Annotated in this window: 47 protein-coding genes (2 of these 47 cut by a window edge); 27 read left to right on the top strand and 20 right to left on the bottom strand. The window is 48.6% G+C overall.

Going from position 1 to position 57,671, the window contains the following annotated elements; translation table 11 throughout:
- Positions 1–809, top strand: the 3' portion of a protein-coding gene (locus tag IM638_06325; protein MCA6362635.1) for an EamA family transporter. It extends 67 nt beyond the left edge of the window; the window shows 809 of its 876 coding nt (coding positions 68–876); its start codon lies beyond the left edge, outside the window; its stop codon occupies positions 807–809.
- A 10-nt stretch (positions 810–819) separates the two neighbouring features.
- Here IM638_06325 and IM638_06320 read toward each other — a convergent pair whose 3' ends face one another.
- Together IM638_06320 and IM638_06315 are read right to left on the bottom strand one after the other, a co-directional pair.
- Complete coding sequence (locus IM638_06320; GenBank protein MCA6362634.1) at positions 820–1,908, bottom strand: hypothetical protein; 1,089 nt, start codon at positions 1,906–1,908, stop codon at positions 820–822.
- Positions 1,909–2,146: 238 nt separating this feature from the next.
- The gene (locus IM638_06315) at positions 2,147–3,142 is read right to left on the bottom strand and encodes a nitronate monooxygenase (GenBank protein ID MCA6362633.1); all 996 of its coding nucleotides are present in this window, start codon (positions 3,140–3,142) and stop codon (positions 2,147–2,149) included.
- Between the two features lie 73 nt (positions 3,143–3,215).
- Between IM638_06315 and IM638_06310 the strand changes: the two genes are divergently transcribed.
- The 8 genes from IM638_06310 to IM638_06275 all read left to right on the top strand — a co-directional run bounded on the left by IM638_06310 (position 3,216) and on the right by IM638_06275 (position 12,725).
- Positions 3,216–3,695, top strand: a complete 480-nt coding sequence (locus IM638_06310; GenBank protein ID MCA6362632.1) for a MarR family transcriptional regulator — start codon at positions 3,216–3,218, stop codon at positions 3,693–3,695.
- The gene (locus tag IM638_06305; protein MCA6362631.1) at positions 3,676–6,078 is read left to right on the top strand and encodes a 3-hydroxyacyl-CoA dehydrogenase/enoyl-CoA hydratase family protein; all 2,403 of its coding nucleotides are present in this window, start codon (positions 3,676–3,678) and stop codon (positions 6,076–6,078) included. The genes IM638_06310 and IM638_06305 overlap by 20 nt, the downstream gene beginning before the upstream one ends.
- A gap of 20 nt (positions 6,079–6,098) precedes the next feature.
- Positions 6,099–7,274: an acetyl-CoA C-acyltransferase gene (locus IM638_06300; GenBank protein ID MCA6362630.1), complete on the top strand. Its 1,176-nt coding sequence runs from the start codon at positions 6,099–6,101 to the stop codon at positions 7,272–7,274.
- Positions 7,275–7,309: 35 nt separating this feature from the next.
- A complete protein-coding gene (locus IM638_06295; protein ID MCA6362629.1) occupies positions 7,310–9,091 on the top strand; it encodes an acyl-CoA dehydrogenase family protein in 1,782 nt (593 codons plus the stop codon).
- Between the two features lie 2 nt (positions 9,092–9,093).
- On the top strand, positions 9,094–9,537 hold the full coding sequence (locus IM638_06290; protein ID MCA6362628.1) for a thioesterase family protein: 444 nt from the start codon (positions 9,094–9,096) through the stop codon (positions 9,535–9,537).
- Between the two features lie 2 nt (positions 9,538–9,539).
- Positions 9,540–10,046, top strand: a complete 507-nt coding sequence (locus IM638_06285; protein ID MCA6362627.1) for a DUF4442 domain-containing protein — start codon at positions 9,540–9,542, stop codon at positions 10,044–10,046.
- A gap of 88 nt (positions 10,047–10,134) precedes the next feature.
- A complete protein-coding gene (locus tag IM638_06280) occupies positions 10,135–11,361 on the top strand; it encodes an outer membrane protein transport protein (GenBank protein MCA6362626.1) in 1,227 nt (408 codons plus the stop codon).
- Positions 11,362–11,372: 11 nt separating this feature from the next.
- A complete protein-coding gene (locus IM638_06275; GenBank protein ID MCA6362625.1) occupies positions 11,373–12,725 on the top strand; it encodes a hypothetical protein in 1,353 nt (450 codons plus the stop codon).
- Positions 12,726–12,792: 67 nt separating this feature from the next.
- Here the strand turns inward: IM638_06275 and IM638_06270 are convergent, their stop codons facing one another.
- Positions 12,793–16,818, bottom strand: a complete 4,026-nt coding sequence (locus IM638_06270; protein MCA6362624.1) for a S8 family serine peptidase — start codon at positions 16,816–16,818, stop codon at positions 12,793–12,795.
- 242 nt (positions 16,819–17,060) lie between these two features.
- On the opposite strand from IM638_06270, the gene IM638_06265 reads away from it, so the two are divergent.
- The 3 genes from IM638_06265 to der all read left to right on the top strand — a co-directional run bounded on the left by IM638_06265 (position 17,061) and on the right by der (position 21,378).
- Positions 17,061–18,299 carry a hypothetical protein gene (locus IM638_06265; protein ID MCA6362623.1) on the top strand — a complete coding sequence of 413 codons (1,239 nt, stop codon included), beginning with the start codon at positions 17,061–17,063 and terminating at the stop codon, positions 18,297–18,299.
- An 861-nt stretch (positions 18,300–19,160) separates the two neighbouring features.
- The gene (gene era, locus IM638_06260; GenBank protein MCA6362622.1) at positions 19,161–20,042 is read left to right on the top strand and encodes a GTPase Era; all 882 of its coding nucleotides are present in this window, start codon (positions 19,161–19,163) and stop codon (positions 20,040–20,042) included.
- A gap of 31 nt (positions 20,043–20,073) precedes the next feature.
- Positions 20,074–21,378, top strand: coding sequence for a ribosome biogenesis GTPase Der (gene der, locus IM638_06255; protein ID MCA6362621.1), 1,305 nt, complete (start codon positions 20,074–20,076; stop codon positions 21,376–21,378).
- Positions 21,379–21,384: 6 nt separating this feature from the next.
- Here the strand turns inward: der and IM638_06250 are convergent, their stop codons facing one another.
- The 7 genes from IM638_06250 to IM638_06220 form a co-directional block, all read right to left on the bottom strand.
- Complete coding sequence (locus IM638_06250) at positions 21,385–22,098, bottom strand: pseudouridine synthase (GenBank protein ID MCA6362620.1); 714 nt, start codon at positions 22,096–22,098, stop codon at positions 21,385–21,387.
- A gap of 29 nt (positions 22,099–22,127) precedes the next feature.
- Positions 22,128–23,369, bottom strand: a complete 1,242-nt coding sequence (locus tag IM638_06245; protein MCA6362619.1) for a class I SAM-dependent methyltransferase — start codon at positions 23,367–23,369, stop codon at positions 22,128–22,130.
- 56 nt (positions 23,370–23,425) lie between these two features.
- Positions 23,426–24,760, bottom strand: coding sequence for a hypothetical protein (locus IM638_06240; GenBank protein ID MCA6362618.1), 1,335 nt, complete (start codon positions 24,758–24,760; stop codon positions 23,426–23,428).
- 59 nt (positions 24,761–24,819) lie between these two features.
- Entirely contained in the window at positions 24,820–25,611 is a 792-nt protein-coding gene (locus IM638_06235) for a DUF1365 domain-containing protein (GenBank protein MCA6362617.1), read from the bottom strand.
- 269 nt (positions 25,612–25,880) lie between these two features.
- Positions 25,881–28,112, bottom strand: coding sequence for a T9SS type A sorting domain-containing protein (locus tag IM638_06230; GenBank protein MCA6362616.1), 2,232 nt, complete (start codon positions 28,110–28,112; stop codon positions 25,881–25,883).
- Positions 28,113–28,369: 257 nt separating this feature from the next.
- A complete protein-coding gene (locus IM638_06225; protein MCA6362615.1) occupies positions 28,370–29,638 on the bottom strand; it encodes an FAD-dependent oxidoreductase in 1,269 nt (422 codons plus the stop codon).
- 2 nt (positions 29,639–29,640) lie between these two features.
- Complete coding sequence (locus IM638_06220; GenBank protein MCA6362614.1) at positions 29,641–30,093, bottom strand: D-tyrosyl-tRNA(Tyr) deacylase; 453 nt, start codon at positions 30,091–30,093, stop codon at positions 29,641–29,643.
- Positions 30,094–30,484: 391 nt separating this feature from the next.
- On the opposite strand from IM638_06220, the gene IM638_06215 reads away from it, so the two are divergent.
- A complete protein-coding gene (locus IM638_06215; protein ID MCA6362613.1) occupies positions 30,485–31,237 on the top strand; it encodes a response regulator transcription factor in 753 nt (250 codons plus the stop codon).
- 60 nt (positions 31,238–31,297) lie between these two features.
- On the opposite strand, the gene IM638_06210 is transcribed toward IM638_06215, so the two are convergent.
- Both IM638_06210 and IM638_06205 read right to left on the bottom strand, forming a co-directional pair.
- Complete coding sequence (locus IM638_06210) at positions 31,298–33,328, bottom strand: T9SS type A sorting domain-containing protein (GenBank protein ID MCA6362612.1); 2,031 nt, start codon at positions 33,326–33,328, stop codon at positions 31,298–31,300.
- 200 nt (positions 33,329–33,528) lie between these two features.
- Entirely contained in the window at positions 33,529–35,052 is a 1,524-nt protein-coding gene (locus IM638_06205) for a hypothetical protein (protein MCA6362611.1), read from the bottom strand.
- 157 nt (positions 35,053–35,209) lie between these two features.
- On the opposite strand from IM638_06205, the gene IM638_06200 reads away from it, so the two are divergent.
- The gene (locus IM638_06200; GenBank protein MCA6362610.1) at positions 35,210–35,359 is read left to right on the top strand and encodes a hypothetical protein; all 150 of its coding nucleotides are present in this window, start codon (positions 35,210–35,212) and stop codon (positions 35,357–35,359) included.
- 72 nt (positions 35,360–35,431) lie between these two features.
- Positions 35,432–35,791, top strand: a complete 360-nt coding sequence (locus IM638_06195) for a hypothetical protein (GenBank protein MCA6362609.1) — start codon at positions 35,432–35,434, stop codon at positions 35,789–35,791.
- A gap of 63 nt (positions 35,792–35,854) precedes the next feature.
- Here IM638_06195 and rsgA read toward each other — a convergent pair whose 3' ends face one another.
- The gene (gene rsgA / locus IM638_06190) at positions 35,855–36,793 is read right to left on the bottom strand and encodes a ribosome small subunit-dependent GTPase A (GenBank protein MCA6362608.1); all 939 of its coding nucleotides are present in this window, start codon (positions 36,791–36,793) and stop codon (positions 35,855–35,857) included.
- Positions 36,794–36,854: 61 nt separating this feature from the next.
- Here rsgA and IM638_06185 point away from each other — a divergent pair, with 61 nt between their 5' ends.
- Entirely contained in the window at positions 36,855–37,328 is a 474-nt protein-coding gene (locus IM638_06185) for a hypothetical protein (GenBank protein MCA6362607.1), read from the top strand.
- A 139-nt stretch (positions 37,329–37,467) separates the two neighbouring features.
- Positions 37,468–38,382 (top strand): gliding motility-associated ABC transporter ATP-binding subunit GldA, encoded by a 915-nt coding sequence (gene gldA, locus IM638_06180; protein MCA6362606.1) that lies wholly within the window; start codon positions 37,468–37,470, stop codon positions 38,380–38,382.
- 5 nt (positions 38,383–38,387) lie between these two features.
- Here the strand turns inward: gldA and IM638_06175 are convergent, their stop codons facing one another.
- On the bottom strand, positions 38,388–39,185 hold the full coding sequence (locus tag IM638_06175; protein MCA6362605.1) for a hypothetical protein: 798 nt from the start codon (positions 39,183–39,185) through the stop codon (positions 38,388–38,390).
- 124 nt (positions 39,186–39,309) lie between these two features.
- On the opposite strand from IM638_06175, the gene IM638_06170 reads away from it, so the two are divergent.
- The 4 genes from IM638_06170 (at position 39,310) to IM638_06155 (ending at position 42,563) form a co-directional block, all read left to right on the top strand.
- Entirely contained in the window at positions 39,310–39,750 is a 441-nt protein-coding gene (locus IM638_06170) for a hypothetical protein (GenBank protein ID MCA6362604.1), read from the top strand.
- Positions 39,751–39,828: 78 nt separating this feature from the next.
- A complete protein-coding gene (locus tag IM638_06165; GenBank protein ID MCA6362603.1) occupies positions 39,829–41,070 on the top strand; it encodes a methionine adenosyltransferase in 1,242 nt (413 codons plus the stop codon).
- Between the two features lie 169 nt (positions 41,071–41,239).
- Positions 41,240–42,199, top strand: coding sequence for a hypothetical protein (locus tag IM638_06160; protein MCA6362602.1), 960 nt, complete (start codon positions 41,240–41,242; stop codon positions 42,197–42,199).
- A 34-nt stretch (positions 42,200–42,233) separates the two neighbouring features.
- Positions 42,234–42,563: a tRNA-binding protein gene (locus IM638_06155; GenBank protein MCA6362601.1), complete on the top strand. Its 330-nt coding sequence runs from the start codon at positions 42,234–42,236 to the stop codon at positions 42,561–42,563.
- Here IM638_06155 and IM638_06150 read toward each other — a convergent pair whose 3' ends face one another.
- The 5 genes from IM638_06150 to IM638_06130 form a co-directional block, all read right to left on the bottom strand.
- A complete protein-coding gene (locus IM638_06150; GenBank protein ID MCA6362600.1) occupies positions 42,564–43,427 on the bottom strand; it encodes an NAD(P)-dependent oxidoreductase in 864 nt (287 codons plus the stop codon).
- Positions 43,424–45,034 (bottom strand): GMC family oxidoreductase, encoded by a 1,611-nt coding sequence (locus tag IM638_06145; GenBank protein MCA6362599.1) that lies wholly within the window; start codon positions 45,032–45,034, stop codon positions 43,424–43,426. The genes IM638_06150 and IM638_06145 overlap by 4 nt, the downstream gene beginning before the upstream one ends.
- 176 nt (positions 45,035–45,210) lie before the next feature.
- Entirely contained in the window at positions 45,211–45,495 is a 285-nt protein-coding gene (locus tag IM638_06140; protein MCA6362598.1) for a 2TM domain-containing protein, read from the bottom strand.
- A 4-nt stretch (positions 45,496–45,499) separates the two neighbouring features.
- Positions 45,500–45,793 carry a transcriptional regulator gene (locus IM638_06135; GenBank protein ID MCA6362597.1) on the bottom strand — a complete coding sequence of 98 codons (294 nt, stop codon included), beginning with the start codon at positions 45,791–45,793 and terminating at the stop codon, positions 45,500–45,502.
- Positions 45,780–46,385 carry a hypothetical protein gene (locus tag IM638_06130; protein ID MCA6362596.1) on the bottom strand — a complete coding sequence of 202 codons (606 nt, stop codon included), beginning with the start codon at positions 46,383–46,385 and terminating at the stop codon, positions 45,780–45,782. The genes IM638_06135 and IM638_06130 overlap by 14 nt, the downstream gene beginning before the upstream one ends.
- A gap of 202 nt (positions 46,386–46,587) precedes the next feature.
- Here IM638_06130 and IM638_06125 point away from each other — a divergent pair, with 202 nt between their 5' ends.
- From IM638_06125 to IM638_06105, 5 genes are all read left to right on the top strand, one after another.
- On the top strand, positions 46,588–47,874 hold the full coding sequence (locus IM638_06125) for a T9SS type A sorting domain-containing protein (protein MCA6362595.1): 1,287 nt from the start codon (positions 46,588–46,590) through the stop codon (positions 47,872–47,874).
- 152 nt (positions 47,875–48,026) lie between these two features.
- The gene (locus IM638_06120; protein ID MCA6362594.1) at positions 48,027–49,751 is read left to right on the top strand and encodes a hypothetical protein; all 1,725 of its coding nucleotides are present in this window, start codon (positions 48,027–48,029) and stop codon (positions 49,749–49,751) included.
- A 112-nt stretch (positions 49,752–49,863) separates the two neighbouring features.
- Complete coding sequence (locus IM638_06115; protein ID MCA6362593.1) at positions 49,864–51,318, top strand: hypothetical protein; 1,455 nt, start codon at positions 49,864–49,866, stop codon at positions 51,316–51,318.
- A 119-nt stretch (positions 51,319–51,437) separates the two neighbouring features.
- Positions 51,438–52,820 carry a hypothetical protein gene (locus IM638_06110; protein ID MCA6362592.1) on the top strand — a complete coding sequence of 461 codons (1,383 nt, stop codon included), beginning with the start codon at positions 51,438–51,440 and terminating at the stop codon, positions 52,818–52,820.
- Positions 52,821–52,894: 74 nt separating this feature from the next.
- On the top strand, positions 52,895–53,332 hold the full coding sequence (locus tag IM638_06105; GenBank protein MCA6362591.1) for a hotdog fold thioesterase: 438 nt from the start codon (positions 52,895–52,897) through the stop codon (positions 53,330–53,332).
- A gap of 72 nt (positions 53,333–53,404) precedes the next feature.
- On the opposite strand, the gene IM638_06100 is transcribed toward IM638_06105, so the two are convergent.
- A complete protein-coding gene (locus IM638_06100; GenBank protein ID MCA6362590.1) occupies positions 53,405–56,773 on the bottom strand; it encodes a T9SS type A sorting domain-containing protein in 3,369 nt (1,122 codons plus the stop codon).
- 275 nt (positions 56,774–57,048) lie between these two features.
- Between IM638_06100 and pcaF the strand changes: the two genes are divergently transcribed.
- A protein-coding gene (pcaF, locus tag IM638_06095) for a 3-oxoadipyl-CoA thiolase (protein ID MCA6362589.1) crosses the window boundary here: on the top strand, positions 57,049–57,671 show its 5' portion. 583 nt of this gene lie beyond the right edge of the window; the window shows 623 of its 1,206 coding nt (coding positions 1–623); the start codon lies at positions 57,049–57,051; the stop codon falls past the right edge of the window.

Below are 57,671 nucleotides of genomic sequence, written 5' to 3'. Positions count from 1 at the left end.
TCATCCTCATGAAACGCGGGCTCGATGTGTATTCGCCCGATCAGGTGGCGGCGCTGCGTATCGGTATTGCATTTTTGTTTCTGCTGCCGCTGGCTTACCGTTATTTCCGCAGCATTAATCCGAAGCCGTGGGCGGGTCTCATCGGCATGGGGGTTACCGGCAATCTCATTCCGGCTTTCCTGTTTACCAAGGCCGAAACCATGATAAGCAGTTCGCTCACCGGCATGCTCAATTCGCTTACGCCGCTGTTTACGCTGCTGGTGGGGTTGAGTATGTTTAAGCGTAAAACCAATGCGTGGCAGGTAGCCGGTACGTTTATTGGTTTGGCCGGTGCGCTTACATTAATTGCTACAGGTAAACAGGACGAGCATCCGGGCAATGTATGGCTGGGCAGTGTGCTGGTAATTATTGCCACGTTTTTCTATGGTGTAAGCGTAAACATAATCAAGGCAAAGCTCGACGGGGTGAATGCCGTGGGCGCAACCGTGCTGGCTATGTGCATCATCGGGCCGGTGGCACTCGGCTATTTGTTTACTACCGATTTTATTCACCGCCTCACCACACATCCGCAGGCAATTAATTCGCTGCTGTTTGTGTGCATACTTGCCGTGTTTGGCACCGCGCTCAGCGTTATTGTGTATAACATGCTCATACGCGATGCAGGGCCGCTGTTTGCCGCTTCGGTGGCTTACCTCATTCCGGCTGTGGCCATAGCGTGGGGCATGACAGACGGCGAGGCGTTTGGTTTGCTTCCGCTCCTGTGCATCGGCGTAATTCTCACCGGGGTGTGGATGGTGAACCGGAAGTAAACGCAATTTTTCAAACCAGCTTAGGCAGCTTCAATGCGTTTCCGTCTTCCTCTTTGCGGATACCCACCAGCATTATCGCTGCAATAAAACATAGCGCCGGAAACAGCATTGCACGCGGCGGCGCCACATCCGAAAGCAGCCAGCAGGTAATAAACAAGTGCAAAAAGCCCATTGCCGTAGCCACCAGCGACCAGGGCAAATAAGCTTTCCATACATGAAACGGTGCCACATCGCGCACAGCCAGATTCAGTACAAAACGCATCAGTATTATCATTCCCACTATTCCCGAATCATCCGCAATCAGCCAGAACGCGTGCAGCGTATTTTTTACAGCCTGCCAGAACCTGAAATCAGGCAGCTGTGCCAGCCGCACCTCCACACCCGGCGAAAGCATGTTTACCAGCAACGCAGCCACTAATCCCAGAAACACCACCAGCAAGCGCAAACGCAGCGTTGTGTCTTTTTTGAAATACACAATCAGAAAAATAAAAACAGTAACCAACGCAGTAAGTAAGGTGGCTTCTGAAAATCCGCCCGCCACAAAAAATAAAATGAACATCGCCACATTGGCTGCAACTACCTTTTTATGGTTGCGTTTCAGTACAAAACCAATTCCTGCAAGCATCAGTAATATTGGCACAGTGTGCACCATGCTTCCCGCAATCCAGAATATGGCTTCGCCGGTTATTGTTTTAAAAGAAAAAGTGATCAGTGTAAAACACAGAAGTGCGGTAATCCATAAATCGCTTCGTGAATAGGAAATACCGGTAATTGCCACAGAAATATGCTTTACTGCATTCCTCAGCATCACAATTAATCCTCCGGTAATCACAGCTGTCCACACATAAAAAATCCCGCTCCATTTCAGGCCAAGTGCATAAACCCAGCAGCAAAGTATATGCGCGGCAAGGCGGCCGTTTTGTTCGGCGTAAAAGAAACTTACCGCATTGTAAATGCCCTTTTCCTTTACTTGTGCAGTAAAGAACAGATCATCTTCCGAAAAACGGTAATGGCACAGCTTCTCGTAAAGCCTGTAGCCCAGAAATACCAGGCAAACAGCAAATATCAGATACTGCCACAAGTTTTTGTTCCGCTTCATCAGAAGCGGCTAATGTAGTTATTCTGAAAATAAATGGAGGAGGAGCGGACCGTATGGTGCAGCTAAAAATTGCTTGGCTCGGGCTTTTCGTTCCAATTAACTAAAACAAAAAATAGAATTCCGGCCTTCACCCCTACGAGGTCTTTAAGACCTCGTAGGGGTACTACCCGTTTTTTTGTTTTAGTTAATTTCCACTCCAATCCCGGCTAGATATTCAAACCGTCCGTAGCAGTAAAAATCAGTTCCCCCCGCACAGCGCCTTGCGCGCCTCGGCATACTCACGCATCATCCGCTCCACAATTTCTTCGCAGGGAATTATTTCACCAATAAGTTCAGCCGATTTACCTGCACACCACAAACGCTTATAGTTATTAGGCAGCACCGATTGTTCGAGGCGTTTCATGCCGCGCACGTGTACAATTGTTTTAAACCATTTTTTTGTGCGCGGGTTGTTGCTCATAAAACGCTCAAACCAGTTTTGCTCGTAGCCCATGCGTTTGGCCTCGGGCGTATCAATAATGGTGCAGGGTGTGCCCGAGAGTTTGGTGGTCATTACAATATCATCCATGCCGGCATTCACCACAGCCTGTTTGTACGCATCATTTACGCCTGCTTCGGTGCTGGCAATAAAACGTGTGCCTACCGAAACAGCATCGGCCCCAAGCACTTCCACCGAAAGCATGCCGCGCCCGTCGGCTATGCCGCCGGCTGCTATTACCAGCTTGTCCGGAAATTCTTTCTTCAGCGCCGGCACAAGTATTTGCAGCGGATGCGGCCCGGCATGTCCGCCCGCGCCCTGTCCCACGGCAATAAACCCGTGGCAGCCCAGTGCAGCAGCTTTTCGCGCATGCGTCAGGTTGGTTACATCACAAAGCACCAGAGCGCCGTAGCTGTTTGCCGTTTCAATCACTTCCTTCGGGCTGCCCAGCGACGTAATATATACCGGCACTTTAGCCGCTGCGCAAATGGCCAGGTGCTTTTTATATAACGGATTGGATTGCTGCGTAATCAGATTCACCGCATAGCTTCCGCCCGCGTGGGCTGCCTTAAATGCATTCAGCCGCTGCAACACGGCTTCCAGCTCGCCCTCGTTCCGGTAATTGAGCGTGGGAAAGGCCGCCAGCACACCGGCCTTCATTCCGGCTTCCAGCATGGCGGCATTGGTCACCAAAAACATCGGAGCCATAATAAGCGGATGCGTAATGCCCGCCATTTCAGTAAAACTGCGCTTCATGAGATAAAACTACAAAAATTTAATAGAATTTTATGCGTGCATAATAAAATTTTTCCTAACATTGTTTTAAGCTATGTCAAAGAAACATACAGAAACGGTCGATTCGAAGCTTAAAACAGCCTGGCAGGTTGTGAGCAGGATGTACAATGCCGAAGCGGCTTTGCGCGATGCAACCATTGCCATGGCGCACTTCCTGCTTAATGTGGACAGTACCGAGGGTTCGTACGCTTCAGATATTGCCCCGCAGCTGGGCATGGAGCAAACCTCGCTTACCCGCCTTATCAATTCGCTCGAAGAAAAGGAACTTATTATTCGTGAGGCTGATAAGGACGACCGCCGCAAAACACTTATCCGCCTTACCGAAAAAGGTATTCAGCAAAAGAATGAAGCCAAGCAGGTAGTGCGTGAGTTTAACCGCGAACTTGAAAAGCGCATCGGCGCAGCCAAAATCGCGGCCTTCTTCAAAACCATTGATCAGATCACAGAATTTGCCGAAGAACGTTACCGGCTAAACATACAAACCGAACGAAGCAATGAAGCGCAATATTCATAAAATAGCCGTGCTCGGCTCCGGGGTTATGGGATCCCGCATTGCCTGTCACTTTGCCAATATCGGCTGCGAAGTGCTGCTGCTTGATATTGTACCTAAAGAGCCAAACGATGCCGAAAAAGCCAAAGGACTCACGCTCGAAAGCAAAGCCGTGCGCAACCGTATTGTAAACGACGCACTGCAGTTTGCCCTCAAGTCAAACCCTTCGCCCATTTATCACAAGTCGTTTGCCGCACGCATCACTACAGGCAATTTCGACGATGATATGCCGAAAATTGCAGCCTGCGACTGGGTGATTGAAGTGGTGGTTGAAAATCTCGCCATCAAAAAAACGGTGTTCGAAAAAGTAGAGCAGTTCCGCAAGCCCGGCACACTCATTACGTCAAACACCTCGGGCATTCCCATTCACCTCATGACCGAGGGTCGCAGCGACGATTTTAAAGCGCATTTCTGCGGTACTCACTTCTTCAACCCGCCGCGCTACCTGCGTCTGCTCGAAATTATTCCCACCCCGCACACCAGTGCCGATGTGGTTTCCTTCCTGATGAATTACGGCGAGCAATTCCTCGGCAAAACCACCGTGCTCTGTAAAGACACGCCGGCCTTTATCGCCAACCGCGTAGGCGTATTCGGTATGATGGCCACGCTGCACATTGCGCAGCAAATGAAACTCACAGTTGAGGAAATTGATAAACTCACCGGCCCTGTGCTGGGCCGCCCCAAGTCGGCCACTTTCCGCACGGCCGATGTGGTGGGGCTTGATACGCTGGTCATGGTGGCCAACGGCCTTACGCAGAATTGCCCAAACGACGAAGCAAAAGACCTTTTTGTGCTGCCTGCATTTTTGCAGAAAATGATTGAGCAGAAATGGCTGGGCGATAAAACCGGCCAAGGCTTTTACAAAAAAGTAAAAGGCGCAGGCAAATCAGAAATTCATGCGCTCGACCTCGAAACGCTCGAGTACAAGCCTTCGCAAAAAGTAAAGTTTGCTACATTAGAACAAACCAAACCCATTGAAAACCTCCGCGACAGAATCAAAATACTGGTAAGCGGAAAAGACAAAGCCGGCGATTTTTACCGTGCCACCTTTGCCGGGTTGTTCCAATACGTATCAAACCGCATTCCCGAAATTTCCGACGAACTTTACAAAATTGATGATGCGCTGAAAGCCGGATTTGCCTGGGAACTCGGCCCGTTTGAATATTGGGATGCCATTGGCGTAAAACAGGCTGCCGAACTTATGACGCAGTCCGGAAAAGCACCGGCGGCATGGGTTACTGAAATGCTTGCTGCCGGTTGTGATACGTTTTATAAGGTAGAAGACGGGGCGAAAAAGTATTACGACATTCCGTCTAAATCATATAAAACAATTCCGGGCACCGAAAATTTCATTTCACTCGAAAATATCCGCAGCACACGCACGGTATGGAAAAATGCGGGTGTAACCCTTACCGATCTCGGCGATGGTATTCTGAATTGTGAATTCCATACAAAAATGAATACCATTGGCGGCGAAGTGCTTTCGGGCATTAACAAGGCCATTGATATTGCCGAGAAAGACTATCGCGGACTTGTAATCAGCAACGAAGGGGCAAACTTCTCGGCAGGCGCAAACGTGGGCATGATCTTTATGCTGGCGGTAGAGCAGGAGTGGGACGAACTGAACATGGCTGTGCGCATGTTTCAGAACACCACTATGCGTATCCGCTATTCATCCATACCGGTAGTGGTGGCGCCGCACAACCTTACGCTGGGCGGCGGCTGCGAAATTTGTTTGCATGCCGATGCGGTGGTGGCTCACGCCGAAACATATATTGGTCTGGTTGAATTTGGTGTAGGTGTAATTCCCGGCGGCGGCGGTACCAAAGAGTTTGCCGTGCGTCTGAGCGATGCCCTGCGCGAAGGTGATGTGGAACTGAATACCTTCCGCGAAAAATTCCTCACCATTGGCCAGGCCAAAGTAGCCACCTCTGCACACGAAGCATTCGACCTCGGTATTTTCCGCAAAGGAATTGACCGTGTGGTGGTATCGCGCAGCAGGCAGCTGGCCGAAGCCAAAGCCGAGTGCCTGCGCCTTGCTGATGAAGGCTACACCATGCCTGCCCGGCGCAAAGATATACGCGTGCTCGGACAGCAGGCACTTGGTCTGGTGTATGTGGGCGCAAACACCATGCGCAGCGGCAACTACATCAGCGAGCATGATCAGAAAATTTCCGAAAAGCTTGGCTACGTACTTGCAGGCGGAAATCTTTCACAGCCCACGCTTGTATCTGAGCAATACCTGCTCGATCTGGAGCGCGAAACATTCTTGCAGCTCTGTACTGAACGCAAAACACTCGAACGCCTGCAAAGCATTGTAAGCGGCGGCAAAGTACTTCGCAATTAACGCATTAAAACAGTATTCCGATGAATGCATATATCGTAGCCGGTTTCCGCACAGCCGTGGGCAAAGCACCACGTGGCATGTTTCGTTTCTACCGGCCTGATGATCTTGCCGCCGTGGTAATCCGCCATCTGGTGAATTCTATTCCCGGCTTCGACAACAACCTCATTGAAGATGTAATTGTGGGCAATGCCATGCCCGAAGCCGAACACGGCCTCAACGTGGGCAGGCTCATTTCGCTGCTTGCGCTGGATACCGACAAGGTGCCCGGCCAGACCGTAAACCGCTACTGCGCATCGGGGCTGGAAACCATTGCCATTGCAAGCGCAAAAATTCACGCCGGTATGGCCGACTGTATTGTGGCCGGCGGCGTGGAAAGCATGAGCCTGATCCCGATGGGTGGCTGGCGCGTAATTCCAAATCCGCAGATAGCCAAAGCGCATGCCGACTGGTATTGGGGCATGGGTCTCACTGCCGAAGCGGTGGCCAAAGAATACAATGTATCGCGCGAGGATCAGGATGCGTTTGGATTTAATTCGCACCAGAAAGCAATTGCTGCAATCAGCTCGGGTAAATTCAAAGATGAGATTGTACCGGTAACAATTACCGAAACCTATCTCGATGCGAATGAAAAGCGCAAAACCCGCGAATACATTGCCGATACCGACGAAGGCCCGCGTGCCGATACATCTATCGAAGCATTGGCCAAACTCAAACCGGTATTCGCAGCTGATGGTTCGGTAACCGCCGGCAATTCCTCGCAAACCAGCGACGGTGCTGCGTTTGTAATGGTGGTAAGCGAGCGTTTCCTCAAGCAGCACAATCTTAAACCCATTGCCCGCCTCGTATCGCATGCGCTGGCCGGGGTGCCTCCGCGCATCATGGGTATCGGGCCGCTGTATGCCATCCCGAAAGCACTTGAAAAGGCCGGACTCAAAGCCTCCGACATTGATCTGTTTGAGCTTAATGAAGCTTTCGCTTCACAGTCGCTGGCTGTTATCCGCGGCCTCGAACTTGATCCGTCAAAGATCAATGTAAACGGCGGTGCTATTTCGCTTGGCCACCCGCTCGGCTGCAGCGGCGCCAAACTTTCGGTGCAGCTTTTCAACGAGCTGCGCCGCCAGAATAAAAAATACGGAGTTGTTACTATGTGCGTAGGCACCGGTCAGGGTGCGGCAGGTGTATTCGAACTCCTTTAATCATAATCACATTTATAACTGTAATTACTTTTATTATGGCAACCAATTCAACCAAAGGCGGCGAGTTTCTGATTAAAGAAACACCGGCACAGGATATTTTCATTCCCGAGCAGTGGAACGAGGAGCAACTGATGATGAAAAAGACCTGTGAAGATTTCATCGCGCAGGAAGTATATCCTTTTTTAGACCGCATCGACAATCAGGAAGAAGGGCTGGTGCCTTCAATTCTTGATAAAGCGGGCGAACTGGGTATTCTTGGTATTTCGGTACCCGAAGAATACGGCGGAATGGGTGCCGATTTTGTGACTTCAATGCTCACAACAGAAGTTATTGGTACAGGGCATTCAATAGCTGTTTCAATTGCTGCGCATACAGGTATCGGTATTCTTCCGGTATTGTATTATGGCAATGAGGAGCAGAAGAAAAAGTATGTTCCGAAAATGGCTTCGGGCGAATGGAAGGCCTGCTACTGCTTAACTGAGCCTGGAAGCGGTTCGGATGCCAACAGCGGAAAAACTTCGGCAAAACTTTCGGCCGACGGGAAGCATTATATACTGAACGGTCAGAAGATGTGGATCACCAACGGTGGTTTTGCAGAAATTTTTACTGTATTCGCAAAGATTGATGATGATGAAAATCTTTCTGCATTCATCGTGGAAAAATCTTTTGGCGGTATTACATTGAATCCCGAAGAACACAAGATGGGCATCAAGGGAAGTTCTACCCGTCAGGTGTTTTTCAACGATTGTATGGTGCCGGTTGAAAATCTGCTTTCAGAGCGCGGTAATGGTTTTAAGATTGCTGTAAATATCCTGAACATTGGTCGTATTAAGCTTGCCGGTGCATCGCTTGGTGGTTGCAAAGCAGTTGTTACACATGGTGTGCAATATGCAAACGAACGTCAGCAGTTTGGCCGTCCGATTTCAAAATATGGTGCAATACGGTTCAAACTAGCCGAGCAGGCTATCCGCACATTTGCGTCTGAAAGTGCAACGTATCGTGCTTCGCAAAATATGGAAGATGCAATTGCAGCACTCAAGGCTTCGGGCATGGATGATGCAAAAGCAAAGCTGAAAGGCATTGAGCAGTTTGCTGTGGAAGCGGCGCTGCTGAAAGTACACGCTTCGGAAGTACTCGACTATGTGGTGGATGAAGGTGTGCAGATTTACGGCGGTATGGGCTACAGTGCCGAAGCGCCTATGGATCGTGCGTATCGTGATGCCCGTATCAATCGGATTTTTGAAGGCACAAATGAAATCAACCGCCTGCTTATTGTGGATATGCTGCTCAAGCGCGCCATGAAAGGCGAGCTTGATCTGATGGGCCCGGCACAGGCTGTGGCTGCCGAACTGATGAGCATTCCCGATTTCAGCGAGCCTGATGAAACTTTGTTTGCTGCTGAGAAAGTAATGGTGGCCAATTTCAAAAAGGCAGTGCTTATGGTAGCCGGTTCGGCCGTGCAGAAGCTGATGATGTCGCTCAGCAAAGAGCAGGAAATACTTATGAATATTGCCGACATGGGTATTGAAACCTATGTGGCCGAATCAGTATTGCTGCGCACGGAGAAACTGGTGAGCATGCGTGGTGCTGATGCCTGCAAGGAGCAGATAGCCATGATGCGTGTGTACATCAGCCGTGCGGCTGATATTATTTCGCTTTCGGGCCGTGATGCGCTTAACAGCTTTGCCGAAGGCGATGAACTGCGTATGATGCTTATGGGCTTGCGCCGTTTCACTAAGCAGCAGCCGTTTAATGTGAAGGAAGCACGGCAGCTTGTGGCACAGAAACTCATTGCCGAAAACCGTTATTGCTTTTAAGTATGAACGGTAAACGTGTTTTCTTCCAGAGCCAGGTGCTATGGTCGCAGGTTGATTCCAACCGGCATCTCCGCCATTCGGCTTACGCCGATTTTGGGGCGCAGGCACGTATTGAGGCACTGAAAAGTATTGGTATTACTGAAGAAACATTTCGTGAGCATCATATCGGACCGATTCTTTTTCGTGAGGAACTGATTTACCTGCGCGAAGTGCATCCGGGCGATACGCTTTCGGTAACCTGCGAAATACGCAGCATGCGCAGCGACGGTTCACGCTGGTCGTTTATACAGGAAATTTACCGCAACGATGGTGTAAAAGCTGCGCAGATAAATACCGACGGAGCGTGGCTGGATACGCGTCACCGCAAGCTCACCGCCATTCCCGAACAGCTTCGCTCGCAGTTTCACACCCTGCCACGCAGCGAAGCATACACTGAAACTGAATAACAATGGATACGGCACAACTCATTCGCAAAGCAAAAACATCGGCCTTTTACAGGAAGCTGCTCAATTTTGCCTTATGGCGGGTTGTGCCGTTCAACAAAACGCATCGTCCTCAGATAACAGCACTAACCGATGATGAAGTGCTTATGATGATGCCGTTTATCCGCGCCAACAAAAATCACGTAGGCGGCATTCACGCCTGTGCGCTGGCCACACTCTGCGAGTATGTTTGCGGACTTTGCCTGCTAATGAATCTCAATCCGAAAGAATACCGCATTGTGATGAAAAGTCTGCAAATGACTTATCACTATCAGGCAAAAACAGCTGTGAAAGCCAGATTCCGGCTTTCGCACGAATGGATTGAAAAGGAAATTCTGAACCCGCTTCAGCAGGCCGAAAGTGTGTTCAATGAGTTTGTGGTGGATGTGTATGATGAAAACGAAGTACACATTTGTACCGGAACCATCAACTGGCAAATAAAATCGTGGGTCAAAGTGCGCACTGCAAAATAATTCATAAATAAACCTTAGTACTGTGTGAAATGTATTGATTGTATTCAATATATTGCACATTAACCACCAATACCAAAACTACACACAAATGAAAAAACAACTCCTTACAACAGCATTATGGCTGGGGGCAGGTTTAGCGGGCTGTGTTTCGGCACAGGGCTTTCAGGTAAACCTGCAGGGACAAAAGCAACAGGCTATGGGTAGCGCCGGAACTGCGCTGCCGATGGACGGGGCTGCTGTTTTCTTTAACCCGGGCAGTATTTCTTTTCTCGAAAAAAATCACATCACTGCCGGTGCCAGCGCCACTATCGGGAATACTGCTTTTCAGGATGCCAACACAAATGCAGTTTACCGTACCAATTCGCCCGTAGGCACGCCGTTTGCCGCTTATGCCGTTTACGGTATGCCCGAAAGCAAACTCAAATTCGGTCTTGGTGCCTATACGCCTTTCGGAAGCACAGTTAGCTGGGAAGATGGCTGGACAGGCCGTTTCATTCTTACACAACTTCAGCTTCAAACTATTTTTATTCAGCCTACAGTAAGCTACAAAATCACCGATAAAATTGGTTTCGGTGCCGGTTTTGTAATTGCTCCGGGTAAAGTAAATCTGCAGCGCGATATACCTGTGTTCAATGGTACAGACTATTCACATGCCGAACTCGACGGAAGTGCACTTGGCTATGGATTCAATGCAGGTCTTTATTTTCAGGCCACTGAAAAACTTTCGCTTGGTCTTACCTATCGTTCGGCTGTGAAAATGAAAGTAACTGATGGTACGGCTACATTTACCGTACCGCCGTCGCTTGATGCAAATTTCCCCGACGGTACTTTCTCTGCCACACTGCCGCTTCCGCAAATTATTTCGCTGGGTGTAGGTTATAAGGCTTCCGACAAACTCAAACTGGCGTTTGATTTTAATTTCGGCGACTGGAGTGCATACGATACACTTGCTTTCGATTATGCCACCAACACCTCATCGCTCGAAGACACCAAATCGGCACGTATGTATGAAAGTTCGTTTGCATTTCGCCTCGGTGCGCAGTATGCGCTTACACAATCGTTCATGCTTCGCGCGGGTGCGGGTTATGCCATTTCTCCGATTCAGGATGGCTACGTTACACCCGAAAGTACAGATGCAAACCGTCTGAACCTTACCGCTGGTTTGGGTTATAACATTGGTGAGCACCTGAGTGTGGATGCTTCATTCACATTCACCCAGCTCAGCCGAAAAGACAAAAACCTGGAAAGTAACCTCGACGGAACGTTTAAAACGTATGCAAACATTCCCGGTCTTTCCGTATCGTATCACTTTTAATGCCTGCCCAGATGAAACAGTTGAAAACATTTTCGCTTGTGCTGTTGAGCAGCGCAGTACTCGTGCAATCATGCAAACCCGAGTTTGACGAAATAACGCCCGACAAAGGCAACCTGAATGCTGCAAAATATGTGGCCATCGGAAACTCAATTACTGCCGGTTATGCCGATAATGGTCTTTACTACAAAGGCCAGCAGGTATCATATGCCAACCTGCTTGCAGAGCAACTTAAGCTGGTGGGCGGCGGCGAATTTAAAATGCCGTATGTCCCCGAAACATCGGTAGGTGTGGGCGGATCGCTGAATGCGCCGCTTAAATTGGGTTATGCAACCGACTGCCGCGGCATTACCGGTCTTGCTCCGGTACCCGTTGCTGCCAGTGGCGATGTCAATATTTTCCTCAACAGCATTGCTGCAAACGGCCCGTACAACTGTGTAGGTGTGCCCGGTGCGCGTGCAATTGAGGTAGTATATCCCGGCTTTGGTAATCCGGCTAATGGTCCCGGATTGTTCAACCCGTTCTTCACCCGTTTTACAGACGATCCGGCGAATTCATCAATGATGTCGTATGCCGCCGCGCAGAATCCTACTTTCTTCTCGCTGTTTATCGGTAACAACGATGTGCTTGGTTATGCGCTTTCGGGCGGAACTACAGGTGCGGTAACGCCTTCGGCTGGTCCGGCAGGTGTGGGTTTTGATGCGTCTATTGACCTTACTGTAAATACAATGACCGCCAATGGTGCGCAGGGTGTAATTGGTAATGTGCCCGACATTACTTCAATTCCTTATTTTACTACAGTGCCGTGGAATGGGTTAACCCTTGATGCGACTTCGGCCGCTCAGCTTTCTGCGGCCTATGCTGCGCTGGGCATTACGTTTACAGCCGGTGCCAATGGATTTATCATTGAAGACGCTGCTGCACCTGCGGGTTTCCGCCAGATTCAGCAGGGCGAACTTGTACTGCTTTCTGTACCGCAGGATTCGCTCAAGTGCGCCGGCTGGGGTTCTACACGCCCCATTCCCGACCGCTATGTACTTGATGCCGGTGAAATTGCGCCCATCAATGCAGCAGTGGCCGCATACAATGTAAAACTTCGCAACGTGGCCGATGCAAAAGGTCTTGCCTTTGTGGATGTAAACGCATTCCTTGGTGCAGCCCGCACAAGTATTGTATATAACGGCGTTGAAGTAACAACCACATTTGTTTCGGGCGGCGGCTTCTCGCTCGATGGTGTACATCTTACTCCGCGCGGAAATGCGTTGCTTTGCAATGAATTTATCAAAGCAATCAATCTCAAATACAATTCAACCATTCCGCAGGTTGATGCTACAAAATACACGGGTGTTGTTTTCCCGGCTAACTAATTAATAAGTACACTTACAAAAGAGTGGCGGATTCATTTTTGAATCCGCCACTCTTTTGTGCTTTCAATTATACAGCCACTACCGAGATAAGATCTTTACGTACAAAACGAGTGAAATTGTCGGGTGTGGTACCGCTGATGTTGATCACAGCATTGTATGTACCGGTGTTGCGTAAGGTAAAAGAGGTGTTAAACACAGGGCCGTTGACCAGTTTAGGTAATTTCTGGCCTGATGCTTTGAGCAACTCGGGCAGGGTTGTGTTGTTTACTTTTTCTTTTAGCGATGAATAGGTAATGGTAGGAATTGTTTCGGAGCCGGCACTGAAAATGCCCGGTTTCCCTGCTTTAATATACTCGGCATTGAGAAGTTGAAGTTTGCGGAAATCGGCATTGGCATCTTTGTCGATTTTGCCCGGATCAATTTTTTTGAGTTCGGCTGCATATTTCTGAAGCAATGCCTTTACGTTGCCTGCCGGTATATTCAGGTTTACTTTGAAGTTGCCGGCAGAAAAGGCGGTGTCTCCGTAAAGCAATTGTGATACAAGATTGAAGCTGGTTCCGGCTTTCATGAGCTGCACACTATTGGGTATGTAGAGCTTGATTGGTGATTTAACAAATCCGCCTACGGTAAAGCGGGTGTGCGTTTTAAGTGTGGTTTCCACTTCAATGGTCCAGTTGCCGGCGGCCGGTTCTTCGATGCGGAGCACTACATAACTTTTACCCACTGTGCGTGCAACGAGTGTAGATTGCGGGTGTACCTTGCGACCTTTCGGATCGATAAGCCGCACCGAAATCTGACTTGTGCTTTTAGGCGCGTGTGGTGTAAACTTCAGTGCCTCGGTAAACCAGTTTACGGAGAACGTTACACATTTAGCTCCTTTTTCTACAAATGATTTTACTGTGGCGTAAGATGCAAACGCCGATGTGTTTGTGATGATGCTTTCGTCGGTATCGGCAACCTGACCGCGAATGTAGTTGTAAATTTCGCCAAGGTCTTCAATCTCAGGCATCATGTAATAGCGGCCGTTTGTACGTGTGGCAATTTCCTGCAGGCTCACTGCATCGGCAGCGGCCCCCATTGCACAGGTGTAAACCGGCATGTTTGCAGGCCAGCCCGCACTTACAATACTCAGTGCGGTTGGATTGGCCGAATTGCAGCCGCCATTGTCATATCCGTCGCTAAGCAGCACAATGGCTTTTTCCTGATCGGCCGGACCTGTATTCAGCAACGCACGCCCGTTTTGCAGACCTTGTCCCATGTAGGTGCAACCACCAAAGGCAATCGCATCAACAGCATTCTTTGCATTGTCTTTTTCGGTGTTGCTTACAATCTGTACAATATTGCCGGCATTGTGATACTCGTTTACTGCCGTGCTGCCAAAGCTCACCACAGCGGTTGAATCATTTACCGACATGAGGTCGATAAAGTTTTTGGTGGTAACGCGTGTGGTATCTACATAACCATACGAAATCATACTTCCTGAGCGGTCGAGCACAGGCACCACACACACCGGGTTTTCAACCGTACGTATGGCATTGTCAATTACATATGCAAAATCCTGCCACGGCGTTGCATTGGTAAACGGAGGCTGTGCATTGAATGTAACGCTCGTGGCTACAATCCGCATGCGGTAGCGGCTTATCGGGTTTTGAATATACACGCATTCCAGGTTGTTGCGCGCATCGGCTGCACCGCCGGTTACAGAAAATCCGGCGGCATTAAACGTATTACCCAGATAAAGCAGGCCGGTTGTGCCGTCGGGTAAAATTTCCTCAACTTCGAGATTCAGGTTGTTTACCAGTGCCGGATTTGCATTGGCTGCACCGGGACAATCGGAGTAGGCCATAGTAATGCGCAATGGTTTATTGTGGTCAACCACTACAATTTCGCGCACATACGATTGGCCGTTTGCGGTAAACACCACATCGGCAGTATTGCGGTCGAAGAAAATTTTTGGCCCCCGGTCGGTCGTTTGGATCAGCATGTTTTCAAGGCTCACACGGCCCCAGCCCTGATCGTTGTTGGGAATGGCGGCAACAGCAACCGGATGAAGTGCATTTACCGAGCCTACGACTGACGAACCACTTCCGGGGTTTGCATTTCCACTCAGCCATACATATAAAATTTGTGCTGCATTATCATAAAACCACTGGCCTGCTCCTGTTACGTTAATTAAACTGGCTTGCTGAGTCATGGCAGTATTCCCGAAAAGTAATTGAGCTGGGGCGTAGGGCAGGGGCCTGCGGTAAATGCTGCCCGAGTGATTTACCCAGCTGGCTGTATCGTTAGGGCTGGAAGAATTGTTAAGTCGCTTCCAGTTTTGTCCGCCCGATACATCAATTGCTGCATTTACAATTGCCGCTTTCGCCAGAGCCGGAGAAGGATTTACACCTCCGGTTCTGTTTCTCCACCATTCGGTAAAAAGAGCTGCAAGACCCGAAACAACTGGTGCAGCCATTGATGTACCTGTTTTTGATGTGTGTTGTGCATGTGCCGTGCCACCTGTGTCGGAATATTGACTGTTGGTGCTTGCCGATGAACGGGTTGACACAATATCAGTTCCGGGTGCAATTACAGTAGGGAAAATCCTTCCGTCGGCCGAAGGCCCGCGACCGGATGACGGATTGATGCCGCGTATATCATCAGACGGGAAGCCTTCACCGGCTCTGCTGTTTAACGAATTTCCAACCACAATACTGTTTTTGGCAGCATCGGGCGAAAGCAGTGTACTGTTTGCACTATCACCTGCATTGCCTGATGCAAACACTATACAAAGAGGTTGGTTTCCAGCGGTATTCGAGTTGCCGTCGCGTGTGCCTGAATCCACCTCGCGGCATCGGCTGTCGTAGTTGTTGTTAATACTTGTACTTCCCCAGCTGTTATTCATTATTACCGCACCATTGTTGCCTGATGCCTGAATGCGTTGGGTAACAGTTGTGCTTGCACCCGTGTCGATGGCATTTACACTTCCGAGTTGTGCTTCGGGTGCAATTCCCTGTCCGAGAATAAAGCCTTGAGGGTCGGTATCGCCTGTTGCACCGTTACCAGCAATGATGCCGGCTACATGCGTGCCATGTCCATTCGTATCTGTGGTTACATTTCCAGCAGTTACATCATTAAAAAATACAAAACGGCCACGTATATCGGCATGTATTGTAGGATTTCCCGGGTTCAGATCGTGCGTATCAATACCACTGTCGCAAACAGAAATGATTACGCCGGTTCCGCCGGTTAGTCCGAATTCATTGAGTTTATTGTTGAATCCGGTAACCGGTGCCGTATTCGGAGCCGCTACGTTGTTCAGCGCCTCGGCAGTAATTGAAGCAGTGCGTTCATCGGTTCCTACCGGGTCATCATCATATTCAATCCATCTTACATCAGGATTTAATGCAAGAGTTTGCACAAGCAGGGCATCGCCCAAAACACGAAATACATGATAGTGATTGCCCTGTACTGTGTTGGGTAGTGTTTCAAGAACAATTTTGGCTTTTTTGTCTGTAATTATTTTCCGTACTTCAGTTATTGCAGTGCTGCCCATTACTGCAATGCCGAGATACTTTATTTTACCCTTCATTTTCAGCAATTCCGGCTGCACACGGTAAGCGGGTTCAAACGGTCCCCACCACGCAATGGTGTCAAGTTCTTTCAGGCGTGCAATGGTAGCGGCATTAGCAGTGACAAACAAACCGCACTCGCCCATTTTCTCAATTACATTAATGCCCAGTGCTTCCACTCCTTTGATCCAGGTTTGTACTGGCGGCGCCACAAATTGCACGAGGTAGTGTGTCCAGTTCTGGAGCGCCGTTTTAGTAAGTGCAAGTTCCTTTGGCAGTGCCGTACTTTTCTTTGTATCGGCAGTATTAATGGTGTAATTGCCAATGCGCATCAGGTGCACATCGGGCAGGAGTTGTACGCGGTAGCCCAGTTTTTCAATGGTGCTCACCTGTTGTGTATCCAGTTCGGTAAGAAAGCCTTGCGGCATTTCGCGCAATACCGGCAAAGCCAGTTTACTCAGTTTGGTTTTGCTGAATACCGGCCCTGTTATTTTTTCATTCTGGCCGCTTCGTTGTGAAATGATTGCTTTTGTTTTCATTGCAGAGGTTTTTTGCAATAATAAAAAGACCGTATATGCGTTACCGGAAAATGCAGGGCATACTTTTTAACCGAAATACTTTACCAGCCTGCAGATTCATCAGATGGCCTTTGTTTACTGGCAGTGTAAAGTAGTTCTGTTGATTTTTTTCCGGTATAGTCAATCCGGCATTCAATCCCGGGCAGCCTCACACCAGCAATAAACTTCGTTGTATCTTTACATAAGGCAACACATTTTGAGACATGAAACTTTACCGGTATTTTATTTTATTCCTGCTCCCGGCATTTTATTTCACCAATGTATTTGCGCAAACGCGCGAACATTATATTACCGGTGGAGCCAACGTGGGAATTTTTGGCTGGGCACCCTCGCCAATGACAAAAATCAGCGGCAACCGGCATTACAGCCGCACACTCAACCCGGTAGTGGGTTCTGTGATTGATAACAACGGCAGGGCGCATTTTTCACTGCTTACCAATTCAACCGCCGGGCTTACGGGAGGTTACATCAGGCGTAACGGAATAAGCAAAAGCTACACCGGTTTTTTTGCCGAAGTACAGGCCAACCGCATTTGTTATTCGTTTGATCCGCCCTTTACATTTTCTGTGCAGGGCGATACATTTGGCGGCTGGCTGCAAACCGACCGGTACCTGAAATATGGCGTGGGTGTTGAGTTTTCGTGGTATCGTGGAAATACGAGTACAGGCGATGGGGAACAGTTCCTCTACAGCCGGCTCGGTTTCAGTCAAACCAATTTCCACCGTAATTTCGATCGTAAAATTGAACTCGGATACGTGGAAGATTGGCGCGAAAACGGCCGCGGCATGGTATCGCGCATTATTGCCTATAATCCGCAAAGTTTTATGATCAGTGCCGAATTCGGTATGCGCAATTTTGCCTTCGACCGCAGCCGGATGCTCGATTTTGGCGTGGCGGTACATGTGCCGTTTAAACATACATACACCGAGGAATATGAGTTTTATGAAGGCAATGTATCGGTAGGGAAAGGTCAGTTGAAGTATCTCGGCGGTTCGCTCAACTTCAGTATTCGCTATTCATTTAATTATGAGCTGCCCGAACCCAAACCCCGGCCCGAGAAAACAGAAAAGCCGGATACCACCTTCCTTGCCACCGTAGATACTACAGGTATGAACCTCGACGTGCAGGGACAAATGACCAGCGGCGAACAGGAAATTGAAATTGCAGTGTGGGATAAAAACGAAATAGACGGCGACCGAATAACGCTTATCGTGAATGGCGAAGTGGTACTTTCTGACTATACACTCAAACGCCGTAAAAAAGTAGTGAAAGTTAAGCTCAAGCCCGGACAGAATTATGTGGTAATGCGTGCCGAAAATCTTGGTACACGTCCGCCCAATACCGCAGCAGTGGAGGTGCGCACCAAAGACAAGCGGCGAAATGTAACGCTGGTATCCACCAAAGAAAAGAGTGGTGCGCTGGAAATTACGTACAATCCCTGAACAGGTTCAATACTTACTGTCGGGATTCTTCATTCATGAAGCGGGTTTGTGGCAGGTTATGCGCATTCACTTGCTTTCGTTTGTAATGATATGCAGAGGTGCATTCTTCTCTATCTGTGCAATTGGTTTAACTCAATCCCTTTTTACAATATTACAGACAGCCCGCTTGAGGGTTGGGGTTGATTGTTAAATCCGGCATAAATAAGTAATGAGGGGAAGACATTTGCCTGAGACGAACCGGATATAAAAAATGAAACAGCGCGTCTAACCCCTTAAACGCGCTGTTCCGAGAAGATGGTTGATGCACCTAACCCCTTAAATGCATCAAACCTTTTTCGATTACCGGGCGGTAATCACTACAAAAATAATCATAAAACAATAGTAATACTATCTAATCGTTGTTTTTTCTATTAAATAAGGGTTTACCAGTAATCGCATTCACAGAAAATTGATGCATTGTGAACCTTCGTTTACTGGGGAAATTGCTGTAAATAGAGGGTTTTCATTACAGTGAATGTGTTGAGTGTCGTTTTGTGTGCTAAGCTTGATCTGTTGAAAACTTATGCTTTTTTTCTAAGCTAAAAAACGTGGTATTTGTCACAAAGGATTCCAAAAAAGTAAAATATCTATGAAAAAGCACCATTTTTGGGCCCCATTCGGGCTTTGTTTGATCGGAGCGGGGGTGAGTATGGCTATTGATGCCGGTTTTGTCAGATCGGGCGGAGGCAGCTGGTTTTGGTACGGAACGCTTGCGCTTGTTGTGCTGAACAGCGGGATTTGTGTTTTTGGTAAAGCGGTGGTAGAACAGCTTCGTGCCGAACGCAGGAATTGATTTGCAGCAGGGTTTCTTACCTTTGCGGCATGCATAAAGCCGGATTTGTAAATATTGTAGGCAACCCCAATGCCGGGAAGAGCACGCTGATGAATGTGCTGGTGGGTGAACGTCTTTCTATTATTACCCCCAAAGCACAAACAACCCGCCACCGTATTCTGGGTATTGTTAACGCCGATGATTACCAGATTGTGTATTCCGATACGCCCGGCATGCTTCGTCCGCGCTACAAAATGCACGAAGGCATGATGCAGTTTGTGGGTACGGCTATTTCCGACGCCGATGTGCTGCTGTTTATGGTAGATCTTACCGATGATGAACCTTTTCCGGAAGAATATTATAAACGTATAGTAAACGGTAAGGCACCCTTGCTTTTGCTGCTCAATAAAATTGATGCGGTTAGCGACGAACAGGTGAATGCCGCAATTGCCCACTGGAAAACTGAATTGCCACGGGCGGAAATATTTACACTTTCGGCACTTAAAGGTATTCATGTGGAGCAAGTTCTGGCCCGCATCCTGGAGCTGCTGCCCGAGCATCCGGCCTATTATCCGAAAGATGAACTTACCGACCGCCCCGAGCGTTTCTTTGTATCAGAAATAATCCGCGGTAAGGCGTTGGAGATTTACGACAAGGAAATACCCTATTCGATAGAGGTGGTGGTGGAGGAATTCAAGGAAACTGAACAAATTATCCGCATCCGTGCACAGATTTATACGATGCGTGAAACGCAGAAAGCAATCATTATCGGACACCAGGGCAAGGCCATAAAAGAACTTGGGACCCGCGCCCGGCTTGCGATGGAGGAGTTTCTTCAAAAGAAGGTATTTCTGGAAATGCATGTGAAAGTGGACAAGGACTGGCGCGACAGTGAGCGGCGTTTGAAGGCATACGGCTACCTGCCGCGGTAAGCATTGCCCGTTTTACGTTACCTTTGCGGCCATGTCGAATCTTGTGGCCATAGTAGGCCGCCCCAATGTGGGCAAGTCAACCATCTTTAACCGCCTCACCGGATCGCGTCAGGCTATTGTCGATCCCACTGCCGGCGTAACCCGCGATCGTCATTATGGTCATGCCGAGTGGAATGGCCGCCGGTTCTCGCTGGTGGATACGGGCGGCTATGTTCAAGGCTCCGACGATATTTTTGAAGACGAAATCCGCCGTCAGGTAAAAATCGCTATCGAAGAAGCGGCCATTCTGCTTTTTGTGGTGGATGCCGTGGAGGGCATTACCCCGCTCGACGAAGCCGTGGCCGATTTGATTCGCCGCAGCAAAAAGCCCGCTTTGCTGGTTACCAACAAAGTGGATACACCCGAACGTCTGGCCCTTTCGGCCGAGTTCTACAGCCTCGGACTCGGCGATCCGTACAGTATTTCGGGCATTAACGGCTCGGGTACGGGCGAACTGCTCGACGAACTTGTGGCGCAGCTTGGGCCTGAACCCGAAGAAGAGCAGGATAATCTGCCCCGCTTAGCTATTGTGGGGCGTCCCAACGTGGGCAAATCATCGTTTGTAAACGCGCTCATCGGCGAAAACCGCCACATTGTAACCGACATTGCCGGCACCACCCGCGATGCCATTGATACCCGCTTTACCGGTTTTGGCTTTGACGTGCGCCTGATTGATACAGCCGGTTTGCGCAAGAAAAGCAAAGTACACGAAGATCTTGAGTTCTACTCGGTAATGCGCACCCTGCGTGCCGTAGAAGACTGCGATGTATGCCTGCTGATGATTGATGCCACACAAGGCCTCGAAGCGCAGGATATGAATATTTTCCACCTCGCCATCAAAAACAACAAAGGGGTGGCTATACTGGTTAACAAGTGGGATCTGGTAGAAAAAGACACCAAAACGTCAAAAACGTTTGAAGAAACCATTCGCCAGAAACTTGCGCCTTTCCGCGATGTACCTATTCTTTTTATCTCGGCTACTACCAAGCAGCGCGTGCTCAAAGCACTCGAAATTGGTATGAAAGTTTACGAAAACCGGAGCCGCCGCATCGCCACTTCGAAGCTCAACGAAATACTGCTGCCCATTATCGAAAACCAGCCTCCGCCCTCACTCAAAGGCAAGTACGTGAAAATTAAATACGTGATGCAGCTGCCCACCAAAACGCCCATGTTTGCGTTTTTCTGCAACTTGCCGCAGTATGTAAAAGATCCGTACAAACGTTTCCTTGAAAACAAACTCCGCGACGAGTTCGACTTCAACGGCGTACCCATTGCCATTCTGATGCGCAAAAAGTAAGCGTAGTTATAATTCAATTTCAAGTTCGCGCAACAGCCGGTTTTTTTCTTCCGGTGTGAGGTGCCTCCACTGTCCGGGTGCAATACCTGTAAGCTGCAGGTGCATAATGCGTATGCGTTTGAGCAGGGTTACTTCGTAACCGAGTTTCCGGCACATGCGCCTGATCTGACGGTTGAGGCCTTGTGTAAGGATAATCCGGAATTGCTGAGGGGCATTTTCGACCGGGAATGTGAGTGCGGGCCGCGTAAGTTTCCCCATAATTTCAACGCCTGCGGCCATTTGCTGTAAGAACGCAGGACTTACCGGCGCATTTACCTGCACCACGTACTCTTTCTCCTTATTCATTTCACTCCATGCAATGTGCTTAAATACTGTGCCATTGTTGGTCATAAGCAGCAAGCCTTCCGATTCCTTGTCGAGACGCCCAACGGGGTAAAGCCTTTCGGGAAAGTGAAATGCGGTGAGGAGATTGTCAGCAATATTTTTGTTGAGCGTACATTCCACACCACGCGGTTTGTGAAAAAGCAGGTAGGTGAAATTGGTTTCTTCGCGCAGCACATTGCCATCGAGTGTAATTTGCTGGTGAGGCTCAATTTTGGCCGAAGGGGGCAATGCATTCCCGCTTACCCGCACACGTCCGGCTCCGATAATTAAATCGGCCTCATCGTTTGATATTTTCAATGCGCGCGAAATGATGGTGCGCAGCCGCAATACCGCCATGTGTGAATTGCGTGGGGTGAATGATGAGATTAATAGGATAAATTGTTGGGCCTGCTGTAAAGAAGTTGCAGCACGTTAATGTTGCGCATCGCAAACGCCGCTTCGCAATAGCAGAGGTAGTAGTTCCATTTGCGGGCAAAGCGATCATCAAAGCCCAGCGTTTTTATTTTGTCTTGCGCGGTGTTAAAATTGTTTCGCCAAAGCGCCAGTGTTTTTGCGTAATGTTTGCCGAGATCTTTTACATCGAGCAGTGTCATATCGCCGGTGCGGTTTATTGCATTGTTCATGGCGCCCAGCGAGGGCAGCAGCGAGCCGGGGAAAATATGTTTCTGAATCCAGTCCACTCCTGTGCGCAATTCTTCAAACCGCGAATCGGGGCAGGTGATCACCTGAAGTGCGAGAAGTCCGTCTTTTTTCAGCAGTTTGTGACACTGGGCAAAGTAGGGCTCAAAAAACTCGGCACCCACGGCCTCAAGCATTTCAATACTCACAATGCGGTCGAAACTGCCTTTGATGTTGCGGTAATCTTCAAGCCGTATCTCCACCAGGTGTGTCAGTCCGGCTGCATTTACCCGTTGTTGTGCAAGTTGCTGCTGTTCTTTCGAAATGGTGATGCTGGTAACTTTACAGCCAAATGTACTGGCCATGTAAATGGCGTTTCCGCCCCATCCGCTGCCAATTTCAAGCACGTGATGTTCGGGGCGGAGATGCAGCAATGCACTGAGCCGCGCATATTTTGCCTGCTGGGCTTCATCAAGTGTCATCCCTTCGCGTTCGAAATATGCACTTGAATAGGTCATGGACCGGTCAAGCCAGGCAGCAAAAAAATCGTTACTCAGGTCGTAATGTTCGCTGATGTTTCGCTGTGAGCCCGCTTTGCTGTTCTTCCGGCGGCGATGTGTAATGCGGTTCCAGAAACGAAGTATGTTAAGCACCGTACCCTTGGCACTGCTGCCCGAAACGGTAGGCGCATTGTCAATATTAAGCAGCATCCACGAAATTACAGCCGTAATATCGGGCGTGTTCCAGAGCCCGTCCACATACGTTTCCCCAAAACCAATATCGCCATACAGCAGGCAGCGGCGGAAAAAATCCGGGTCTTTGATTTCGGCGCGGGCATGTATGCCGCCTGTGCCGTCGCCAATGCGTAATTCCTCTCCCGAGGGCAGCTGTAATTCGAGCCGTCCGCGCGACATACGCATAAGCAGTTCAAGAACTGTGCGCTCGTAAAACGAACCACGGGCAGCAGGATAGGCAGTAGCTTGCGACATATTCAGGTTTGCGTCAATTTACGCGAAAAAGGCTCTGACAGATTTCAGGCAGGAAATTACAAGTCATTATCCCACAAAATCCGTCCCGTATTCAAATCAATACAGCACATCTGGAGCTGACTGATCACGATAAGTTTATCGTCAGCTATTTCGAACCAGCGAAAGCGGAATTCCGGATTTCCATCCGAAAAAACAGTTTCAAAAGCACCTGCAGCATCCGCTTTGTCGGGATTGAAATAGTAGCGGTTCAAACGGGTAGTCCACTTTTCGCGGTACGAACTTTTATCAGCAATTTCCAGCGAAGTGAGCATGAGTTTGCTGGTGTCTGTTACGTCTGCACTGTGCATGATAAATGCATTACGGCCATTCATAAGGGCAGTGTAGCGCATGTAGGAGGATGAATTGCTGTTGATGTCTCTTTTGTTTCGCATCAGCTCCGTAGTATCGCGCTTTATATTGTCAATTTGGCGGTAAGCATCCCGTTCGTCGTTACTCATTTCGCTGAACCAGCCCGATTCGTCTGTCAGGCGCGGAAACTGCTGTCTGAGCTGGCGGATAATTTGCGTGAGAGAATCTGTTTCATGGTCAATTGCAGCGATTTCTTTTGACCGTAATGCCGCAAGATGCATAAGATCAGTAACCATCAGGAATTCGCCTTTTAAGTATGAGTTTTTGAAACCGGTAGGCTTATATTGATATTCTACGAAGCGTCTTGGTTCACCTGAAAGACTAACCGTTTCCTCTTTTGAAAGGCGCAGCGAATTGTTGGTTATGCTGTTCGATGATGACCAGCTGTCGTTGCACATAATCTCTTCGGTAGTTTGCCGGAGCGTTTTGGCTTTTGGGTCGAATGCGTAACGAAAGCCGGCAATGTCAGAAAGCATTACATTTTTTTGATCCACACTCATTCCGTAGTGCCGGTTGATTTGAGACCATTCGCATACGGCAAATTTAAAGCCGGTAAACGGAGCTGTAGCGGCAAGTTGAGTTTGGGTTTCAATTATTTCCAGCGTTTTCGGACTCCGGCTGTGAAAGCCAAGTTCGGGATTCATGCTGAATAGCCAGATTTTTTGATCGGCAATGCCCAGTACAAGGCATTCACTTTCTTCCATGCCTTCGCCAAGTTCAACCCGTGCAAGGAGTTTACCCGTAGCCACGTCGTAGGCAGAAAGACGATATTCAGAATATCCCGAAATACGGGTCATTCCACCACCCGACGATTTACTGGTGGCCTGGAAAATTTCTTCGCGCGCAATGATACGCGCCCCCGAGTTATCGTGATAAAGCAACACGCATTTAATATCGTCAGCGCGATCTTCCATTACATCTTTATGAAAGCACGAGCCAAGTGTTGTAAGCAACAGCAGAAGGAGTGTAAGGCGGAAAAGCATAGGTAAATTTAGGAAATAACAGGAATTGCAAAAAAATCCGATGCACAGGTGGACCACAATTAATGGTCTTTCCTGTAAGGCCGCATCACTTCCCGCTGCAAATCTGCATGTTCGGCTTTACGGAAGAAGCGGATTTTTTTGAACCAGAGCCTCAGTGCATGCCAGTGGATAAGTGTAATAACCTGCAAGGTGATAAAGGGAAACCGTAGTCCGAAACCAAGAAGCCGCAATGTACTCAGCGGCTTTTGAATGCCGGTGAGCGTACTTATAAAAATGCGTCGGTCTTTTGAATAGTCATCTATCCGTATGTTCAGTTTTTCCGAAGGCACAAAAAGTGAAAAGTCAAATTCTGCGTCATGTTCAATAAATGGGGATACATAAAAATACTTCGGTTGTCTTTTGTTGAAGCACTTGCCGTTGAAATTGGAGCAGTCAAGCAAATACAGTTTCATTTCATGAAATGTATTCCGAACCTCTGCAACAACATATAAAGGCGCTCCGGTTTCATTAAAACAATAATAAAACGAAACCGGATTAAACACATAGCCAAGCACACGCAGATGAGTGAGCAACATTACCTGAGCCGGTAATTCATTCACGCCCTGTTGCAGTAACCAATTGTTAAATGATTCGCGCAGAGGCAGAGGTTTTTTTTCATCGGCCTGTATGTGATCGCGGTCATAAAATCCGAATAGATTAAACCGGTTTCTGCTGATAATGGGAATACGTGAAAGTTCCTGATCTAACGTGTCCAGATTAAGATAAAAAAAGAACAGCCCGTAGTGAAACCGATGTTTTTTCGGTTCCAGCCGGTTATGCATTACAGTAGCGCGGTACAGACAGGATTGCATATAATGTATAAAGATAGGTGAAGTAAGAGTATTTAAAGAATACTGTTATTTTTGAGAGGAGCCAGAAGCATTTCAATGATTGATTATTCTAAAGTCAGATTTACGAAATATATGCGCTTTGCGTTTGGAGGAGTGCTTAATTCTAAAAATTGTCTTGTAGATTGATTTAACTGAGGTGTAAAGAATAGTCCTATACAAATGTTGGACAAAAAAGAGGAGGCTGTTTCAATCGTTGAAACAGCCTCCTCTCTGATAATGCTTGTAGTTAATTAATGCCTGATAACAACGGGTTTGCTTACAACTTTATGTGCAGTCTGAATTTGCAGTTGATAAACTCCGGCCGGGAGACTGCGTACATCTACCATTGCAGTCTGGCCGTTTAGCGGGAGCACAACAACGGGTTGACCAAGCATATTGAAAAGAGTGAGGCTGCCGGAAACGGGAGTGCTGAGGTTAACCTGAACAAATTCGCTGGCGGGCACCGGATAGACTTCAGTGTTGACTGCGGTCTGCACCGGTAGCCCCGTTGGATTTACAATTGTATTTACCGTAGTATTGGTAATAATTGCCGGGTTGATGTCGAAATAAATGTATGCGGTGTTCTCAATTACTGAACCAGCAGCCAGGTTGGGATCCTGTGCAATGGTGTAGCGCAACCATCCATGACTTAGTGGTTCATTGCTGTTGCTGTCGGGCAGATTTATATTGTTGAAATTAAACTTCAATACATTGCCCTGCAGATAATCCACTTCCATGGTGTGGCTGCTTCCCAGAATCTGTAGTGTAGCCGGGTTCAGGTTATTGTCGAGTGTGTCGAGAATAAAGATATTGTACGCCACATCATTACCGGTATTCTGAAAGTGCACCGTATAGTCATGTGTACGGTTATTGAGTACATCGCCATTGGCAAACATACCGGGCACGTTTACTTCTTTGATATTCGGATCATAAGAGTTTATGACCGGATAACACATGTGTATGGTGTCGTTTTGCGGATTGGAGTCGGGTACATTGGGTGTAAAGTAAAATGTAAAGCAGAGTGAGTCGCCAATTTGTGCACTGCTGTCTGTAAGCAGTAAAAAGCAATCCCAGAAACTGTTCCAGTTAAACGTTTGTGTAGTGGTTAACGGCCATGTCAGTACATTTCCATTTATGGTGGGCGTAAACGATGAATCGCATGAACTTACAAAACTAACCAGCGGATCAAGTATCAGTGTTGCAGTGCCACTCGCCGCATTACAACTTGCAACCAGTACCGATGTGTAAAGGCTTCGGATTGTTCCCGGTCTGAATGACCATGCTGTGATACCGGTACTAAAATCAACAGATGTTTGATTGCAGACCACCGCAAAATCCTGTGTAAGATTTGTGCTGGGGGGGATTGTAATTGTAGTTGTGAAACTTTGGGCACACGACATTGAATAGCCCAGGTTATAAACAAGATTGCTTACATCAAGATCATAAGTGCCCGGCGGAAGATCCAATGAATAAAATCCGTTTGCATCAGTAAAATCGGCAGTAAGGAAAACATTGTTTTGATAAACCGAAACACTGGCTATATAGCTGATTTCTTCTCCCGTGTTAAAGGTGCATGATAAATCCAGATCGTCGAATATATGTCCAGATACTGAGCCGCAGGAGTCGCTTAGCTCCACAAGATTTTGTGAAAATACAGTATCTGTAATTCCGGATGTTAATTCGGTAATTATTGCCATTACACTGTATGTGCCAGCCGATTGGTACTGGTGGTAAAAACCATAGGTGATGGGGAAAAACGGTGGTGTGTTATATGCGTATGCCGGGGCAATGGTATCGTGGCCGTCGCCAAAAAATACCTGAACCTGAAAAACCGGCGAGGCCACATCGGTATAATAGACAGTAGCACCGCGAATGAATGCAACACCGTTGTTAGTATTGAAACAGGTAACAGCCGCCGAGTCATCTACATAATGATTGAAAAACGCAGTTGTGTCTTTAATCGGGAAGTCGATGGTATTAGTTGCGGAAGCGGTAAAAGGAAAAGAATCGGTAAGGCCACAGGATAACGGAGGTACAATGTAACTCATGGTCTGCCATATTTCAGGCTGAATTTTATAATTTATTCCCTGAAGTACGGAGCCTGTATATTGTCCGCTAACCATATTGGTGCCCATGTACTGAGATGCGTCATAATCATTGACCCACACTTTTAGTGTACAAGCTACCGGTATATCGCCAACATCATACACACAATTACTGTTATTATCGCGAAATACAGTGCCGGTAAGGTTGTTGCAGGTGGTGGTAAGTGTAATTCCGTTTACCCACACTGCCGTGTCTGTAACATTGTTCGGGAAGCGGGCAATAACGGTTACTGTATAGGCTCCCGGATTTGAATAGGTGTGATTGATAAACGCGGAACTGTAATTTGAGAGGTTCAGATAGCCCGGATAAACCGGAGTAGAAGTGAGAACGGGTGGTGTAGCATCACCAAAGTCGAACGAATAATCTACAGAGTCCACATACGGTGTACATGTGGGACATTCGGTCGTAATCCAGCTTGAGGCAGTTGCGGACGTTGAAAAGCATCCGTTTCCCCACAGGGAGGAATTTGATCTGTTTATAGTTTGTGAAAATCCGCTTTTTACGCTGCAAAAGGCAAGCAGTATAAAAAAGTGAGTAGTTTGAATTGCATGAGAAATGAGGTTAGTATAAAAATGATTTCAAAAGCTAATCTATGGCGATTCTGGCATTCTCAAAACCCAGATACGTGAACTTCTTACGTATTCATATTCGCGTAATCAGTTTTCCGGATTAACATTTTGCACAGTGAATCAGCAGAAAGCAGGGCGTCTTCGTGAAATCCATATCTGAAATAACTTCCACAAAAGTAAATGCAGTCTTTTCCATTTAATTGGGTTAATTCGGTCTGCGCCTGTTGTGCGGCCACATCAAAAAGCGGATGCTCGTAGTCGATTTCAGTGATGATTTTTTTGGGGTTAATGGCATCGGCGCCATTAATTGACACGAAGTAATTCTGCTTTTCCGATACGCCCTGCAGGCTGTTCATCCAGTAGATGGTTGAAGGCACAAGGTTTTGGCCAATGCGGTAATTCCATGATGACCAGGCGCGGCGCGTGCGTGGCATCACCGTTTCGTCGGTATGTACGATGGCGCGGTTGGGCTGGTAGCGGAAACAACTAAGCAGCCGTTTTTCTTGCTCAGTGGGATTTTGCAGCATGCGTAATGCCTGATCGGCATGGCAGGCAAGAATAACTTTGTCGAATGTTTGCGTATGGCCGCTTTGTGTGCGCACTTCGGCTTTGCCGTTTTCGAGGCGTGTTACAGCCACAACGGCATCATTCAGGCGAAGCCGGTCTTTGTAAGGCGCAATAATTTTATCGCGGTACATTCTGCTCCCGCCGGCAACAGTGTACCACTGATGCTGTGTGTGCAACCCCAGAAAGCCGTGGTTATGAAAAAAGCGAACCAGCGTGTATGCCGGGAAGTGCAGCATTTTATCAGGCGGGGTTGACCATACTGCACCGCTCATGGGAATGAGGTATTTCTGCAAAAAATCATCGCCCAGACCGAGTCTGCTGCAAAATTCGGCGATACTCAGGTGGCTGGTTTCGCTGCGTTCGAGCAGTTTCACGCTCTCGCTGTTGAATCGCGAAATCTGCATGAGCATTTTAATAAACCGCACACTGAGCAGGTTCTTGCGCTGTGCAAACAATCCGTTCAATCCTGATCCGCAATACTCAAGCCCGCTTTCTGTATGTTGTACACTAAACGACATGCTGGTGGGTTTAGTATCCACATTCAGTTCACGAAACAAATTTGTGAGCAGGGGATAGGTGATGTGGTTAAACACCATAAATCCGGTGTCGAAATACACGGGCGATCCGTTTTCATCCACTGAAATCGTATTGGTATGTCCGCCTGCATAACCTGCTTGTTCAAACACGGTAATGTCATACTTTTTGTGCAGAAAATATCCGCAACTCATACCGGCAATTCCGGTTCCGATGATGGCGAGTGAGCTCAAGCTTATTCTTTATTTTTTGTATCGATGAGAATAGTCACCGGTCCGTCGTTCAACAGAGTAACTTTCATGTCGGCTCCGAATACACCGGTGGCTGCTGGTTTTCCGAGCTGGATGCCGGTTTCTTCAATAAATTTTTCGTAAAGCGGCACCGCCACGGGTGGTTTTGCTGCGCGGATGTAGGAGGGGCGGTTGCCTTTTTTTGTGGCGGCGTGAAGTGTAAACTGACTCACAATTAAAATCTCGCCATTTACATCGCGCACTGAAAGATTCATCACACCATCTGCATCAGCAAAAATACGGAGGCTGATTATTTTCTGAGTCATCCACCGGATGTCTTCATCTGTATCGGCATCTTCAAAACCTGCCAGTACCAGCAGGCCATGGCCGATCTGGCTGTGTTCATTTCCGTTGATGTGAACCGATGCATGAGTAACTCTTTGTATAACGCAGCGCATAGTTTGCGAATGTACGAATAGCGGATCGTTGCGGATGTATGTCGCAACAAGCTATTTTTTGATTTTCAGGAATCAGGATTAAAATTGTTGGTAATGTTTAAAATTATTCTATTGATAATCAGCATAAATATTTTTTTTGACTAATTATCGCAAGCTGTATATGTGAATTTAACCTATTAATTGCGTTATTTATCTCAATTAAGTTAATGTTCTTTCTCTGTATAATTGCTGCTGATTGTTTGAAATATGTATAACAAGTTTCAAGGAAACTATTTTTGTTTTTTTACGTCTTACAAACAGTACATAATCCTATATAATTAATACCGATTTCATTGTTTCCCTTTTTCAATGAAAGCTCATCCCCTCTGATTGGTTTAACAAATGTTAAAACATGTATAAACATCTCAAGGCTGTGCTTGTCGATGATGAACCATTGCTAACAAGTGTACTTAGCAATTTACTTCAACATCATTGTCCTCATATAGAAATACTGGCTACATTCAATTCGCCTGACGAAGCACTGGAAGCGATACCTGATTTATCGTTTGATTTGCTTTTTGTAGATGTTGAAATGTCGGTAATGACTGGTTTCGAGTTACTTGGGAAAATAGGAATTCATTCATTCGAAGTTATTTTTGTAACCGCACATGATACGTATGCAGTGAAAGCATTTCGATATAATGCACTCGATTATCTGCTTAAGCCGGTTGATGTGCACGAATTGATAGCTGCGGTTAAAAAAATTGAAAAAAAGGTATTGTTTGATGTTACGCCTCCGCGTCTTCATTTGCCTGAGCAATCAGCATCTAACGAAATACCACAGCGTTTGCCGGTAGCATCTTCAGACGGCATACATATAATTGATATTGAGAATATTCTTTATATGGAAGCATCCTCAAATTACACCACGTTTCATTTCAGACAGGGTAAATCAATTACAGCATCGCGTAATTTGGCTTTCTTTGAAAGTCAGTTATCGAAAGTCAGGTTTTTCAGAGCACACAATAGTTTTCTGATTCAGTTGCGCTACATTACCCGTTATATAAGAGGAGAAGGTGGATTTGTGGAGATGATTGATGGCAGGCAGCTGGAAGTTTCACGAAGACGCAAGGCTGATTTATTGCGGATTTTAAATATTAGCTGAGTTAAAAAACTGTCCCTGCAATTGCTGCCGGGACAGTTTTTTAGATAAACATTCTTCGGACTATCGGTTAATGATAAGACGATCTTGTTTGACCATCTTACTATTTATTGTAAGCTGGTAAATATAAATGCCGTCAGAAAGTTCATCGAATGTAAGCTGCTGGCCTGAAGCAGTGAGGCTGCGCACAGCAACAGTACGTCCGCTCATGTCGAGTATCTGTACCTGAACGGCATCTGTTTCCTCGGCTTGGTAGTTGAATGTGAATGTTCCGTTGCCCGGATTCGGGAATACATTAGCTTGTTGTTGTTCCCCACTATTATTGGCAGTTCCGGCCAAACGACATCCGCTGTTTGTAATAGTCATTACATCAGTCGATACTTCTTTACAACGGTTCGTCATTGTAACGGTTAATGTATGAGATCCGGTAACAGAAGTAATAACAGGTTGTGCTACTGTCATACTGCTGAATGTAATTCCGGTAGTGGGAACCGAAGTCCAAACATAAGTGGCTCCGGGTAGTGCTGGAGATCCAATTGCGCTGCCAAAACATATCTGATCCGCGCCTGCATTTGCCACTTCATTTACGCAGGGAGCTTCAAAACAGTTAATTTGTGATTTTGGGAAAAAGACAGATATTACCTCTAGCGGTGGGATCACAGTGGCAAAGGTTCCATTAGCAACTGTAGCCGTTGATTGTGTAGTAATATTATTTGATATAAAATCAAGAGAAACATCCGGGGAGCTGCATACCAACCCAGGTGTAGGGTTGGCAACTCTGATGAGTTCAAGACGAATATCTGGATTATACTCACGACGATAGCCGAAGTAATAATTTTCAGTATTTCGGCGAGAAATTAAAATTTCAGGTGTGAATATATCTGGCATACTCGTTGAGCCACCAAGAGTCATAAAGGGTGTGCCAAAACCATTAAGGCCGGCACACGGAATTTCATGATAACGGTCATAATTTACAGTACCATTGGTAAGATTTAGATCTGCAATAAACGGAACTTTACTAAGCGCAGTATTTCCCAAAGCATCAGTAACACTTTCTCCCGCCAGCATACCGGCAACCATAAGTACGTTCGAATTTGTGTTATCTATTTTGATCGAATAACCATAAGCATCAATAATTGCCGGATCAAGATAATTATATCTGCGATTTGTAGTAGGGACAGAAACTGAAGCAGGGGTAGTGATAATGGTAAATTCAGTAACTAGAAAACCACGTGAGCTTGAGTTGTTGGAAAGCACATACAGTTTATTGGTGGTTGCATTATAAGCAGCAGATGCACCCACTTCATTTGCAGTCGATGATGAAGCTTTATATGATCTGTTGAATGAAATTGCTCCTGTTGTTTTATCTAACCAGATTGCTAACACTGATTTTACGCCGCCGGTAGAATTACTTTGATTGCGTGAGCCTGTAATAAAATATCCCAACGATGTTTCAATTCCAAACTCACACATATCCCAGTCATTTGAACCATTTGTTGATGTAGTATTTACAAATTTCCGCCAAACTACATTAAGACTCTGGTTTAATTTGATGGCAACACCTTGTTTAGCGTTGCTGCTTAGTGTACCTGCATAATAAAAACCAGTGACCAGGAAATTACCATCTTGTGTCTGAAACGCATGCAACGCATTTCCTGCAAGTGTTCCGCTGGTATAATACTTATGATTAATTAAATTCCCTGACTGGTCTATAAGCCAGATATGCGGACGAAGAACACCACCCTCTAACGACGCACCAGATAAAATATAACCATTATTCGATCCTCCAAAGTCATAGCTGTTCACATTGTAGCAATATTCATTAGTGCCACCATTAATTCTTATACTCCAAAGAATTCTGTTATCATTATCATATTTTAATACTTCAATATCTGCCGTGTCAGAAGGTGGGTTGGTGCTGGTAACTAACGTGCCGCCGGCAACAACATCCCTTGGATTGAGAGTGGTCGCGACCATTGAATAGCCGAGCATTTTTTTTCCTGTAGTATAAGTAGATGTTTGACTGTCTGCGCTGGCGTAAGTGGATATGCACATTAGCGCAGAAGTGATTAAAGTTTTCATAATTGTTTTCATAGCCGTATTTTTTGGTTTCGGCTAAAAGTATCCTCTGAAATTACCCTTCCGCAATCACAAATGAGTAAATTGCGGGATCAATTGTACAAATGGCAGTATTCGATAATCATGGTTATCACATTCAATAAATACTGCAAAAAATTTAACGATAACCAGATCTGTTGAAAACCACATTCTGTTTAACAAAGCAGTTCTGTTTCTTACAAATTCACAAACACATCACGCAGCGATTTGCCAGTTGAACGACTGGTGAGCCAGAGTCCGGTTTCATCAATCAGCAAATCGCGGGCGCCGCTGCTTACGAGTTCCTGATGTTCGGCAAGGGCAGAGGTAAAGACTTGTTTTTTTTCGCGTTCGCTGGTAGTTTCTGCAAGATTGCGCAGGGTGCGGAAAAGCCATTGTTCGAACTGGCCGAAGAGTTTATGTTCGCGCAGGTGGCGTTGTGTACTGCGCATGAGTGAGTCGAGGAAATCGTCGGTACGGTTGAGTTCGAAGTGGAGGATGAGCTGAAACAGCCGGGCTGCATGCTGGATATCGCGGCGCACGTCAGGATGTTCACGCCGGCGCAGGAGATTAAGTGCACGCAGGGCCTCACTCATGCGTTCGTTTATGAAATACAGCATTACCACATTGTAACGGAAGCTGAGCATGCGGGCCACGGGGAGTTTGCGTTCAAACAGACGAAGGCCGTTTTCAATTTCGGGCAGTAGCTGCAGGCCTTTCTCGGGGCGGCGGCTGTTGATGAGGTACACCAGTTCGAGGAACATGCCGTTTCGGAACACCTGATACCTGACTTCGCGCGAGATACTTTCGAGCGATTTCATTTTTTCGATTACTGAAGGGAACTCATCGAACATGCTCAGCTGAAAGCAGCTCGTGAGGTAGTTGTTGAGTACATTGATGTAACGTAACACCTGATCGCGCTGCTGGTGCGGGTGTGATTCGTACAAGGCCATGATGCGTTTGCGCTGGCTTCGCGATTTTTTGTGGTCGCCTTCGAGTGTGGCGAGGTCGGATAGGATATTGAGGCGGAGGACTTCGGCGCCAAACGTATGCGTATCGGAGCGTTTTCGCACAAGCGGATGCGAGGCGATGTCGGCCACGGTAAGCTGGCGGTCGGCTGCGGTGTGGCGGCCCGCACTGCGCAGCAACAAGTGCAACCTGTCGTAAAGCCGGCGCAGTTCAAGCTCGGTTTGCATCTGCGCCAGTGCCCGGTTTTCATCGTTTTCCAGCTGATCGAGCAGCACCTCGGTGTGACGGCTTTGGAGCAGACGCACAATTTGTCGTTCGGCAGCCAGCAGTTCGAGCACGAGCTGTGGTTTTTCATAATGCGCCGCAATTTTTTTTGCCTTGCGTAATACAGCCTGTGCTTTGTTGATAAGCCCTTTTTCGAGCAGAAATCGTATGTCGTGCAGGCGCGCTTCAAGCATACGGTTGGTGTCCGACTCATCGGCAAATTGCCGCATGCTGCGAAGTATAAGTCCGGATAAATAACTCTTTGCTGCACGCAGTGCCGGTTTCCGGCCCGATGTATGAAGGCGTTTACGCACCAGTTGCTCATCATACGTATCGCCGGCAGCTACCTGTTCGTCAATCGCATCAAAAATCAGCACATAATCATTGGTGTCGCCTACCACGTGCCGTCGTGCAAATAATTTGAAGTAACGTTTTTCGGTGGGCGACAGGCTGGAAATGAGCTGAAAAAGTCCAATATCTTCCTGCATGAAATCTGATTTAAAAATTAAAAATAGCTAAATATTAGCTTGTAAAACAGTTTTTTATAATAGAATATCAATAGTAAGACATCTGATTTAAAATTAAGATTGGTTTCCCCTTCCACTTGATGCCGGATACTTTAGCACAAGCATAACACCAGCGCCCATGAAAACCTCATCTGTATCCGTTCCGGCCTCGCGCCCTTTGCACATTTCCTCTCCCCGTGAATCCAAATCGCGTCTGCGTAAGCGACGGAACGATAAAACAGATTCAGTGCTTAGTGTGGAATTCATTTTCCTTTCGCCCGTAGCCTGATTACGGGAGCCGAACAGCTCAAAACGGCTATCTTACCGCAAAACCAGTCAAACCTTAATACCAGTAATCAAAATGAAAAACCTCTTCCTTAGCGTTGCAGCGTGTATGCTGTTAATAATCGGAGCCAGCTCCTGCTCGTCAGACAAAGAAGCTGTGGTATATGAAATTATCGGCACTACCGATTTGTCGGATGTTATTATTGTGCATCACGAGCCAGAACCCTGTGATACCATTGTCAGTCACAACGATAAAGTTGGTGATTCGCGTGAGCAGTTTCGTTTTGCACAGGACAGTTACAACATGACATTCGGGTGCAACTGCATCAATTTTGTGCCCAATTCGGGCGGCGCTGCACCTACTACCATTCAAATTAACAACGGGGTGAAAGTTTGGACAGACGGAAATGACTGGGCCGTTTGCCGGATGCCCTGATTGCGTGGCCGGCCGGAGTTGAGCACCGGCCGGCTTTTTCAGCTCAGCCGTTACGTTCTTTGATTATTCGTATTCCTTTTCGAGTTCATCGCCATTGAGGATGGCAAGGTAACACTCGTAGCGGGTAAGGGCAATTTCGCTGTTCTCCACCGCATCACGCACGGCGCAGCCGGGTTCGTTCAGGTGCAGGCAGTTATTAAAACGGCACTGTCCGAAACGTTCGCGCATTTCGGGAAAGAAATGTGAGAGCTCGGCCCGCTCCAGGTCCACAATGCCAAATTCCTTGATGCCGGGCGTATCAATAATCCAGCCTTCGCCCAGGCGGTGCATTTCGGCAAATGTGGTGGTGTGCATACCCTTGCTGTGTGCCTCCGATAGTTTGCCCGTGCGCAAATCAAGATCGGGTCGCAGTGCATTGATGAGTGTGCTTTTTCCCACACCCGAATGCCCTGCAATAAGGCTTACCTGATGGCTCATTTCCTCGCGCAAGGCGTTTACTGCTGTTGCGTCGGTAGCCGAAATAAACCAGCAGCCGTATCCCAAACCGCGATACAATTGCATAAGCGCCTCTACATATTCGCAGAGCTCCTCATCAAGCAAATCGCGTTTGTTGAAAATGATGGAAGCCGGAATGGAATACGCCTCTGCAGTGACCAGAAAACGGTCGATGAAGCCGGTTGATGTACGTGGCTCAATGAGTGTAGCCATTACATAAGCCCGGTTGATATTGGCCGCAATAATGTGCGTTTGTTTCGAAAGTTTGGTGCTTCGCCTGATGATGTAATTCGTGCGCTCGTGAAGTTTGTCAATTACATAATCACCGCTGCGCTCATGCTGCACTTCTACACGATCGCCCACTGCCAGCGGGTTGGTATTCTTGGTGTTCAGTCCCTTGATGCGAAACTGCCCCTTGATACGGCATTCAACCGACAAACCACTGTCGAGATGTACCAGATACCAGCTTCCGGTCGATTTAATTACTGTTCCAGTTAAAGCATTCATATCGAAATATCCGTACGAAACTACACAATAAACACCGCATTTATCCCAACACCTTACCGCCATGATTCCTTCCGAACGCCACCTCGCTGCTTTTTTGCGTAAACAACGCTTTACCGAGCCGGTTGATCTTGTTGTTGACGGACAGTTGCCGCAAGGGCTGCTGGCTGTTACTCCCGGTGCGGCCGATTTCAGTCTCGATTACCTGCTTTTTGTGTGCAAAACCGAGCGCCTTAAAGGGCTTGAACAAATTGTAACCGGCATCATCCGAAATGCCACCGTAGCCGAAAAAATTCAGTTTGCCTATGGCGGCTATGAGTTTATGGTGCCGCTGGCTGCCGAAGAAATAAACGGATGCGAAAACCGTTTCTACCGCAAACTCAGTTTCCCGGTTGAAATGTGGCAATACCGCACGCTGTACACCGGACAAAGTTTTACGGGCGATCCCGTTTACCGCAAAGTGTTTGTGAAAACCCGCAAACTCATAAGCTATTACCAGTGCGAAATGCACGTTCCCGAATATGCTGCCGTGAGCTGATTATTGTGCCTATCCCCTGAACCGATGCCTGTAGCCGCGATGTGGCGCAGGCATCGTGCTTTTTGCCCCGGCCCGCAATAGTTGGACAAAACCCGCGTTGTTTTCTTACTTTTGAATTCTAATTTCATTTCACAAGCCTGTGTCTATAAAAGTTGAATATATCTCCAAGCTCTACGGTAAGCAACGAGCACTTGACAATGTATCGTTTGAAGTGAAAACGGGTGAAATTGTGGGGTTTCTCGGGCCCAACGGTGCCGGCAAATCAACCATGATGAAAATTCTCACCTGCTTTATTCCGCAAGATGCCGGGCAGGCTTCGGTAAACGGTTTCGACGTGGCTTCACAGTCTATCGACGTGCGGCGCTGCGTGGGGTATTTGCCCGAACACAATCCGCTTTACCTGGATATGTATGTGAAAGAATATCTCGAGTTTATTGCAGGCATTCACAAACTGCCCAATAAAAAGCAGCGTGTGGATGAAATGGTGCAGCTTACCGGCCTCGAAATTGAGCAGCACAAACGCATCGGAATGCTTTCAAAAGGCTATCGCCAGCGTGTGGGCCTTGCGCAGGCACTCATTCACGACCCGGCCGTGCTTATTCTCGACGAACCCACCACCGGTCTCGACCCCAACCAGCTTGCCGAAATCCGCGAACTCATCCGCCGCATCGGGCAGCAAAAAACCGTAATGCTTTCTACCCACATTATGCAGGAAGTGGAAGCACTTTGCAACCGTGTAATTATCATCAATCAGGGCCGCATTGTAGCCAACGATGATACTGCAAACCTGCAGCAAACAAGCCAGAACCGTATGGTGGTGGTGGTGGAATTCGACAAGGAGCCCAACCGCCACGACCTGAAGCGCCTGCCCGGGGTGGAAGAAGTGCAGCATGTGCGCGGCCATGTATGGCAAATTATCACCTCCGCCGAAAAAGACATCCGCCCCGATTTATTCCGCTTTGCAGTGGACAACAAACTCACCGTGCTGGAAATGCAGCGCGAGGAGCGGAAAATTGAGGATGTGTTTAAAGAGCTTACCGGGAAGAAAAAGTAAGCGCATCAGCCTTTGGTAATGCGTAAACACCGGTAGCGTCTGGCATCGGAAGCACTGTAGGCATCGGTTACTTCGCGGAATACGTCATCGCTTTTGTGCCAGCTGAGCGCAGTAATGAGGTAGCGATTGCCCGGGTAAAAAAATCCTGTTTCAAAATTGTTTACGCAGGGCACAGCCACCAGCACATCGCGGTATTTAATGCCGTTGTCGAAATAGCGTTCGCGGAATTTGAGCATTACATACATCTGTGCATGTGCGCTGTCGCAGCCGGGCATGAGCGCGGGCAGTTCGGCGAGTGTGACAATGAGAATGGTAGAATCGCCGAAATTTTCTTTTTCAGGGTCGTTGATGCGCACAGGAATTGAATCGGGCGGGATTTCGATGAAAAAGCTGCTGTAGTTTGGCGGCGGTAAAATTTCGCGCAGGCGGATGTAGTAGTGCACGGAATCGCCCTTCGGGTTGCGCCAGCTGAAAAAGCCCTTGCCCCCTTTGCGCAGCAACTTTATGGCATTGCGAAAGCCGGGGTCAATTTGTGTTTCGTGAAGGTCGATGACGGTGCCTTTGCGGAATTGTCTGAGGCTGCTTTCCACCACTTGTGTGCGTGCACTGTTGTAGCGGCAATAGTCGATGCGGGCCAGGTTGCTGTCGGATGGGTAAGCGCCTTTGCCCGGTTTGGTGAGTGAATAGTGAATGCCGGTTGGGGAAGTTTTGGGCGCATTCATTTTCCAGCGTGGGGCTTTGGCTATTGCCGCAACCTGACAGAAAAATAAGATAACCAGCAAAAGAAAAACCTGTCGTTTCATCTTTTACAAAGGTGCGTTATTGTTTGAAATTCAGGAAATGTGAGGTGAAGTTTAGATAGCTTCTATCTCTGTTTGATTGGATATTTATTAAATTTAATGGATATAGTGCAATAAATAGTGCGTCATGAAACCATTTTCTCTTTTTGCTTACATGGGCATGTTGCTTTTCGTTTGTTCCTGTAAGCAGGAAGAAACTCCTGAGCCTTACTCAACTGGTGGCACAGATCGTCCAATGTTTCTCCCGGTTGATATGACGGGTGAAAGGTATCTGCTTTATCAGGCGACGGATTCACTTCCCGGCGATTCATCATTTGTTATTTATCCCCTGCAGGATACGTTAGTCTTTTTAACCGATGAATTTTTTAAGTTCAGGGGTGATACATCGACTTATTGGGCACTTACGCCTGCTTTAAATTACAGTCAGTTTATTCTGAGAATGAATATTCCACCCTACGGTTATTTTCAGTACAACGAAGAAAGTAATCAACCTGGTCTTCCGGATTCCATTCATGCACAAGTCGGTAATACCAACATGGCTCATGAATTGTGGATGGTGAGGTTATAGAAGAGAATATCGGATGGCGGGCATTGGTAACGTTAAAAAATCGTACTTTAGCGCACCAATTCAAATCCGTATCCATCAATGTCTTATCTCTTCACTTCCGAGTCAGTTTCGGAAGGTCACCCCGATAAGGTGGCCGATCAGATTTCAGATGCTATTATTGACGCATTTCTGACACACGATCCCAACGCCAAAGTGGCTTGTGAAACTTTTGTAACCACCGGCCTCGTGGTAATTGGCGGCGAAATCAAAACCACTCCCGAAGCCAAAGGCAAAGTGGATGTGCAGGAAATTGCCCGCGATGTAATACGCCGTATCGGTTACACCAAATCAGAATACCAGTTTGATGCTATTTCCTGCGGCATTCTCAATGCCCTGCACGAACAGTCGTCAGACATTAATCAGGGTGTGGAGCGCGGCAAGGAAGCCGAGCAGGGCGCCGGCGATCAGGGAATGATGTTTGGTTTTGCCTGCCGCGAAACCGACAACCTCATGCCGCTTCCGCTCGAACTTTCGCACATGCTCCTGCGCGAGCTTGCGAAAATCCGCCGCGAAGGCAAAACCATGAAGTATCTCCGCCCCGATGCCAAATCGCAGGTAACCATTGAATACGATGACAATGGCACACCCAAGCGTATTGACACCATTGTGGTAAGCACCCAGCACGACGAGTTTGGCACCGACAAGAAAATGCTCGACCAGATTCGCAAAGACATTATCAATGTACTTGTGCCGCGTGTGAAAAAACAACTTCCTGCCCGCGTACAGAAACTGTTTGGCAAAGACATCAAGTTCCATATCAACCCCACCGGCAAATTCGTAATCGGTGGCCCGCACGGCGATACCGGTCTTACCGGCCGCAAAATTATTGTGGATACCTACGGCGGTCGTGGTGCACACGGTGGCGGTGCTTTTTCGGGCAAAGACAGCTCGAAAGTTGACCGCTCTGCAGCCTACGCTACACGTCACATTGCCAAAAACCTGGTAGCCGCCGGCGTTGCCGACGAGTGTCTTGTGCAGGTAGCTTACGCCATTGGCGTAGCCGAGCCCGTGGGCCTCTACGTAAACACCTACGGCACCTCGAAAGTGAAAATGAGCGATGGCGAAATTGCCGCCAAAGTGGCCAAGCTGGTTGATATGAAACCCGCTGCCATTGTAAAACGCTTCGGCCTCAAAAATCCGATCTACGGCGAGACCGCTGCATACGGCCACATGGGCCGCACGCCCGGTGTAAAAACCGTAAACGGCAAGAAGTACGAAACCTTCGGCTGGGAAAAGCTTGAACTCGTTCCTGCTTTCAAAAAAGCATTTGGTACGAAGTAAGTTTCGTTATTCAGATATAAAAAACCGCAGATTCTTCTGCGGTTTTTTTGTTGTTTATAGGTTGTGTTGTAGGGTTAAAATGTTGTTTTTCATTGTGTTTGCTTAATTTTTTTGGCCGTTAAAATTGGCCGCTCCGCGGTTTTTTCCTTATATTTAAAATATGGAAATTATGGGAATAAAAGAAGCTATTGCAAAGAGGCCAGCAATGTTTTTTGGCAATGGAACAGAATGGTTTTACAATCTTCTTAATTTCTTTTTTCGGAACAAGACTGATTTGTCGATTAACATTAATCATCATCAGAACAGATTACAGTTGTATTGTGCTCAGGAATTTGAATTTATACGGACAGGTAATTTCCCTTATATAAAACTTAATGATGATACAGGCGTTAATGAACGCGATAACGAGGGTATGTTTTTGCTTCTTGTATCGGAACAGCCAGTGATTCATTGTGTCATTGAGGGGCAAGGAAAAGTCTCTTTGGAATTCGATAACGATGAACTTGTAATGAATGAGTCTGAATACGAGGGCTTTTTTATTGAATTTAACTTTAATGAACACATCCTTCAGTTTCTTAAACTGACGGATTCCCGGTTAAGGAATGATTTATTGCACTGGCTTACCTTTCATTCTTCGCTCAGCGTTAATTATTATTCGCATGAAACTGATAAAACGGAGCTACTTTATCAGCCCAGAGGCACAGATGTGTTGTTTGAGGGGCTTTTAAAGACTGTTTCATTGAGTAAAGCTCCTTTTCGCGGTGAGGCTGTCTCGGGTAATGTAAGTGTAAAACTGACTGTCGGGTTTCATGATAATCAGGAGAGGCTGGTGAAAAGTTATGTTAACGGGATGTATCAGCTGTATGATGAAGGAATACAGATTAAAGTACTTCAACAAGCATTATTTAAGTCATTTGAGAAGTTAAGAGTGATCTTAAACGGAAATTACGTTGCGACTATTCTGATTGACTTACCGGAAAGTGAAATTGAATGGCATTCGCCTATCAGAAATTACAGATTTGCGAATGTAACCGTGTTTCGACTTATTGATGAAATAATTTCCGAAAATCTGAGTAACTATGTAGTAGCAGGGGATAAGCCATTTCTACATATTAAATGCGGAGATTGATTTTCATTGTTACCCATTTTTAAGGAACCAGTCAATGCCAACCATTCACGATTTCGAACAACTCGACATACGCACCGGCACAATCATAAAAGCCGAGCCGTTTCCGGAAGCCCGAAAGCCCGCCATCAAGCTGCATATTGACTTTGGCGAACTTGGCGTAAAAAAATCATCGGCGCAGGTTACGGTGTCTTACACGCCCGAAATGCTGATGGGCAGGCAGATTGTGGCGGTAGTGAATTTTCCGCCGCGACAGATCGGTAAGTTTGTGTCGGAAGTATTAGTGCTGGGCGCGCTGGGCGAAGGCTGTGATGTGATTTTGCTGCGGCCTGACAGGGTAGTAGAAAACGGTTTGCGCATTGCCTGATCAGGATTGAAGGGCGGCAATACTTTCTTCGGCAGTTTTGAGGGTGAGACCAAGCGTATGCAAATCGCTTTCGCTGGCCACGTGTTGCATGCTTTGTAAACCGGCCAGATTATCGTCGCCGGCGGCGAGGCGAATGCCCAGTTTGCGTGCAATGCGGAGCATAAGTTTTACAGGAGCAAGCGGAAAATGAAGGAAACGTGCCGGCTTGTCGAGGTGCCTTGCCATAATTTCGAAAAACTGCCGGTAGGGAATGCTTTGCGGCGTGGCAATGGTGTATGCACCTTTGCGCTGTTGTGTGATAATGATGTGCAGCGCCTCCAGCAAATCATTGATGTAAACAGTTTGCAGCGGCTGCTGCCCGCCGTTGAAAAGTGGTATGCGCCTGCCCGCCGCAAGGTGTGTGTGCATTTGTGCAAACAAGCCACCGTTACCAATCACTAAGCCGGGACGCACCACGCAGCCGTTTTGTGCAAGCACCATTTTTTCGCAGGCAAACTTCTGTCGGCCGTACACCGAAACCGCACCGGCTTTGGCCGAGAGGCTGGAGAGAAAGATAAACTGTGTTGCCCCGCACTGCGCTGCTGCATGGAGCAAGGCTTGTGTGCCTGCGCGGTTGAGTTCGTATGCGCGGTTGTTTTGCGTGAGTGTGAGGTATGCAGCATGCAAAACAACATCCGTGTTTTGCGGCAAATCTGCTTGCAGCGGTCTTTCGCTTTCGAGGTTAAATGCAAGGTGTGCGTAGCCGCTGCGGTGCGGTGTGCGGCCTGCTGTAACCACCTGCCAGCCAAGCGCGGCAAAGTAAGCGGCGGCGGCGCTGCCAATAAAGCCATTGGCTCCTGTAATGACAATTACCGGCGCACTCATGAGCTGATTACATTTTGTGCCACGCGGTGCGCATTGGCCATGAGCGAAAGTGTGAGGCCTTTGGCAGGCAAAAAGGTAAAGCCGCTGCCGTCGGCCACAAACACATTGGCGGTGCCGTGCAGGCGGCCTGAAGGATGCAGCGTAAAGGCATTTTCGTGCTGGCTGAAAGGCAAACACCCCGCATAGTGGATGCTGGAGCCGTGACCGGGATGCACGGTTTTGAGTTTCCACGCACCAAGACGGCGAAGGGCTTTGATGTAGAGCTGCTCGCGGTTGCGCACTTCATTGTCTTTTTCTGCGCCACGTATGTAGCTGGCCGTAAGCACATCGCCGGTGGGTGAAACGGACGAAGGTGCAAGTTGCAGCCATTGTTCGCTGCCGGGCGTTTCGGGGTGATGAATGCCGGCAATGAGTAAGGCCGGAAGCAGATATTGCTGAAGGATGCGCCCGTCGCGGAAATTTAGCGGCGTTTCGTGCAGCAATCTGAACAGCAGCAACGAGCGGTACGTATAAAGCGAAGCCATGGCAATGCTGCGCTGCGTGCCACCGGGATCATGAAACAGCGAAAGCTGCGCGTAGGAAATGTTGTGCTGATTCATGTTCTTGCCCAGCATTGACGGAACAAGGCAGGGCATGTAGGTGTAAGGATTGCAGAGCAGCGGAAGTTTTTGCGATTGTCCGCCGGGCAGCGAACGCAGTACAATGCGCGCTGTACCGAGCACACCGGGCGAAAGCACAAGCCGTTTGGCCTGAACTGTTTTTTTTGTGCCGTTGTGAATGTGTGTGGCTTCTACGCTAACACCATTTTCGGTTGATGTGAAGCGCGTAACGAGCCAGCCGCTTTCGATATGCAGGTTGGGTAACTTGCGCAGCTGTTCAAGCTCTACCTGCGGACGCCAGGCAGCGTGGCCGAGGTTGTCGTAAAACTCCATGTCGCGCAGCTGTGTGGCGCGGCGGTGGTCTTTGTGTTGCGTGAGCAGCGCCAGCGCCGGGCGGCCAAGTACGAAGCCGTTTTTGTGTAATGCGCTGCGCTGTGTGGTGTAGCGGCTGAGCAGTTTTTGCGCCAGTGCATCGGGCGGAACAGAGGGTTGTGTGCCGGTGAGGTGCGCAAAGGTGTAAGGCTGCGCATCGTCGGCCGTGGCGCTTATGCCGATGCGGTTGCACACGGTTTGCGCAGCGGCGTGCATGACTGCAGCGGGTAAGCCGGCGGCCTGCAGCTCGGCATCGGAAAACACGCAGCAGCCAAGGCCCCAGCCACCACCCAGTCCGCCTTCGGCCAGACTTTCGATGGGGGCAAATGTATCGGAAAGCAGCTGCAGCCAGCGTTCGGTATGCGCAATGAGGTAGCGGCGCGCAGGTGTGAGCTGTGCGCCGGTGCCGATTTGCCCCTGCGGCACACTCTCAAATGCATCGCCCAGAAAGTAGCGGTGCTGCTGCGCATCGGTTTGCCGGAGTGTAATGAAATCGGCCCCGGGCTGAGGCAGCGCATTATTGTTGCGCACACCGCCGTCGAGCAGCAGCACCTGCAGGCCGGCTTCGGCCAGCGTGCGCGCTGCCATTACGCCGGTGCACCCGGCACCTACCACAAGCACGTCAGGCTCATTCATTGCAGAAAGATCGTTATTTCTGCCAAATGCAAGGAACTTTGAAAGGCGGGAGGAATGAATTTCTAGCCCAGACTGAGCGCTTTCCCCGCAATGGCTGCGGGGAATAGCGAAGGCTGGAGCCGAAAGGTAATTTATTGCACCCTCCGTTTCGCTCCTCACTATTACGCTTTTTTATATCAGCGCGATTTATTTTTCAGCTTTTCATATTCGCGTGATACCGCATCATTGCCGGGGCTGTGATAAGCGCCGTAATAGTCGAACGCGAGACCGATGCCCCAGCCGAGCATGGGGAATACGGGCCACGGAAAACCATGGTCTGTTTCAGCACCGGTAAAGAACCACATGCACCAGAGAAAGCTGTTTACGATTACGTAAGCGGCAAGATGGCGGCGAAAGCTTACGCGTTTTTTCGCCTGTTTCCAGAGATCGTGATCGCGCTGATCGGTTGGTTGTGTGTTCATGGGTTTATTTTCTGTTGATGTATTGCTGAAGTGCGTCCACGTATTCGGTAAACGCCTTGCGGCCTTTTGCCGTAAGGCGGCACTGGGTGAGCGGATAATTGTCGCGGAACGATTTTTCGACGGTGATGTAGCCAGCGTCTTTGAGTTTGGTGAGTTGCACACTGAGGTTGCCCGCAGTGGAGGCGGTAACTTCCTTGAGGTAATTGAACTCGGCCTCTTTCACTCCGGCCAGCACTGATACCACGGCAAGCCTGAGTTGCGAATGCAGCAAAGGATCGAGTTCCTTAAACGGTTTCATGGGCTGTGTTTCTGAAATGACTGCGCAGCAAATGCCCCGGCACAATGAATCCGCCCAGCACGGCCACGGCAAGCACCAGTAACTGATGCGGCGAGGGCACAAAGAAAGCCACCACAGCCATGCACCAGCTGAAAATGCCACCGGCCACCAGCCATTTAAACTGCAGGGCACTGCCCGATACAAACAGCCAGATGCCGTAAATAATAATGATGAACGGATACGTTTTTTCCCAGCCTACAAGCCAGATGCCGAAGAAAAGCATGAGGAATAAGCTGATGAGATAGGCCAGTACAAGCCGGTTGAGCAAATCCTGCGTGTAGGTAGTTACGCCCGTGTGTTGTTTTTTGTAGCGCGCACTTACAATACTTGTGATCACGCCGCCAAGCGGCATGAGTACAGCCCAAGGTAAAAATGCAAGCTGCACCGGCCCCAGTGCAAGCCACAACGTGTAGTTAATGGCCGCCGCTGCAAATACCAGCCAGCCCCAGAGCAGATAGAAAAAACCATTATCGCGCAGCTGGTGCTGCGTGCGCTGCAACATGGTGCGGATGAGCTGAACGCTTTCCTGTTCGGTGATGGGCTGATCGGTCATTTTGACTTTGTTTGAGGCAAATATAAAGTAGTTTATTTTGTAAACCAAAATGCCGGATGTTCTTTTTCCGGACGGATAATCAGTAATTTGTCCAACGAGAGCCTTTTTTTGACCTACCTGTCTGGCCTAAACAGATTTTAGCTTTGTTCATATTAATTTTTTGACACACTTATTTTTGTTTTACTCCGTAAAAAAATGAAACATGAGACCTCTTCAATTTCTTATTCTGATGTGTGTGCTGCTTGGTGGAATAGCCGCAAACGCACAAAGCAGCTGGCAGCCGCTTAGTTCGGGTACCACTAAAAATTTGCGTGAAGTATTTTTCACCTCATCTGATACTGGTTATGTGGTAGGAGAAGACAGTGTGTTGCTGCGTACTACAGATGGTGGAAATACCTGGGTGCAACTGAACAATGTGAGTTCACTTTTCCCGGGAAATCTGAATGATATATGGATGTGGGGAAATACGGGAATGATAGTGCCCGAATATCACGGCGGCGATGTGAAGCAAACCTCCAATGGTGGCAACAGCTGGATGGATTTTCCCGGTGCACCGTCGCTTTGTTTTCCTGACGGAATATTTTTTGTGAATGCCAATGAAGGTTACTTGTTTGGCAACGGCTGCTTCAATGGTGCATTTGTGTCGCGCTGGAATGGAAGCGGCTGGGGCAATGCGCAACTGCTTTATTTTGGTGTGACCGCGCAGTTTGAAAATATAGGTATAACCGGTGTGGCTTACAGTCCGGCTTCAGGTCGTTATGTAGCTGTTGGCGATTATGGAAAAATGTTTTCGTCAACCGATGGTTTCAGCACGTTTGATACACTGAGCATAAACGATACCGCCAATTTTACGGCGGTGGATTACATTGGCAACAATTCGTTTATTGCGGTGAATGATGCTTCGAATTTTGCCAACGTATGGCTATCAACCGACGGCGGACAAACCTTTGCGCCGGATCAGAATTTTGCATGGACATTTTACTATCCAGGCTTTCTTGATTTTGAGGCGCTGCCCAACGGTTTTGCGGTGGCCGGCGGTTACAGCATGACCACCGGCGCCGGATTTTTGCAAACCCGTGCGGCCACCGGCGGCTGGTCTGCAGGCAGCTATGATGCTGTGGACCAGATTGTACGCGGCGTGTTTGTGGTTGACAGCACACTTGCATTTGCTGTAGGCGACAGTGGTGCCATTTACCGTTATGCACTAACCGCCAGCGTGGGATTGCATAACGAAGTTGCACCAGAAATAAATGTGTATCCCAACCCGGTGCAGATGCAGGACAATGTGGTGATAAGCAGCCTGCGCAACCATGCCGTGAAAATTGATGTGACCGATGTAGCCGGTAAACTGCTCTACACTCTGCGCGACGAGCGTTTTACAGGCGTTGTATCCGTGTCGGCCTTTACGCAAATGCCCGGCGTATATATGATGCACGTACAGGACGATTCCGGACTGAAAGCCACTGCACGAATAGTGGTAACCCGATAAAGCACATCCCGCTTTTGTGAAACAGCCCGGTGCAACGCTGCGAAATTTGTTGCCGGGCTGTTTTTATTGGCAGCAATGCCGCACCGGAAGTGGCCGGATTTTTGAAGTTTGCGTAACTTCACACACTACAATTCACCTGGCCCTTGTTTCTGATGCGTTATTTATTCAGCATACTATTACTCCATGCGCTTAGTCTAGCAGCGCAGCCACGGCAAACACTTTCCGGGGTGCTTACACGTCCTTCCGTAACACCCGTTTCGGCCTACATGCCTGAGCCGGGCGCATCGCTCAACCATACGCAGGTTATGTTTGAATATCCGGCGGTGGAAAATGCAGTGGAATACCGGGTAGTGGTGGAAGAAATTGTTTTACGCGGGAAACAGGAGCCCCTGTATATAACTGTTGCAGAGCAAAATGATTATTCAACGGCTACGTTGATTAAAAACCTGAAGCTGGGTACAAGTTACCGCTGGATGGTAATTGCATTGAACAAGGAAGGTAAATCCATTTCAAAATCACAATATCTCGAGTTTACCACTGCAGTTGAAAACTGGAACGATTCGCAACGGAATATTTTACGTGTAACAAAAAATACGACCTCTGATAGCGGTCTTGTTGCCATTGATTTTGCACGGGCGGTTTATGACCGGAACGGACAAATAGTATGGGTGGTTCCTGCAGTAGATGAGAAAATAGGGCGGGGGGATATTGTGCGCGATTTGCGGATTACGCCGCAGGGAACGTTTACATTTATTGCGGCGCAAAGTGTGTTTGAAGTTGATGTGGACGGAAAAATTTTGTGGACCGGGCCCAACAATAAGGCAATCCGCAAAAATTCAGGAACCGATTATTATCATGGCAACCTGATACGCACTGCTGCCGGCAATTACCTTACGCTGGGCAATGAAGCGGTGAAAACAGTGGTAAACGGCGGCGATACAGTTGTGTTAAACTACCCTTACATTACCGAATACAACTGGATGGGGAAGCAAACCTGGATGTGGTCATCCCGCAACTATTTCAAAGAACAAGAAATACTTGTGAATCCGGGAAAGGGAGGTACGCCCTATTCGAAAGCCTTTCTGAGCAGTATTAGTACAGATGCCACGGGGCAGTTTGTGTATGCCGGTTTCAGAATGCTTGGCATTGTGCTTAAGATTGAGCGGATGACAGGAAAAGTGCTGGCCCGCTACACGGGTAATTTTTCGAACCAGCATGATGTAAATGTGTTGAACGGCGATTCGCTGCTTTTGTTCAACAACAATGGCGATTCGCTGCGTAACAAAGGGAATTCATCGGTACAACTCATGCAAATGAAGCCGGGTAGTAACGAGCTGATTACGCTCTGGGAATTTGACTTGCGGCGCGATGCAGGTTATACCCGCAACGCCACAAAGTATGGCAATGCAGAAATGCTGCGCAACGGAAATATTCTTATCGGCGGCGGATCGCTGGCGAGTGTGCTGGAGGTAACGCCCGATAAAGCCATTGTGTGGCAGGCCTACTGCGAAAACTGGAATCCGCGCAGTAAACTGTTTGAGGAGTTTCAGCACACACGCGTGCATTATGCCTCATCGCTTTATCCGTGTTTTTTTACTGTGCGGCAAATGACCGGTAATAATGGTATTACTGCTTTTGCTGTAACCAACGAAGGTTCAGAGGCTGATAGTTATGCTTACACGCTGCAGTTTACAGACCGCAACACGTCGAAAGTAGTTACAGAATCTTTGCAGCAGCTTGATCTTGGTGCCGGAAGTGAAACGGTGATTGTGATACCTGAAAATATTATTCAGCGTGCTTCGGGCAGCGTGGAAGTGAAAGTGTATTCTGAAACCAACCGGCAGTTTGAGCGTAAACTGATTTTGAAAGTTATTTGAGGTGGCGATGCGAAAACCGAGGGGTAAACGTTTTCAGTGTATGTGGTGTATCTTTTCGGATCGTTCGGAATTATTAGGACAGATGCGCCTTGCCGTTGTATGTTTTTTCTGTATGCTTAGTGCAGTTCTTCCTGCGCAAAACCGGGCGGCTGTGGCTGCGCAGCTTGCGCGCACCGGCTTGCAGCCGGTGAAGTATTCGCCTGAAGCCGTGCTGGCCGGGCGGCAGGTGTTGTGGCTTGAAATGCCGTTTGCTTCGTCGGCTTTTGTGGATGCACGGCAGGCGGCATCGTTGCGGGGTAAACAGGTGGAGCGCGTGGATCTGGTGTACACGCAGTTTGCGGTGTCGCCGCGGTTTGACCAGCAAACATTAAACAACCGCCGCCTGGATGAATTGCAGCGACAGGTGCCGGCGATATTTGCCAATGCGCTTACCGAATGGCGGCTGGTGGGGCAAACCGGCGCAACGTCGCCTGCAAGCGGACGCACATTTTTTCACGGCTTTGTGGTGGTGGTGCGCGAAACAGCCTCGCCCGAACTTACGCGCAAAGAGCTGCGTTTTCTCGATTCGCTGCTTGGAAAACCGCCCGGAGACGGCGGGAGTGTGGTAACAGGCGGCACAACCGGCAGCAGTGGCACTACGTCCGGCGGCGGAATACTTAAAGGCACTACGGGCATTGTAACAATGGGCGGTGTGCCTGTGCGCATACGCCGCAGCATTCCCGACGACAGCCTGCGTTTTTACCTGCGCGCATCGCACAGCGACGGCACTGTGGTAGAAGCGCGCTGGACCGACAGTGCACACACCACCATTGCCTATACCGAGCGTGTAATGGATCATCGCCGCCGCCTTTCCATTACGCTTTCGGAAGATTCGCTGTTTGCGGCCGGGCCACGCTCGCGCTTACTCAGCGGCTACAGCAAACACAATCCAGACTCGGTAATTATGAGTACGCTGCGGCGAAACAACTGGAGCAACATTGCCATTGTGTGTGATGTAACGGGAAGCATGTCGCCCTATACGGCCCAGCTCTTTGCGTGGATTGAGCAAACGCAGGCATCGGGCCGCTGCAAACATTACCTCTTTTTTAACGATGGCGATAATAAACGCACCGGCCAGAAAACAAACGGCAAAACCGGCGGCCTGTATCCGGTAATGAGCGGCGATTTTGATACTGTATGCCGCAAAGCAGCCGAGTGCATGCACGCCGGCGATGGCGGCGACATTCCCGAAAACTACATTGAAGCCCTGCTGGCCGCACTCAAACAATTTCCCGCCACCACCGAAATTGTACTCATTGCCGACAACTGGGCCAGTCCGCGCGATCTCGAACTTTTCGAAAAGCTGAACCGCCCTGTACACATTATCCTTTGCGGATCGCGCACCGGAGTAAATATTGATTACCTCTTTCTGGCGCGGCAAACTGGTGGTTCGCTACACACCGTAAATCAGGATATCAATAATCTTGGAACGATGAAGGACGGAGAGTATGTGCAGATCGGTCGGCAGCGATTTATTCTGCGCGATGAACGTTTTATAATGGTGACGGATGAGTTGATGATAAACTGATTTAGCCCCCCCCTTTTTTTATCGCTATATTTTTCATCTTTCATACTCCCCCAAAAAATATTTTCAGGCAGTGGTTACCTTTTACCCTCTTCCGGTATTAAGAGGATAAATACACGATCATGAAACCTGTTTTATTTTCCTTATTCGCCGGCCTGATGTGCTTTTGCGCGCCGGTATCTGCACAAATCAGCAAACAAACCGACCGCATACTGAATCAGAAACCCGCATCGGTGGCTAAATACAAGGCCACAGAGGCGCCGGGCGGCCGGAAAACGAGTATTATTTATTCGCGTTTCAGCACCGAAACGCTGAAAAAGACAAAGCTCATCGACAGTATTAAAGCCGGGCGTATCGAAAAAATTGAACTTGTATATACCGAGTCGCCCGGCGATTCGCTTTTTGATCAGCGGCATTTAAACTGGCAGCGGCTGCATCAGTTGAATAAAATTTTGCCCGAGGCGCTGATGCCTACCGTAACGTGGAAGCTGGTGTCGCAAAAAGGTACAGGAAAAGCGGGTGAGCTGAATAATTTTTTTCACGGCTTTGTGATTCAGTGGATCATGCCGGTATCCAAAGAATCGGTAGCGATGGAACTTACTGCGCTTGATCGTTACTTTCTCGGAGCCATGCCTTCCGATTCGCCCCGGACCGAAATGCTGTTTGATTTTTACACCGGTTCCAAACCACGGGCAGTAGAAGTACTCCGCCCGATGGTAAAATCGCTCACGGCGCTTGCCATTTTTGGCACTGATACACTGGTGCAGCGTATTTTCCGCCGCAATAAAAAATGGACGCAGATGGAAGTGGTGTGCGATGCTACCGGAAGCATGTCGCCCTACACTTCACAGCTTATGGCGTGGTACAAAATGAACACGGACGACAAAAAGGTGAAACGTTTTGTGTTTTTCAATGACGGTGATCTGAAGATGGATAATATGAAGAAGATCGGAGAGACCGGTGGAATTTATGAAACCACTACCGGGCGGTTTGCAGAAGTATATGAAACCATGCGCAAAACCATGAATGCCGGTTGTGGGGGCGACGGGCCTGAAAATAATCTGGAGGCGCTGATTTATACGCAAAACTCATCAGACAAAGCACAAGGCGGCGAGTTGGTAATGATAGCCGATAACTGGGCCACACCGCGCGATACATCGCTGCTTATGAAACTGAACAGGCCGGTGCGAATTATTCTTTGCGGGGCACAGTATTTTATCAATCCGGCGTATTTGAATATTGCGCGCGCCACAGGCGGCTCGGTGCATCTGATGGAGAAAGATCTTGAGGATCTTGCCAAAATGCGTGAGGGTGAAACACTCACCGTGGGCAGCAAAAAGTTTACGTTACGTGGGGGGAAGTTTATTGCTGAAGGGTCACTCATGCCTTCGTGTTGCAACAGTTTTAAGCTGCGGAAAGCAGACGCAGCTGCATACGCTGCAAGCACTTCGTTCGTGACAGCATCGGTAGTTTTTATGCGCAAAGAAACCGTGTGTGAAGCATAAATCAGGATTACCGGGCATTGCTTTTACACACAAAAATCCCGTGGCGAAAGCTGCGGGATTTTTATCTTTAAGCCATGGAACAGCCCGAACTTGCCCGCAGCGTAGTGGATAAAATGTACAACGGCGATGCATTCAGCCAGTGGCTTGGCATTGAACGTGTAAAAGTGGCGCCGGGTAATTGTGTGCTGCGCATGACTGTGCGCCCCGAAATGACCAATGGTTTTGGCATTGCACACGGCGGCATCACTTACTCGCTGGCAGATAGTGCGCTTGCTTTTGCGGTAAATGCACACGGGCGTATGTCGGTATCTGTAGAAACTTCCATCTCGCATACCGAAAAGCTCAAAGCCGGCGATGTAATTACCGCCACAGCCGAGGAAATGAGTCTGACCAATAAAATTGCCATTTACCACATAACTGTGCGCAATGCTGCCGGAAATACGGTTGCCCTTTTCAAAGGCACCGTTTACCGGAGTGAACGTGAGTGGTTTCCGGTTTCAGACAAGCAGTGATTCATACTTATGCTAAAACGCCAACGGCTGCCTGACGATCAGGCAGCCGTTGGCGTTTTCAAGGAAGGTTAATTATTGTTTCACCAGTTTTGAAACTGTAGTTTTTCCATCAACCGTAAAGCGAACAAAGTACACACCGCTGTTCAGGTTTTCGGTTGACCATACAAAGCGCTGTTCGCCGGCGGTAAATACGCTGCGGCTGAGCGGTGCGGCTACTGCACGTCCGGCAGCATCAAACACGGTCATTTCAACCATGCCGTTTTGTGCGGCGTTCCAGCTAAAGGTTACATTTTCAGCGGCAGGGTTGGGATACATGCTCAGTACATTGGTGCCGGGCAGTTCGTTTATACCTACGTTGAGCTGTGCCGGCGGGAAGGTTACGTTATCAACCCAGGCACAATCCTGTCCGTCGTCGTACACATAATCTTTTTCATACACCCAGCGGAAAGTGTGTGTGCCGGCGGTAACCGGGAAGGCAATATACGACCAGTTCACTGCGCCGCTCCAGCTGCCTACCATCTGGTTGTCAATGTAAAACTTCAGGAAGTCGTAGGAATCCTCAGACGAAACAGCGTACCAGAATGCAATGCTGTCGTTGGCAAGTACGTTGGCGGTAATGGCCATTTCCGAAGTTTGTGAATTACCGATTGCACCGGATTTAGAGCAATAAATGCCATCGAGTGCATTGTCGGTAGTGGTAAACCACGGCAGGTTGCCGGCAAGTGTCCAGGGGAACTGGGTGTAAGAATTGCTTTCAAATGTTTCGGTAGCAATGCCCACAAATTCCTGGTAGTTTGCAGTGGCCGAGTAGCTGCCTGCGGTAACCGTGTAGCTGAGATCTACAGCAGCGCCTATTGACGCGGAAGATGAAAGGGTAACGCTGAACACGGCATTGATAGTACCGTTTACGTTAATTACACCCAGCGGCAGGTTATTGTTGTTGATGGTAATGAACGGACTTGTGCTGCTGAGTACGCCCACTGCATTTACTGAATTGCTATGGCCGGTGTTGCCGGTAGGAATAAGTACGTTGAATGTTTCGCCGGCATCCATTGCATTGTTGCTGTTGCCCAGCGGATCGTTGATGCTGAGCGAGCCGGTAGTGAGCACCGGAGCCTGAAGCACAAGGTTGAAGCTGGATGTCCACGTGTTGGCCGCCGCATCGGTAATGGTGAGTGTAAAGGGCACAATGTGCTGATCGGCCACGTTGTTAGCAATGGTAAGTCCGTAGGCATTGGCCTGCAACTGAGTGGCGCTGGCATTCATGTTGCCGTAGTTCTCGGTGTTGTCGGTAATGGTTACGTTGGCATCTGTTGTGCTGAGCACTGCAGTAACGTTGCCCGCCGATGCCACGCCGATGTTTTGCAGCGTTACATCAAGCGTAACGGTTTCACTGTAATCGGCCAGGTTGTTGTTGTTGCCTGTGGGATCGTTTACCGTTACAAGTGTATTCTGCACATACGGGCCGGCAGGCGGAATTACGTTTACCGGGCCCTGATAAGGTGTGTAGTTGAATGCTACAGCGGTAAGTGTTACCTGTGCGGTTGATGATACGGGCGATGCAAAATTTACGGTAACGTTACCACCGCTTACCACACCGCTGCCGAGAATTTGTCCGGCCTGCCAGAGCGTAACAATGGCATCGTTTACGTTGCAGGATGCGGTAAATGAGGTGGCGCCGAGAATCATGCTCGGGGCGTGGGTTACGGTCATTGACGATGCGTCTTTTGTGCGCACCATTACCGAAGGATCGCCGAAAATGGTCCAGGTGTCGGTCATGTCTTCGCCACCGCCGCCGTAGGTATCGTTCATTTTCATGCAGCCGTTCATGGTAATGCCGCCAAAGCTGCGTTTAATGTTTGATGCATAGGTTTCGATCATAATGTCATTCATCTCGTCCTGCCCTTCCATGGGCGGATTCCAGCTTTGGTTGATGGTTGACATGATAACGGCTACTGCACCGGTGGGAGCATCGGTAACCGGGTGTTTGGCGCGGATCCAGTGCTCGGCAAAGCAGGTGTTGTTTACAAAGTCGCCATTCACACAGGCTACAGAGAAGATGAACGGCCACACATTTGTATTGGTGAGCTGATCGACATTATTGCTTGAAAAGCCGGTGGTAGAGAATGAAGATGAAGAGCCGTGGCCGGTGTAGTTGATGATACCCACACCTGCATTAACTACAGGAGTAACATCGGCTGCGGAGGGATTGCCCGGCGCATCGCCACCGCCCTGCGAACCATCATATACTTCGTGGAAAGTGGTGTAGCTGAAGGTGAGCAGGCGGTTGCCTATGTTGCGTTCGTGCTCGTAGTCCATTTCATTATCGTCGCCGGGGCCCTGATCGGATGCAATGCCGAGGCAGTGCGCATAGCGCGGATCCACAACCGGATTGCGCTCGTAGCTGATGGTGCGGTTTACCATAGTGGCAAGCTGCGTGGTATTTTCGGCAGAGAAACGACCGATAAAGCAATCGGGATAATGGTCGCTGCCGAGAATATATACGTAGTCGTTGTCTGACGGGCCTGCCGCAGTTTGTGAGGGTGTAACCTGCGCCGCATCGCCGGCGAGCAGTACAAAGGCAAGGGTATGCGTGTTGTAGAAATTGGCAATGTAGTTTTTGATGGCCGTAGCGTTGTTGCCAATTGTGGCCACATCAACCGCAGTTACCTGAATGCCGCGCTGCATTTTCCAGTCGATAAACGGTTGCAGTGTAGGCATGTAGGATGCAGGAGCGATGAGCAGCATTTCGCCGGTTTCGCCTACGGGTGTGTAGAAGGTGGAGGTTACCTGCGGGTAGTTGAGGAACTGACGGCCGTAAATGGCGCGGAATTCGGGTGAAAGCGAGAAACCTGAGCGGCTGAGTTCGTTTTGTCCTTTGCCGGCGGTGGTTTTTACTTTCACCACCATTTCAGTATAAACCAGCAGGGTGCGGGTTACCGGATTGTAGCGGAAGGGATGAAAGACTACGGTTTGTCCGCGGAAATCGCGCGCGATGTAAGGCGCACGGAGTTCGGCAGGAGCAGCCGGATAATATTCGTTGCGCGAGTAAGCCTCGCCATACGTATAAGGTACGGATGCCGGATTGATGGTGCGGTCGAAATTACCTTTTGAAGGCGCTACATCAATATTCTGATACTCCTGTGTGGTGCTGCTGATGATTTCGATTTCGGTCTGCCCCTGATCAGGAATGATTACCGAGGTGGTAAGTTTGTCGAGTTCGGGCGCGCCGGTTTTGAGCAGGGGCGTGCCACCAGCCACATGCGGAAGCACGGCATTGCCGCGGGGCGTGGTTACCTGTGTAAAGGTTACTGCACCGCTTTGCATACGAAGCACCGTTTGTCCGTTGGTATGACTAACCACGGCAACAGCAGCTTGCTGTGCAAAAGCACTTACCGAAGAGGCAAGCACCAGACTGAGAATGCGAAACATTTTTTTCATGCGGAAAGCATTAGTAAGACTCATTAGTGTATTGAGCAGGAGCAATATCGGAATAATCCGGGGTTTTTCAAAGTGAAGTTTTTGAGCTGGTATTTTGAAATTCCGGACGGTATTTAAAATAGCCCCGGGTGCAGCGGAAACCCTGAGCGGCGTGAATGCTTTTGGGCGCTGGAGCTGCGAAGCGTTGCAGCGGAACACGGGACAGGTGGTTATTTGATGTGCTTTACGTCCGCTCCAACACCTTACCTTTGCCATCAGTTTTAGAAAACCGACTTATGAAATCAGCCTATATAATTGACGGTGTGCGCACACCGGTAGGGAATTTTGCCGGTACGCTGGCGGCGGTACGCACAGACGATCTGGCGGCGCATGTGCTGCGTGAACTGATGGCCCGCAACGCGGGTGTGGATCCGCAGCAGATTGGTGATGTGCTTTTGGGCTGCGCCAACCAGGCGGGCGAAGACAACCGCAACGTGGCCCGCATGGCGCTGCTGCTGGCCGGCATGCCGGTGAGTGTGCCCGGCGAAACGGTAAACCGCCTCTGTGCCTCGGGCCTGTCGGCAGCGATGGCGGCGGCGCGTGTAATTATGTGCGGCGATGCCGAGCTTGTGGTGGCCGGCGGCGTGGAAAATATGACGCGCGGCCCGTGGATTATGTCGAAAACATCGACCCCGTATGGCCGTGATGCGCAGCTTTTCGACTCGAGTTTTGGCTGGCGTTTCATCAATGCCAAGATGAAAGAGCAGTATGGCACCGATGCCATGGGCGAAACCGCCGAAAACCTGGCCGACCGCGACAGCATAAGCCGCGTCGATCAGGATGCATTTGCCCTGCGCTCGCAGCAGAAAGCAACTGCCGCCCAGGCGCGCGGACGGTTTGTAAAGGAAATTGTGCCTGT

The organism is Bacteroidota bacterium (assembly GCA_020402865.1).
In the GTDB taxonomy this organism is placed as follows: Bacteria; Bacteroidota; Bacteroidia; order Palsa-965; family Palsa-965.
This window is presented reverse-complemented; position numbering and strand designations above follow the sequence as displayed.

Coding starts and splice junctions, on each gene's coding strand:
- IM638_06320 (MCA6362634.1), bottom strand. CDS start 1,908: ATGAAGCGGAACAAAAACTTGTGGCAGTATCTGATATTTGCTGTTTGC.
- IM638_06315 (MCA6362633.1), bottom strand. CDS start 3,142: ATGAAGCGCAGTTTTACTGAAATGGCGGGCATTACGCATCCGCTTATT.
- IM638_06310 (MCA6362632.1), top strand. CDS start 3,216: ATGTCAAAGAAACATACAGAAACGGTCGATTCGAAGCTTAAAACAGCC.
- IM638_06305 (MCA6362631.1), top strand. CDS start 3,676: ATGAAGCGCAATATTCATAAAATAGCCGTGCTCGGCTCCGGGGTTATG.
- IM638_06300 (MCA6362630.1), top strand. CDS start 6,099: ATGAATGCATATATCGTAGCCGGTTTCCGCACAGCCGTGGGCAAAGCA.
- IM638_06295 (MCA6362629.1), top strand. CDS start 7,310: ATGGCAACCAATTCAACCAAAGGCGGCGAGTTTCTGATTAAAGAAACA.
- IM638_06290 (MCA6362628.1), top strand. CDS start 9,094: ATGAACGGTAAACGTGTTTTCTTCCAGAGCCAGGTGCTATGGTCGCAG.
- IM638_06285 (MCA6362627.1), top strand. CDS start 9,540: ATGGATACGGCACAACTCATTCGCAAAGCAAAAACATCGGCCTTTTAC.
- IM638_06280 (MCA6362626.1), top strand. CDS start 10,135: ATGAAAAAACAACTCCTTACAACAGCATTATGGCTGGGGGCAGGTTTA.
- IM638_06275 (MCA6362625.1), top strand. CDS start 11,373: ATGAAACAGTTGAAAACATTTTCGCTTGTGCTGTTGAGCAGCGCAGTA.
- IM638_06270 (MCA6362624.1), bottom strand. CDS start 16,818: ATGAAAACAAAAGCAATCATTTCACAACGAAGCGGCCAGAATGAAAAA.
- IM638_06265 (MCA6362623.1), top strand. CDS start 17,061: ATGAAACTTTACCGGTATTTTATTTTATTCCTGCTCCCGGCATTTTAT.
- era (MCA6362622.1), top strand. CDS start 19,161: ATGCATAAAGCCGGATTTGTAAATATTGTAGGCAACCCCAATGCCGGG.
- der (MCA6362621.1), top strand. CDS start 20,074: ATGTCGAATCTTGTGGCCATAGTAGGCCGCCCCAATGTGGGCAAGTCA.
- IM638_06250 (MCA6362620.1), bottom strand. CDS start 22,098: ATGGCGGTATTGCGGCTGCGCACCATCATTTCGCGCGCATTGAAAATA.
- IM638_06245 (MCA6362619.1), bottom strand. CDS start 23,369: ATGTCGCAAGCTACTGCCTATCCTGCTGCCCGTGGTTCGTTTTACGAG.
- IM638_06240 (MCA6362618.1), bottom strand. CDS start 24,760: ATGCTTTTCCGCCTTACACTCCTTCTGCTGTTGCTTACAACACTTGGC.
- IM638_06235 (MCA6362617.1), bottom strand. CDS start 25,611: ATGCAATCCTGTCTGTACCGCGCTACTGTAATGCATAACCGGCTGGAA.
- IM638_06220 (MCA6362614.1), bottom strand. CDS start 30,093: ATGCGCTGCGTTATACAAAGAGTTACTCATGCATCGGTTCACATCAAC.
- IM638_06215 (MCA6362613.1), top strand. CDS start 30,485: ATGTATAAACATCTCAAGGCTGTGCTTGTCGATGATGAACCATTGCTA.
- IM638_06210 (MCA6362612.1), bottom strand. CDS start 33,328: ATGAAAACAATTATGAAAACTTTAATCACTTCTGCGCTAATGTGCATA.
- IM638_06205 (MCA6362611.1), bottom strand. CDS start 35,052: ATGCAGGAAGATATTGGACTTTTTCAGCTCATTTCCAGCCTGTCGCCC.
- IM638_06200 (MCA6362610.1), top strand. CDS start 35,210: ATGAAAACCTCATCTGTATCCGTTCCGGCCTCGCGCCCTTTGCACATT.
- IM638_06195 (MCA6362609.1), top strand. CDS start 35,432: ATGAAAAACCTCTTCCTTAGCGTTGCAGCGTGTATGCTGTTAATAATC.
- rsgA (MCA6362608.1), bottom strand. CDS start 36,793: ATGAATGCTTTAACTGGAACAGTAATTAAATCGACCGGAAGCTGGTAT.
- IM638_06185 (MCA6362607.1), top strand. CDS start 36,855: ATGATTCCTTCCGAACGCCACCTCGCTGCTTTTTTGCGTAAACAACGC.
- IM638_06175 (MCA6362605.1), bottom strand. CDS start 39,185: ATGAAACGACAGGTTTTTCTTTTGCTGGTTATCTTATTTTTCTGTCAG.
- IM638_06170 (MCA6362604.1), top strand. CDS start 39,310: ATGAAACCATTTTCTCTTTTTGCTTACATGGGCATGTTGCTTTTCGTT.
- IM638_06165 (MCA6362603.1), top strand. CDS start 39,829: ATGTCTTATCTCTTCACTTCCGAGTCAGTTTCGGAAGGTCACCCCGAT.
- IM638_06160 (MCA6362602.1), top strand. CDS start 41,240: ATGGGAATAAAAGAAGCTATTGCAAAGAGGCCAGCAATGTTTTTTGGC.
- IM638_06155 (MCA6362601.1), top strand. CDS start 42,234: ATGCCAACCATTCACGATTTCGAACAACTCGACATACGCACCGGCACA.
- IM638_06150 (MCA6362600.1), bottom strand. CDS start 43,427: ATGAGTGCGCCGGTAATTGTCATTACAGGAGCCAATGGCTTTATTGGC.
- IM638_06145 (MCA6362599.1), bottom strand. CDS start 45,034: ATGAATGAGCCTGACGTGCTTGTGGTAGGTGCCGGGTGCACCGGCGTA.
- IM638_06140 (MCA6362598.1), bottom strand. CDS start 45,495: ATGAACACACAACCAACCGATCAGCGCGATCACGATCTCTGGAAACAG.
- IM638_06135 (MCA6362597.1), bottom strand. CDS start 45,793: ATGAAACCGTTTAAGGAACTCGATCCTTTGCTGCATTCGCAACTCAGG.
- IM638_06130 (MCA6362596.1), bottom strand. CDS start 46,385: ATGACCGATCAGCCCATCACCGAACAGGAAAGCGTTCAGCTCATCCGC.
- IM638_06125 (MCA6362595.1), top strand. CDS start 46,588: ATGAGACCTCTTCAATTTCTTATTCTGATGTGTGTGCTGCTTGGTGGA.
- IM638_06120 (MCA6362594.1), top strand. CDS start 48,027: ATGCGTTATTTATTCAGCATACTATTACTCCATGCGCTTAGTCTAGCA.
- IM638_06115 (MCA6362593.1), top strand. CDS start 49,864: ATGCTTAGTGCAGTTCTTCCTGCGCAAAACCGGGCGGCTGTGGCTGCG.
- IM638_06110 (MCA6362592.1), top strand. CDS start 51,438: ATGAAACCTGTTTTATTTTCCTTATTCGCCGGCCTGATGTGCTTTTGC.
- IM638_06105 (MCA6362591.1), top strand. CDS start 52,895: ATGGAACAGCCCGAACTTGCCCGCAGCGTAGTGGATAAAATGTACAAC.
- IM638_06100 (MCA6362590.1), bottom strand. CDS start 56,773: ATGAAAAAAATGTTTCGCATTCTCAGTCTGGTGCTTGCCTCTTCGGTA.